Here is a 53,476-nt window from a genome sequence, read left to right on the forward strand (position 1 = left end):
GTAGAAACGGGCCATATCCCCGACCTGCTCGAACACCGAGCGGTCCCCGCCCACGAGGGTTGCGAGGAAATCAGTCACCGATTTCCGCTCGACCGCCACGCGGTCCGAGAGGACGTAGTCGCCGACTTCGAGGGTTTCGAGACGCGTGGTGATCCCCTCCCGGGTCGAGAGGTCCCGCGCGATTGTCGCGTCGAGTTCGCGCTGGTCGGCGACGATCTCGATCCCTCCATCGGGATCGGGCGTCGCGGCTTCGGCATCGTCCGTGTCTCTCGTTTCTTCCGCTTTCTCCTCGTCCTCTCCACCTCTATCGTCGCTTCCGTCCTCTGCTTTAGACCCGTAGGACTCAAGCCCGTGGGCCAGATCGTCCACCTCGCTCTCCTCGTTGCGCGCACCCTCGGCGTCGAAGTCGGCGAGCTGGCGCTGGCTCGGGTCCAGTTGTTCCTCGACCTCGCTCGCGACCCCCTTCAGCTTGCGGAGTTCCGACTCCATCTCCTTTTCGCGTCGCCGGGAGATCCAGAAGTACGCCTCGTCACGGGTGTCCTCGGCGAGCAGGACGACTACGCGGCCCTCGTCCTGGCGTCCGGTCCGGCCCTTGCGCTGAATCGAGCGGATCGCGGTCGGGACGGGCTCGTAAAAGAGCACCAGATCGACCTCGGGCACGTCGAGACCTTCCTCCGCGACGGAGGTCGAGACCAGCACCTCGAACTCCCCCGTCCGGAAGGCGTCGAGCACCTCCTTTTGCTGTTTCTGGGTCATCCCTGAACTCCCCTCTTTGTCGCCCTGTCCGACGAACCGCCGGGCGTCGACGTGCTCGGAGAGGAACTCGGTGAGGGTCTCGGCGGTGTCGCGGTATTCGGTGAAGACGATCACCCGACTCCCGCCCTCGACCAGCGTCTCGATGGCGAGTCGCCTCGTTTCGGAGAGCTTCGGGTGGAGGTCGTCGTACTCGTCGGCCCGGCGCATCGCTTCCCTGACTTTCGCCTCCGAAACGAGGCGCTGGCTCGCCTTCGAAGCCCCGGAAGAACGGGCTTCGTTGCGTAGGCGCTCGAAATACGCTTCGAGCGCCTCGACGCCCTGTGATTCGACGACCTCGACGGCGTGTTTCAGCTTCATCACCTCCGCGTGGATCGACATTCCGGTGTAGCCCTCCGACTGGTCGTTCTGGATGAGCTTCTGGAGTTCGCTTCGCACCCCGAACAGCTCCTTGCGCGAGACGTCGACCCGTGCCGAGCCGATCACGCCCATCTCTTTGAGCTTCTCCAAGCGATCCTTGATCACCTCGTTGAGCGCGTCCCGGATCTCGATGATCTCCTCGGGAACCTGAATCCGCTTCCACTCGACCTCGGTGTCGTGGGTGTACTCCGCGACGTCCGAGTCGTCCTCGGTCATGACCTCGACCTCGGTGATCCCGAGGTTCTCACAGACCTCCAGGATGGCCTCCTCGTCGCCGCCGGGCGAGGCGCTCATTCCCGTTACTAGAGGATCGTTCGCGTCCCCGTGATAGCGCTCGGCGATATATACATACGAATAGTCGCCCGTGGCGCGGTGACACTCGTCGAACGTGAGGTGTGTCACCTCGGCAAGCGAGATCCGCCCGCCGACCAGATCGTTCTCGATCACCTGTGGGGTGGCGATGACTACTCGAGCGTCGTCCCATAGGGCCGCGCGATCATCGGGTCGGACTTCTCCGGTAAAAACGACGATCTCCTCGTCGGGGATCTCGAGGGCGTCGCGGTAGAACTCGGCGTGCTGCTCGACGAGCGGCTTGGTCGGTGCGAGAAACAGTGACTTCCCGCCGAGGTCGTTGAACCGCTCGGCGGTGACGAGCAAGCTCACAGTCGTCTTGCCGAGTCCGGTGGGGAGACAGACGAGGGTGTGGGCGGTCTTCGCCTTCCCCGCGAGTTGGATCTGGTAGAGTCGGCGTTCGATGAAACCGGGCGTGAGGAGGGGGTGATCCACGCGGGGAATCTGCTCGTCCGTGGCGGCCATTGGCTCGTTTTGTTCGTTCTCGGGGTTAAGGGTTCGCGTAGTGTGGTGGAAGTAAAACGCACGCCGGTTCGGACGAGGATCAGATCACCGTACTACCGACCCACATCGCGATCGCCGCCCCGATCGGGATCGTCAGGTTGTCGTCGACGATGTACCCCCGCACCGACAGTAGATAGCCGTCGGCAGCCGTCGCCGCCAGTGCGCCGAAGACGGCCGCTACTGGCGAAACGAACGCAAGCGCGAACAGAAAGCAGACCGAGAAGACCGCCCCGAGCGCCAGCGGCGATTTCGTCTCCCTGCCCTTTCCGAGATAGCCCCCGATGGGGTCGCCGACCGCGAGCATGAACATCGCGGGGACGCCGATCGCGGGGGGAAAGACGAGCGCCACGACGGCCATTCCGACCATGTACAGCGCGTAGCCCGCGATCTTCTCGTGTTCGTACTCGCGGGTGAGGTTCTGGTAGATCCACCAGTCCAGCCCCGAACGGAGCCGAACGAGTTCGAGCCCCATCGCGAGCACGACTCCGCCCGCGAGGATCCATCCCAACTGGGTCCACGTGAGGGCGCCGAGCAGATAGCTCGCGGGCGCTAACGCGCCGCTTGCGTGTACCAGTCGTCGCCCGATCTCTGCCACTACTCCGGCGCGTTCTCGGGCCCGACCGATAGTTCTTCGTATTCGTCGACGAGCGAGCCGAACGCCCGACCGCCGTCCCGTAGGGCGGCGAGAACGTCCGATAGCTCCGTGATCGGCACTCGGACTTGGGCGGTCGAATCCCGATCACGAACCGTTACCGTCTCGCTTTCGGCGGTCTCGTAGTCGACGGTCACACAGAAGGGTGTCCCAACCTCGTCCTGTCTCCGGTAGCGCCGCCCGATGTTGCCCGAGTCGTCGTAGGCGACCTCCAGTCCCGATTCTCTGAGATCGCTCGCGAGCCTGCGGGCGCGCTCGCCGAGACCGTCCCGGTCCATCAGCGGGAACACCCCTACCGTCGTGGGCGCCATTTCGGGAGCCAACGAGAGGTAGCTCCGCTCCTCGCCGTCGACCTCGTCCTCGCGGTAGGCGTGGGCCAGTAGGGTGTACAGCGTTCGACCCACCCCGAAGGAGGGCTCGACCACGTGGGGCGTGACGTGCTCGCCGGATTCGGTGACCTCTTCGATCGAAAAGCCGGTCTTCTCGATCGGGATCTCGTGGGATTCGCCCGCCACTTCAACCGCGACCGTTTCGCCCCCGAAGGCGGCCCGGTCCCGTTCTGCGAGCGTTTCGAGCGCGTCGGCGATCTCTCCCGCCGTCCCGCCGAACTCCGGCCCGAGATAGCTCATGTCGGGATCGACCGTGGCCCGCTCGGTCGTGATCGGCTCGTCGTACTGCTCGAACACCGTAAACTCCTCGTCGGCGTGGTCGGCGTGTTTCGAGAGGTCGTAGTCGCCCCGGTAGGCGAAGCCGGCGATCTCGACCCAATCCCCCCCTAACTCGCTTTCGGCGTCCCAGCAGTCGCTCGCGTAGTGGGCACGCTCGCCGGGCAGATGTTGGCGGAACCGGAACCGGTCCATGTCGACGCCGACACGCTCGTACCACTCCTGGGCGATTCCCAGATAGTAGGCGACCCACTCGGAAGCGATGGTGCCCTCCTCGACTGCCTCGCCGATGGTGGTGGTGAGGTACTCGCGTCCCTCCTCGCGCTGGTTCTCGATCGGGTACAGCGTCACCTCGACGTCGGACACCCGCGAGAGGTCGGGTTCGTCGCGCTCGGGGTTTACGAACTGCTCCAACTCCGCCTGCGTGAACTCTCTGACTCGGATCACGCCCTTGCGGGGGCTGATCTCGTTCCTGTAGGCGGGACCGATCTGGGTGACGCCGAAGGGGAGTTGATTCCTCGCGTACTCGGCGAGTTGGGGGAACTCGACGAAGATCCCCTGTGCGGTCTCGGGGCGCATATACCCCTGCTGGCCGCTGCCGGGCCCGATGGTCGTCTCGAACATCAGGTTGAACTCCTCGACGGGCTCGCCGGCCAGCGCGGCCCCACACGAGGGACAGACCAGTTCGTGTTCGCGGATCAGCTCCTCGACTTCCTGGATGGGGAGGGCTTCCGCGTCCTCGATTCCGGTGTTGTCCTCGATCAGGTGGTCCGCGCGGTGGCTCTCGCCGCAGTCGGCACACTCGACGAGCATGTCGTCGAACCCGTCGAGATGCCCGGAGGCCTCGAAGACCGCCTCGGGCATGATCGTCGGCGCTTCGATCTCCTGGTTGCCCTCCTTCACGGTAAAGCGGTCGCGCCAGGCGTCCTCGAGGTGGCGTTTGAGCGCCGCGCCCTCCGGCCCGTAGGTGTAAAAACCCGCGACGCCACCGTAGACGCCGTTGGAGGGGAAGAAGAAGCCGCGGCGTTTCGCGAGTTCCGAGAGGGTGCGTCCCTCCGAGTCGGACTCGCGCTCGCTATCGCTCATTCAACGCCTCCAGCAGGTGGGTGTCTTGGACGATACCTACGAGTTCGTCGCCGCCGGTCATCGGGAGCTGCTCGATGTCGTGGCGGATCATGAGCTGGGCGGCCTCCTGTGCGGTCCGACGTTTCGTCACCGTCTCCACGTCGGCGGTCATGAACTCCCGAACCGGTGCCCTCGGGATCTCGACGTTCCGGGTCGGCAGATATCGGTTTCCGATCGCCTTGATGCTCTCCCACTTCCAGTCGCTGTCGTCGCTGGCCATGCTGTCGCCGGTGCGCTCCTCGCCCTCGACGACCTCCGCGACCCCGATGACGTCGACCTCGGTCAGGATTCCGCAGGGATCCGCATCGTCGTCGAGCACCACCGCGTACGGCTCGTCGGCGTAGTAGAGTTCGCGCTCGGCGACGGGAAGGGGCGTCTCGGCGTAGATGCAGTTGACGTGGCGGGCGGCCAGCCCGCCGACCTCGACGTCGCCCTCGACGTCGCCGTTTGCGATCGCGTGGATCACGTCGGTGATCGTGACGATCCCCTCTAACTGACCGTCAACCACGGGGACGCGGCGTGCGCCCTCCCGAAGCATCAGGCTCGCAAGCTCCTCGATGGTCGTCCCTTCGGTCGTCGTCGGCACCTCCTCCAAGAGGAGCGCGAGTTGGTCCTCGTCGGGGTTCTCGATCAGCCCCTCGCGTGAAACCAGCCCGCGGAACTCCTCGACGCCGTCCTCGTTTTTCACCACCGGTACCGAGGAGAAGGCGTTCTCCTGGAGGTATTCGAGCGCGTCGTCACGCGAACCCGGAAGCTCGACGGTGACGAGCGCCGAGCGTGGCGTCATCGCGTCTGCGACCTTCATGCTCGCCGCATATGGCCCCGGGCGTCTTGTACCCCCCGGTCTCCCCGTTCGGATCGGCCGACAGCCCATCACCCCGAAACGCCAGCAAGCAGGTGCATGGCGTTGATTAGCGGGTGGATAAATCCGCACCCCGACTCCGAGAAGTTTATAAGCCTCGCTATCGATTGTCATATCATGTCCACGAAAGCGACCCCCGCGTCCGCTGTGGATGGCGAGACCGAGGTTATGACCTCGATAGACGACGCCGACGACGAGGAGTGCGTCATTATCGCCGACATCACCGCCGACGAGGCGTGGCTCGCCATGCCGCTTCGGGACGCGATGTCGCTTCCGGACTGTCGATAGAGAGGCTTTTTGACGTTCGCGTTCGTTGGCCTCCCGCATGCACTACCGCGAGGTCCGTACGAAACGGGAGTTCGCCGCCCGGATGGAGACCGGCGCAGACTGGCGCGAGGAGATCGAAACCCTCGCCGCCGAGGAGGAGATCGATGCGGGATTTTTCTACGCGCTCGGTGCGGTGCAGGACGCCGAACTCTGGTTCTACGACCAGCGCGACAAGGAGTACGAGACCGTCCAGTTCGAGGAACCCCTCGAAGTCGCCGCCTGCGTCGGCAACGTCGCGTGGCTGGACGCCGAGCGCTTCGCCCACACCCACGCGGTGCTCTCGCGGCCAAGCGGGCAGGCACTGGCGGGTCACCTCCACGCCGGAACGGTGTTCGCCGGCGAGTGTTACATGCGCGAGTTCGAGGGTGAATTCGTCCGCGAGCCCGACGAGACGACCGACCTCGACCTCTGGTTGTAGATGCACGAGGAGGACGAACGCTACTTCGAGCGGATCGAGTCCCGGTTGGACGAGGCGTTCGATCGGGCCGAGCGCGCTCGCTCGACCGGCGGCGACCCCCGTCCCGAGGTCGAGATCCCGGTCGCGAAGGACATGGCCGACCGAGTCGAGAACATCCTCGGGATCCCGGGCGTCGCCGAGCGGGTCCGGGAACTCGAGGAGCGGATGAGCCGCGAGGAGGCCGCGCTCGCGCTCGCTGAGGACTTCGCCGAAGGTCGCGTGGGCGAGTACGAGACCAAGGACGGCAAGATCGAGGGAGCCGTCAGGACTGCGGTCGCCCTGCTTACGGAGGGCGTAGTCGCCGCGCCCATCGAGGGGATCGACCGGGTCGAACTGTTGGAAAACGACGACGGAACCGACTGTGTGCGGGTCTTTTACGCCGGTCCCATCCGTTCGGCCGGTGGCACTGCACAGGCGCTCTCGGTGCTGGTTGCCGATTACACCCGCGCACTGTTGGGCGTCTCGGAGTATCAGGCACGTGACGACGAGATCGAGCGCTACGCCGAGGAGGTGGGACTCTACGACAAGACGACGGGACTGCAGTACTCCCCGAAGGACAAGGAGACGAAGTTCATCGCCCGGAACTGCCCGATCATGCTCGACGGGGAGTCGACGGGCGACGCCGAAGTCTCGGGCTTTCGCGATCTGGAGCGCGTCGACACCAACAACCCCCGTGGCGGGATGTGTCTGGTGCTCGCGGAGGGGATCGCGCTCAAGGCCCCGAAGATCCAGCGCTACACCCGCGAACTCGACGAGATCGACTGGCCGTGGCTTCAGGACCTCATCGACGGGACGATCGGCGAGGGCGACGAGGTTGACGAGACGGACGCCGGCGACGAGGGCGACGGGGACGAGACGGCGGACGCTGAACCCGACGAACCCGCCGGCCCGCCGCGGGTCGAACCCGCGACGAAGTTTTTGAGGGACCTGATCGCGGGCCGACCGGTCTTCTCCCATCCCTCCCGGCCGGGCGGCTTTCGCCTGCGCTACGGGCGGGCGCGCAACCACGGCTTTGCGACCGGCGGCGTTCATCCGGCGACGATGCATATCGTCGACGACTTCCTCGCGACGGGCACCCAGATCAAGACCGAACGCCCCGGCAAAGCACACGGGATCATCCCCGTCGACACCATCGAGGGGCCCACAGTTCGATTGGCAAACGGCGAGGTCCGGCGGATCGACGACGCCGCGGAAGCCCTCGAGGTGCAAAACGGGGTCGAGAAGATCATCGACGCCGGCGAGTACCTCATCAACTTCGGGGAGTTCGTCGAGAACAACCACCCGCTTGCACCCGCCTCCTACACCTTTGAGTGGTGGATCCAGGAGTTCGAGGACAGCGAGGCGAACGTCCAGGCACTCGCGGATTCGCCCCGTGTGGATCTCGAATCACCCACCGTCGAGGAGGCCCTCGACTGGGCGGTCGAGTACAACGCCCCGCTGCATCCGAACTACACCCATCTGTGGCACGACCTCTCTACCACCGAATTCGAGGCGCTCGCGGAGGCCGTCGATGAGGGGACGGTCAAAGCGGGCGAACTCGAACTGACTCGAACACAGGTGGTTCGGGAGGCGCTCGAGACCCTGCTGGTCGAACACCGACAGACCGCAGAGACCCTTTCGATCCCCGAGTGGCGCGCGCTCGTCGCGACGATGGGCTTCTCGGAGGAGCTGACCCGCGAGTGGGCCTCGCTCTCAGAGGAGGCCCACGCGTGGGACGGCGGGAACAACGCGATGAGGGCCGTCGCGGAGGTCGCGCCCTTTACCGTGCGAGAACGCGCCCCGACCCGGATCGGCAACCGGATGGGCCGGCCCGAGAAATCGGAGAAACGCGAACTCTCGCCCGCGGTCCACACCCTCTTTCCGATCGGGGAGGCCGGCGGCTCCCAGCGCGACGTCGCGAAGGCGGCCCGCTACGCCCCCGGGATGCGCGATACCCCCGGCGAGGTCGAGGTGAGCGTCGGCCGTCGGGAGTGCGAAGCCTGCGGGAGCCATACCTTCCGCGGGGACTGTCCCGACTGTGGGGCCAACACGTTTCCGCACTACGAGTGTCCCGACTGCGGAACCGAACTCGAACCCGACGAGGCCGGACGCGTCGAGTGTGCCCGCTGTGAAATCGAGGGTACGAGCGTCGACCGACAGGTCCTCGACCTCGACGAGATCTACCACGACGCCCTCTCCGCAATCGACGAGCGCGAGGGCTCCTTCGAGACGCTGAAAGGGGTCAAGGGACTGACTTCCTCGCACAAGACGCCCGAACCGATGGAAAAGGGGATCCTCCGGGCGAAACACGGCGTCTCGGCGTTCAAGGACGGCACCGTCCGCTACGATATGACCGACCTTCCCGTCACGTCCGTCCGCCCCGAGGAGCTCGACGTCTCCGTCGAGGAGTTCCGCCGGCTCGGCTACCACGAGGACATCGAAGGGACACCCCTCGAACACGCCGATCAGTTGGTCGAACTCAAGGTCCAAGACATCGTCCTCTCGGACGGCGCGGCCGAACACCTGCTGAAGACCGCCGATTTCGTCGACGAACTGCTGGAGGATTACTACGGGCTCGACCCGTTCTACGACGTTTCCGAGCGTGAAGAACTCGTCGGCGAACTCGTCTTCGGGATGGCGCCCCACACCAGCGCCGCCGTGGTGGGTCGCGTCGTCGGGTTTACGAGCGCCGCAGTGGGTTATGCCCATCCGTATTTTCACGCATCAAAGAGAAGAAATTGTGATGGGGACGAGGACTGCGTGATGTTGCTGATGGACGGCCTGCTCAACTTCTCGAAAGAATATTTACCCGACAAGCGCGGCGGACAGATGGACGCACCACTCGTGATGTCCTCGCGGATCGACCCTGCCGAGATCGACGACGAGGCCCACAACATGGACGTCGTCGAACGGTATCCTCTCGAATTCTACGAGGCGACCCTCGAACTGGCCGACCCCGGCGAGGTGGACATCAGGCTCGCGGAGGAATCGGTCGGCACCGCCGACCAGTATCGGGGCTTTGCCCACACCCACGACACCTCGAACATCGCGCTCGGACCCGATCTGTCGGCGTACAAAACCTTGGGCTCGATGATGGAGAAGATGGACGCCCAGCTCGAACTCGCGCGAAAGCTCCGAGCAGTAGATGAAACCGACGTCGCAGAACGGGTCATCGAGTACCACTTCCTCCCCGACCTGATCGGGAACCTGCGAGCGTTCTCCAGCCAGGAGACGCGCTGTCTCTCCTGTGGGAAGAAGTACAGGAGAATGCCCCTCTCGGGCGAATGCCGGGACTGCGGCGGGACGGTGAACCTGACCGTCCACGAGGGGTCGGTCAGCAAGTACATGGACACCGCGACCCGCGTCGCCGAGGAATACGGCTGTCGCGAGTACACCAAACAGCGCCTGAAGATCCTCGACCGCTCGCTCGAAAGCGTCTTTGAGAACGACAAGAACAAGCAGTCCGGAATTGCGGACTTCATGTAACCGTCCCTGTCCGTCGTTCCTACCGCAGAAGGTTGATGTGTGTCTCGATTCTACTGACAGTCGTATGAGTTCCGCAGAACCGCGGGGGCTGCAGGCGTTTCCCGAGGCGCTCTCGACGCGCGAGGCGTGGCTCGAACCGTTCGGGTGGTACCGCGAGATGCGCGAGAACGCGCCCGTTCGCTACGACCCCGGGCGCAACTCGTGGGACGTCTTTCGCTACGCCGACGTCAAGCGGATCCTGGACGACGATTCGACCTTCTCGGTCGACCCCTCGAAGGCGACCGATTTCGTCGAACCCGAGGGTCAGGGTGCGGGGCTGATCCTCGATACGATGCTCTTCGAGGACCCGCCGCGCCACGACGAGCTCCGGGGGGTCGTCGAGGACTCGTTTCGCCCGCGGGCGATCCGCGAACTCGAACCCCGGATCCGGGAGCTGACCCGCGAAATCCTCGACGACACCCTCGAAGGGGAGGGCGAGATGGATCTGGTCTCGGAGTTCGCCTACCCGCTGCCGGTCGTGGTGATCGCCGAACTGCTCGGCGTGCCCGTCGAGGACCGCGACCGGTTCAAAGAGTGGTCCGACGCCATCGTCTCCTCGGCGAGCGACGGCGAGGGCGGCGAAGAGTTCGCAGAACGCCAGCAGGAGGTCCAGCGCGAGATGGGCTTTTACTTCCTCCAGCTCATCGAGGAACGCCGCGAGAACCCCCAAGACGACCTGATCTCAACGATCGCGACCGCAGAGATCGACGGCGAGCCCCTGCCCCGCGAGGAGGTGCTTGGAACCTGCATGCTGTTGCTCGTCGCGGGCAACATCACGACGACGAACTTGATCACCAACGCCGTCCGGTGTTTCGGCGAGAACGACCTGTTCGGCACCTACACCGATGCGGGTGCGGTCCCGAGGTCAGCCATCGAGGAGACGCTTCGCTACCGCGCGCCGGTACAGGCGATGACCCGCATCGCGACCGAGGAGGTAACGATGAACGGCGAGACCATCGGTGCGGGCGAGCGGGTGATCGTCTGGATGGGCTCGGCCAACCGCGACGGCCGACAGTTCCCCGACGGCGATTCGTTCGTTCCCGATCGCTCGCCCAACCAGCACCTCGGGTTTGGCCACGGCACCCACTACTGCCTGGGCGCGCCGCTCGCCCGACTGGAGGCGGAGGTCGCCCTCTCGGAACTGTTCGACCGTCTCACGGACGTCGAACTCGTCGGGACGGACCTCGAACCCACCAGAAGCTCGTTCATCTACGGCGTCGAGTCGCTTCCACTGGAATACGCGACGGTCTGAGGGTCGACCTTTATGCTTCCCGGCGTCGAATCATTCGCCATGAACGACGGCGAGACACCCGACGACGTCAGCGAGGAGGAGATCGACCGGATCGACTTCGGCCAGCCGGTCTTCGACGGCGAGGGCAATCGCCTCGGGAAGGTCCGCGGGTTCGACAACGCGGGCTTTTACGTCACGATGCGCGAGGGCTACGAGTCCATGAGCGTCGAGCACGCCCGTTCTGGCGGCGAGTTCGGCGAGGCCGAACTCATGTGGCGTTGCACGGAGTGTGGCGAGATGGGCCGGATCGACGAGGGCCTCCCCGAGGAGTGTCCCAACTGCGGCGAACCCAAGGAGTCGCTGATGTACTGGACCGAAGACTAGCGGTGAGGATCGTCGTCTTCGGCGCGGGCAGTCTGGGGAGCCTTCTCGGGGGCTTGCTCGCTCGCGAGCACCGCGTCACGCTGGTCGGGCGCGATCCCCACGTCTCTGCGATCCGCGAAAACGGCCTGCGGATTTCGGGTGCTATCGAGGCCCGCGTCTCCCCGAACGCGACGACCGACGGAACCGACCTCGCGGCGGATCTCGTACTCGTTACGGTCAAGAGCTACGATACTGCCGAGGCCGCCCGGACCCTTTCGACTGGCGAGTTCGGGGCCGTACTCTCGCTTCAGAACGGGATCGGCAACGAGGAGCGCCTCGCACGCGACCTCGACTCCCCGGTTCTCGCCGGAACGGCCAGTTACGGCGCGGCCCTCGAGAAACCGAGCGAAGTCGCCTGCACGGGGGTCGGGCGAGTGGTCCTCGGATCGCCCGAGGGCGGCGAGAGCGCGCTCGCAGCGCGTGTCGGAGAGGCGGTCGCCGGTGCGGGCGTCGAGACGGCCGTCGCCCGCGATATGCCCCGGCGGCTCTGGGAGAAGTGTGCAGTCAACGCGGGGATCAATCCCGTGACGGCGCTGGCGGGAACGGAAAACGGCGCGATACTGGCCGAACCGGCGTGGCCGATCGCCCGCGAGGCGGCCCGCGAGACCGCCCGTGTCGCCCGCGAGAACGGGGTGGCTCTCTCCGAGGAAACGGCCGTCGGCGCGCTCCGGCGGGTCACGAGCGCCACACGTGAAAACACCTCCTCGATGGCACAGGACCTCGGGAAGGGACGGCGAACCGAGATCGACGCGATCAACGGTGCCGTCGTCGAACACGCCCGAAGGGAGGTCCCGACGAACGCATTGCTCGTCGGACTTGTGAAAACGTGGGAGAACTCGCGCGGACTGCGTTAGAACGGCGCCTGCGGGCCTTCGTCGCTCGACTCGTCGTCGGTGGTCTCGCCGGGGAACGAGGGGCTCATACCGCCGCCCATCCCGCCGTCGCCGCCCATGCCGGTCTCGGCGTGGACCTGGTTGATCTCGGGGATCTCCTTGACCATCCGGCTCTTGATCGCCTGGATCGTCATCGGGGAGATACCACAGCCGCTGCAGGCCCCGCCCAGCTGGATCGTCACCTCGCCGCTCTCGCGGTCGAGGTTCTGGATGGCGGCGCTACCGCCGTGCATCTGGATCTGTGGGAAGTTGCGCCGCAGGAAGTTCATCACGCGCTCGTCGAGGTCGTCCGCTCCCTGCGTTTCGGTGCTCATGTCCACGCGTAGGGTGCGACCGTTCTTAGACCTTTGGACTGCCTCAGTGCTCGACGCCAAGCACCCGGTGAAGCTCCTCCTCGATCCGCTCGACGTAGGTATCGAGGACTCCCTCAAATCGTTCGCGCTCGACGATAACGCCCCCTAATCGGTCGTAGGGGCTCTCCGGGAGATCGACCGAGAACTCGCCGCGTTCCTCGTCGTACTGGGGTTCGCTCTCGTTTAGTACCTGCTGATCGATCGCGTGGACCAGTTCGGAGTCGTAGCGCTCGTTCATGTACTCGAAGGCGTTCTTATAGGCCCGCTGAAGCTCGTTGAAGTAGTGGACGTACTTCTCCTCGAACTTCTCGGGATCGAACTCGGTCATACGCGTTCCTCGAACGGCGCGAGTAAAAACGGGCCGGTGTCGCACGACCGTTTCATTCTATATCGCCATTATCGATTTACTACATATCTCCCGGTCCGGTACCGGAGCGGTCGAGGAAACCCGAATCGGCCTGCGATGACCGGGTATGCCTCCGATACCAGTGATACCGGTCAGTGATCCCGACAGGCGGCGCGATGACCACGGTCGACTTCGTCACCTACGCCGGTCCGACCGTCCCCGGAGGATCGGCCCTCTAAGCCGACTTCGGAGCGGATCGACGGTGATAAATCTATTACGACGATACAAAATTCCTACCCAACTCCTGTACGTGTTTCACGGGGTGTATTACCCCCTCCCACGTAACCGGACCCATGAGTGCTACGATCGTGGAGGTAGAACTGCCATCCGAGGAGTTCGCCCTCTCGGAAACGCTTTCGGAACTCGAGGACATCGAGTTCGAGGTCGAACGGTTCGTCGCCCACGACGCGGATCACGTCATGCCGTTCGTCTGGGTCACTGGAACCGACAGTGACCGGATCGAGGACGCGCTCGAACGGGACGAGTCGGTCGAAAACCTCGAACTGCTTTCCGAGCTCGACGGCGAGTGGCTCTATCGGATGGAGTGGGTCGATCACATCGAGACGTTGATTCGAATCCTCGTGGAGGAGGATGGCTCGATCCTCGCCGCCTTCGGTGACGAGTCCGGCTGGCAGCTTCGCGTGCTCTTTGCCGAACGGGACGCGCTCTCTCGGACCTACGACTACTGTCGGGAGGCCGGACTTACGCTCGACATCCGAAGCATCTACCAGCTCGACGACGGTCGCGAGGGTCGATTCGGCCTCACGGACGAACAGCAGGACACGCTTGTCATCGCCTACGAGCGCGGCTACTTCGACGTTCCGCGGGAGATCACCCTCACCGACCTCGCCGACGAGCTCGATATCTCCCATCAGGCGCTCTCAGAGCGTCTGCGCCGCGGGGAAAAGAGCGTCCTCAAAAACACGGTTATCATCGGCTCCGAGGACGAGTAGATCGCCGCTCGCGAACGTACAGCCGATGAGCAACACGACGAGGACGAATCGAGCGGATTTGTCGATGGCGTCGAGTACGTCAAGCGACCCGTTCACGCCAGTTGGTCGCCCACGAGCCGATCCGCGTGGGCGATGAATGCCTCGCGCTCGCGTTTCGGAACCGTCGCCCCGGCGGCGACGTCGTGACCGCCGCCGTCGCCGCCGACGGCACTCGCGGCCGTCCCGATCACCGTGGAGAGGTCGAGTCCCCGGCGGACCAGCACGTGCGTTCCCCGGGCCGAGACCTTCGCGTTCTCCTCGTCCTTCTCGGCGAAGGCGACGATCGGTTTCTCGGGACTGATCCCGTCGGAGCCGAGCGCCATCCCCGCGACGATCCCGACGATCGTCTCGGGAATCCGATCCCCGGCGTCGAACCACTGGAGGTGGTCTTCACCGACGATACCGGTCTCTTTCACCCAGCCCAACCCCTCCGAGAGGTTGCGCCGGTGGTTTCGAAGCAGGGTTCGGGCCTCCTCGAGTGCCCCCTCGCGATCGCCCAGACAGACCGCGAGCCCCACGTCCGCGCGCTCGTAGCGCGCGGTGGCGTTCAAGAGGGTGGAAAACTCGCTCGCGTTCCGGAGTTCGGTCCCCGGTTTTTCGCGGGTGAGGATGTAGGTCGTCCCGATCAACCCGTCGATCTTCTCGCTCGACACGCCGCTTGCGACCGCCCGACGGACCAGCGCGCTCGCGACGGTTCGCTTCTCGTCGTCCGCCAGATCGGCCCAGCAGCGCCACTCCCCGTCCTCGCGCAGATCGAGGTCGAGGCCGTCGAGGAATCGAAGCGTCCCGTTGGCGTCGCCCGAGATCCCCGGGATCCCGACGTCGCTCGTGTACTCCAGCAGTTTGGGCAGCGGGCGCGTCTGGGTGCCGTAGATCGCGAGATCCGTGCCGGCCTCCAGTACGCCCGCCTCGACGCCCTCCCTGACGATCGCTTCGTTCGCGCCGACGAGTTCGCCGGTACTGGCCTGCATGTCGCCGACCGCGCCAACGACCGCGAGTGCCGCCAGATCCCGGTTGTCACCACTGCCTAACGCGCGAGCGAGGAGATACGTCGTTCCGGCCCCCGAGAGCTCCGTCGCCCCGTTGAGCCCTTCGAGCAAGGGGTTACAGTGAAACTCGGTCCCGGCGTCTGCGGGCTGGTGGTGATCGCAGATCACTGGCGTGAAATCGTCCGCCGCCTCGTGGTCGGCGATCAGGTCGAGTTGCCCGCTGCCGAAGTCGGTAAACAGCACCGTCTCGAAGTCGCGTTCGGCGATCCGTTCCAGTTCGTCCGCATCGAGCTGTTTCGCGAACGTCGCCTCGAAGTCGATTCCGGCGCGTTCGAGCGCGCTCGCGGCGATCCCCGCGCTCGTCAGCCCGTCGGCGTCGATGTGGGAGGCCAGCAGCACCTCCTCGGCCGCTGCTATCCGCCCTGCACAGGCGCTTGCACGTGCGTCGAGTTCGGGGACCGGACCGGTCATCTACCGACCCTTGGCCCGGCCTCGGGTATAAACTTCCGGAGGGACTCACCGAGCGTTTATCCTCGGCTCTCCATAGTCTCCGATATGCCCTCGGACTCGCTCGTTACCGTCCTCACGAAGCTACTGGTCGTGGGGCTGCTCGCTGTCACGCTCGTCTCGACGTACTTCACGGGCCGCCAGTCCGGCCCCGTCGCCGCGATCCCGGGTCTCATCCGTGTCTACCTCACACTCGCGCTGGCGGTCGGCGTTTTCGTCACGAGCCTGCTCGATCCGCGCTTTCAAATCGCGTTCGCGCTCGGGCTGACGGCGTTCGGGGTTTCGATGTATTTCACCGAAAGCGCCCTCGTCGGCGCCTTGCTCGCGGTCGTCGGGCTGTTCACGCTGGGAACGAAGGCCCGCGAACTCGCCTGAAGGCGAAACCGAAAAACGCCCGTCCGCCGTGGCGTCGGTATGAACGCCGCCTACCCACCGCCGATCGAACGCGGCGACACGGTCGCGGTGATCGCCCCCTCACACGCCGCCCCGAACGGCGCGCTCTCGCGGGGCGTCGAACGCCTGCGCTCGTTCGACCTCGACGTGGAGGTCTTCGATACCGCGACGCGCACGACTGAGTGGCTCCGGGCGAACCCCGAAGCGCGCGCCGAGGACGTCCACCGCGCGTTCGAGCGCGAGGACATTCGAGGGGTTGTCGCCGCGTTCGGGGGCAACTGCGAACTCCAGATGCTCCCCCATCTCGAGCCCGAGCGCCTCCGTGAGAACCCCACGCGTTTCTACGGCGCGAGCGACAACACCCACCTCCACCTGTTCCTCGATTCCCTCGGAATCGTCTCCTTTTACGGCGCGCAGCTGTTTCCGGACCTCGTCGCCGACCCGCGGATGCGCCCTTACACCCGGGAGGCAACCGAACGCGCGCTCTTCGGGACGCCTTTCGGCCCGCTCTCGCCCGCCGCGAAGTGGACCGACGAGTACTACGACGTCGGGAGCGACCTGCCAAGAACGTGGTTCGAAAGCGAGGGCTGGCACTGGCACAACGCGACCGAGGAGGTCCTCACCGCGCCCGTGGTCGGTGGCTGTCTCGCCATGCTCGAATCACAGCTCCTGACCGACACGTCCTACTTCACGCGCGAGACCTGTGAGGGACGGATCCTCGCGGTCGAGACCTCCGGGGAGATCCCCGAGCCCGCGGTCGTCGAGCGGTTCTTCATGGCGCTGGGCGAACGGGGGGTGCTCGACGCCTGCGAGGCACTCGTCGTCGGTAAACCCGAAACGCCCGGGGGTGACGAACGTGAGAAGTATCGTAGTCGCCAGCGCCGAGTTATCGCCGGCACCGTCGACGAGTACGCCGACCTCCCGATCGTCTTCGATCTGGATTTCGGCCACGCCGCGCCCGACCTCCCCCTGCCGCTCGGCGCACCCATGACGATCGACGCCCCCGCGCGGGCGATCCGCTTTAGCCGGTCGTAATCGCCGTCAGTCGTGATAGCTCGGTGCCGCCCGTTCGACGACGCCGCAGGCCAGTTTCTCGAAATCCGCGACGGCAGGGACGACGTCCACTTCGATCCCTGCGCGCTCGGCGGTCGCACGGGTCGGCTCGCCGATCGCACCGACAATAGCAGCCGAAAGGCCCGCGGTCGCCTCCTCGCGCAGTCCGCGCTCGGCCGCGGCCGCGAGGAAGTGCTCGACCGTCAGCGAGGAGGTAAACAGCGCGCCCTCGAGTTCGCCGGCGGCGGCCCGCTCGGCGGAGACGCCCGATTCGGGTGGGCGGATCAGTCTGTAAAGAACCGTCTCGTGGACGTACGCGCCCGCGTCGTTCAGCCCGTCGGTGAGCACCGAACTGCCGTGGTCCGAGCGGGCGACCTCGACGCGTGTGCCCGCGACCTCCCCGGCGAGCGCGCGGACGAGTCCGACAGAAGAGAACTCCTCGGGGATCAGGTCCACCTCGTAGCCCGTCTCCCGGAGCGCTCTCGCCGTTCTATCGCCGATCGCACAGACGGTCCCCGACGGCTCCCACCCCTCCTTTCGGGCGAGTTCGACGCCGGTCTTGCTCGTGAGCACGGTGAACTCGGCGTCCTCGCGCGGGCTTGCGCCCGCCGGCTCGACGGCGAGCATCGGGTCGGCTATCGGGTCCGCGCCGAGCGCCTTCAACAACTCGACCGCCTCCGCGAGGCGCTCGTCGTCGGGACGGAACACGGCGATCCGCGTTTCCTGGGTCATTCCTCGCCCTCCCCGTAGAGCCCCGCGACCCCGCCGATCACTGTCACCGCGGGCGGTTCGATTCCCGCTTCGTCCCGTACGGAGACGATCGTTTCGAGGGTGCCCGAGACTGCCCGCCCGTCAGGCCAGGTCCCTCGCTCGACCAGCGCGACGGGAGTCTCGGGGTCCATGCCGGCCTCGCGCAGCGCACGGGTGTACTCGGGGAGCTTCCCGACGCCCATCAGCACGACGATGGTCCCGCCGGTCGCGGCGAGCGCCTCCCAGTCGACCGCCGATTCGTCCTTGGTGGGGTCTTCGTGGCCGGTGACGAACGAGACGCTGGAAGCGTGATCACGGTGCGTCACCGGAATCCCGAAGACGGCGGGCGCGGCGATCGCCGAGGTGATCCCGGGGACCACCTCCACGGGGATCCCGCGCTCGCGGAGGTATGCCAGTTCCTCGCCGCCCCGGCCGAAGACGAATGGGTCCCCGCCCTTCAGCCGGACGACCCGCTTTCCCGCTCGGGCGAGTTCGAGCAGTCGATCGTTGATCTCCTCCTGACTCGTGCGTTCGCCGCCCGCGCGCTTGCCGACGTCCTCGCGTTTCTCCTCCGGGATCGACTCGATGATTTCGGGGCCCGGAAGCTTGTCGTGGAGCACGACGTCCGCGTCTTCGATCAGTCGCTTGGCCTTCACCGTCAGCAGCTCCGGGTCGCCGGGGCCGCTTCCCACCAGATGGACGGTACCGGTCATCCCTCGCCTTCCTCCGTCCGTTCGGTGTCGATCTCCTCCCCGCTCGCCTCGCGTTTGGCCTCCTCGATGAGTTCGCGGGCACCCCGTTCGGCCAGCTCCTCGGCGAGGTCGCGGGCGGCCTCGACGTGGCGTTCGACGGGGATGTCCCGCGTCACCGAGATCGTCGGCTCGCCCCCTCTGGCGAGCACCTGTACCCGCGTGCGGACGTACTCGCCCTGGATTACCGCGTGGATCCCGATCGGGGCGACACAGCCCCCGCCGAGCGTCGCGAGGATCGTGCGCTCGACTGTGGTCTCGACGCGGCTCCGCGGGTGATCGAGCGCGTCGTTGACCTCGCTCGCGAGGTCACCGTCCGCCATCGCCACCGCGAGCGCCCCCTGCCCGGCGGCGGGGACGAACGATTCAGTGGGAAGCTCTCGCGTGGGTATCTCCCGATCCAGCCCCAAGCGTTCCAACCCGGCCGCCGCGAGCACGATCGCGTCGAACGGCTCGGTTCGCTCGAAGGCCCGTCGTTCGCGCTCGGAGAGGTCCTCGACCCATTCTTCGGGCCGCTGATCGAACGCCGGATCGAAGTCGTCGTCGGTGTTGGCCTTTCGCTCCTCGTCGGCGGCGACCCGCCGGTCGTACTCCTCGTTGAGCGACTTCGAGAGCAGTTTCTCGACGCGGGTGTCGACGTTTCCGCGCAGGGGTTCGACCGTCAGATCCGGTCGCTTCGCGAGCAACTGGGCGCCCCGACGAAGGCTCCCGGTGCCGACCGTCGCCCCCTCGGGAAGCTCCTCCAGTGTGGCCCCGTTGGGGGTCACGAGGCGGTCGCCAGGCGTTCCGCGTTCGGGGACGGCCGCGATGACGAGTTCCGAGTCCTCCGTGGGCATGTCCTTCATCGAGTGGATCGCGCCCTCTACCTCCCCCTCCATCACCTTCTCGTCGAGACTGCGCACGAACGCGCCGGTCTTGCCGAGCCGGTGGATGAGTTCGTCGTCGATCCGGTCGCCGGTCGTCTCGACGGTGACGAGTTCGACCTCCCGGCGACGCCCCGAGAGCGCTCGCTTGACCGACTCGGCCTGGGCGAGCGCGAGGTCCGATCCGCGCGTCGCCAGCCGAATCGGGTCCGATCGCGTGGTCATACCGGCGTTTCGGCTCCCGATGCACATATACTGCCGGTTATCGTCATCGGTCGACCCGTCCGTGTTCGCCCCGCCCGATCGCTCCTCGAGCGCCCACAATCTCCCGAATAATGGATACCAGTTGTCATTTACGCACCCTTATCCCATCAGCCGTTTTGGACAACACATGGGAACGATCGCGGAACTCACGATACCGGCCGCGGAGTTCGCGCTGCGGGACACCCTCGCGGGCGTCCCCAGTGTGGAGGTCGAGATCGAACGCGTCGCCGCCCACAACGAGGGGCGACTCATCCCGTTCGTCTGGGTCCGTACCGAGGAGTTCGAGACCTTCGAGGCGGCGCTGGAGGAGGACCCGACCGTCGACGGGGTCGAGTGTCTCTCGGAACTCGAGGCCGAACGGCTCTACAAGATGGACTGGGTGGACTCGATCAACCCGGTTCACGCCATTCTTGAGGCCGACTCGACGATCCTCTCGGCGACCGGTACCGGCGGACGGTGGCGCCTTCGCGTTCTCTTTCCCGACCGCGGGGTGCTCTCGGAGACGTACGACCGCTGTCGGCGCGCCGGCATCGACTTCGACGTCACCAGCATCTACGACCTCGAAGGGGAGCGCCGCGGCCAGTACAGCCTCACGAAAGAGCAATACGACACGCTCGTCGAGGGGGTCGAACGCGGCTACTACAACGTTCCCCGTGACCTCACGCTCGGCGAGTTCGCAGAGAGCCTCGACGTCTCACACCAAGCGCTCTCGGAGCGACTGCGTCGGGGTCATCGGAACCTCATCGAGTCGGCGCTGATCACCGGCCCGGCCGAAGAATAACGAAAACGCGGTCGATGGTCTACCGGCGGGTGTCGTCGTCGTCCAACAGTCCGTCGTCATCGTCGTCCAGTAGCCCATCGTCGTCCCTGGTGCCCGTCTCGCCCGGAGGCGTGTTGGCACCCGACCCGGCCGTACTACCGGTTCCGGTGGTTCCGGTTCCGGTCGTGGTGGCCGATCCGAGTCGAACCGCGTCGTCGTCTACCGATGCGACGGACTCCGACTGCAACGGGTAGGTGTCCTCGTCGCGGTCGTCCCAACCGAGTTTCGACTTGATCTTGTCCGTCAACCCGGGGTCCGGGTCGACGTAGGCGGTCCCGTGTTCGACGTCCGCGATGATGCCGACCTCATCGCCCTGGTCGTTGACGACGGTCTTGCCCTCGTCGTCCTCGGTGAAGTTGTGTGCCATCGCGTCACCCACTACACCCGGATTCGGCTTGCTGACCGTGCTTGCACCCGCAGCCCGTTTATCAGGATCTTACGGGCGAACGGGCAGGGTGGTTTGGCGACGATAGAGGTAGTAGGCGGCTACCGGCGGCTGAAGCAGGGGAACGAACAGGCTCGCGAACGCCAGCGCGAGATACAGCGCGGGGTTGGGTCGCCAGTCGGCGACGGCACGCAGGTAGATCGCGTCCCGGTAGATCCCGACCGGGAACACGGCGAGCGCGAGTCCGGCCAACAGCGCCGGGATGGCGACGACGAGCGGGGGCAACGCGAGGACGTACGCCAGCAGCGCAACGGGGATCCCCGAGAGCGATCCGCCGAGCGAGGCGGCGACGACGGCCCACCAGCCGTCCCACCCCGGCGGGCGGTCGACCCGGTCGTGGCGTCGATAGAGGTAGAACAGGCCGACGGCCGGCGCGGAGAGCAACAGCGCCCCGAGCGCGTACAGCGGGTAGTTCGGCCGCCACAGCCCGCGCTCGCGAAGCGCCCGTCCGTCGAGGAACAGACAGACCGGGACGCCGATCCGGATCGCCAGCCCGCCGACGCTCGCTATCGCGAGGATCGCCCGCCCGACGAGCGGGTCGGGATAGCTCCGTAGCACGCCGACGATCCCGACGCCGATCACGGGCGGGAAGGCGAACAGCAGGACCTCCAAGAGCCGGTACCAGGGCCCGCGCCCCATCTACAGGGCGTGTTTGTACGCTTCGAGCGTTTGCTCGACGTCCTCCTCGGTGTGTGAATCGCTCACGAACTGGGATTCGAACCCGTTCTGGCTGAGGAAGACGCCCTGATCGAACATCGCGGGCCACAACAGCCGGTTCCAACGCTCGATCTCTGTGTTTCCGACGTCCGCGCCCGTCTTCGGACAGCGAGTGTAGCGCGCACAGTCGGTGCGTTGCTCACAGCCCGCCTCGCAGTGGCTTTCGCCCTCGACGGGCGTCTCGCGCGTAAAGAGCACCTTGAAGATACTGTCGGTCCCCGCCACCGTGTACTCGGGGGCCTGATCCGCACAGATGTCGGTCAGCCCCGACCGCAACTGCTCGCCCAGGTCGTTCACGTGGTCGTAGACGTCGTTCTCGGCGGCGTATTTCAGCGTTTTCAACCCGGCGGCCATCGTCACCGGGTGGCCCGAGAACGTGCCGGCCTGGAAGACGTCGCCCGAGGGGGTGAACGACTCGATGATCTCGGCACGACCGCCGATCGCGCCGACCGGAAAGCCCCCGCCGACGATCTTGCCGAAGGTCGTCACATCAGGGGTGACGTCGAACTTCCCCTGTGCGCAGGCGAGCCCACCGACGCGAAAGCCGGTGATGACCTCGTCGAAAACGAGGAGGGACCCGTGCTCGCGGGTGAGCTTTCGCAGGGTCTCGTGGTAGCCATCGACAGGGGAAACGATCCCCTTGTTCGCGAGGATCGGCTCGACGAGCACGCCCGCGATCTCCTCGCCGCGCTCCTCGAAGACCCGCTCGATCGCCTCCGTATCGTTGAAAGGCACCGGAATCGTGTGCTCGGCAAAGGACTGGGGAACGCCCTTCGTACTCGGAGAAGGACTCTCGGGACCGCCCTCGACGAGCGTCGACTCCTGTGCGCCGTGATACCCGCCCTGCATGACGACGATCTTCTCCCTCCCCGTGTAGCCCCGCGCGAGGCGCACCGCCGAAACGGTCGCCTCGGTACCCGAGTTCACGAAGCGGACCTTCTCGACCGAGGGGACGTGGCGGGAGACGAACTCCGCGAGTTCGACCTCGATCTCGGTGGGCGCGCCGTACATCGGCCCGGCGCTGGCCTGTTTTTGGATCGCCGACTGCACCTGCTGGGGCAGGTCGTGGCCCAAAAGCAGGGGCCCGAGCCCCATCACCCAGTCGATATACCGATTTCCGTCGGCGTCGATGACGTGTCCCCCGTCGCCGCGCTCGACGAAGAAGGGGTACGGCTGGATCGACGCTCTCACCGGCGAATTGACGCCGCCCGGCAGGACCGAGAGCGCCCGGTCGTAGAGATCGCGCGAGTCCTTGAGGGTCATACCCGCGCTTTGTCGCCGAGGCTCATTAATCGCGGTGGGTCGGCGTCGCGCGTGTCGCCGTCGCCTTGAACGAGGCGACGACCGCCCGGCCGGGTTCGAGGCCCAGTCGGTCGACGCTCGTCCGCGTCACGAGTGCGAGAAGCGACACTTCCGAACCGATATCGAGGCGGACGCGCGCGACCGATTCGCCGGTCTCGACGGCCTCGACGGTCCCCGAAAACCGGTTGCGAGCGCTCGTTTCCTCGGGTGCGGGCGTCTCCTCGGGTGGGGTGAGCGTGACCGCATCCGAGCGGATCGCCACCGTGACCGCCTCGGCCTCGGGCGGGACGAGCGCCCGGAGCCGCCCGGGTCCACAGTCGACGGTCCCGAGTTCGCCGTCGCGCTCGATCACCCGGCCCGAAAGCACCGTCTCCTCGACGGCGGTCAGGCCCTCGGCGGCGGTCTCGAGGCGGTCGAAGCGCGCGAGCAACGCGCGTGCGTCCTCGGTGAGCGAACTCCCGCCGCCGCCCGATCCTCCCCGCTGGCGGTCGACAAGCGGGCCGAGCGCCTCCTCCAGTTCGACGACCCGACGTTGAGCGTGCGAATAGGAGCGTTCGAGCGCGTGTGCGGCCGCGTGAATCGACCCGTGTTGCTCGATGGCTTCGAACAGCACGACATCCCGGTCGGTAACGACCGCATCGCCGACGGCCAACCCCATCTCGAGTGTGCCGCGAACGTCCTCGTCCATGGAAGGAATACGATACCCCAGTGCGGGCGAGAAAATCAATCTAGCGGTGCGTCAGTAGAGCAACTCGCCGTCGATGAACTTCCGGGTGCGCTCGTCGTGTGGCTCCTCGAAGACCCGCCTCGTGGGGCCGACCTCGATGACCTCCTCACCGAGCAACACGCCCACGCGATCCGCGACCCGCTCGGCCTGGTGCATGTCGTGAGTGGCGATCACGACGCCGATCCCCCGCTCGCTCGCCTTCGCGATCGCCGACTCCAGTACCGCCGTATTGCGCGGGTCGAGGTCCGACGAGGGTTCGTCGAGCAACAGCACGCTCGGCTCGTAGGCGAGCGCGCGCGCGAACGCGACCCGCTGGGCCTCGCCTCCCGACAGTGAGCGGGCGTTCTGCTCTCCCTTTCCATCGAGTCCGACCACCGAGAGCGCCGAAAGCGCCGCCTCGTGGGTCCCGTTCGTCCTGCCGACGAGTTCGGCCGCGCTCCGTTTCAGCCGATCCGTCCACGACTGGCGCACCCGAAGCCCGTACTCGGCGTTTTTCAGTACTGGGGCGTCGAACAGGCTCGGCTCCTGAAACACCATGCCGACGTTTCGACGCAGCGCGAGCCGTCGGTTCTCCGAGACCCGCCAGACGTCGGTCCCCTCGTAGCTGACCGTCCCCGAGTCGGGCCGCTCGAACAGCGCGAGCAACCGTAAGAGCGTGGACTTCCCGACGCCGGAGGGGCCGATGATCGCCAGTACCTCGCCCCGGTCGACCGACAGCGAGACGTCCGAGAACACCGGCTCGTCGTAGGCGTGACCCAGTTCGGAGACGTCGAGGATCGCACTCATCGCCGTCCACCCCCGCCGAGGCGGCCCACGACCGCGTTGACCAGCAACACGATCGCGACGAGGATCGCCCCGAGGAACATCGCCGTCTCGTAGCGCCCCTGTCGGGCCTCGAGCGTGATCGCCGTCGTGATGTTGCGGGTGTAGGCGGTGCCGTCGGCGTAGGCGATGTTCCCCCCGACGATGAGGACCGATCCCACCTCCGAGATCGCCCGACCGAACCCGGCGAGTACGGCGGTCGCGATCCCGAAACGCGCCTCCTTGATGACCACGAGCGCGACGTCGAGTCGGGTCCCGCCCATCGCGTAGGCGGCGTCCCGAATCGACCCCTCGACGCCCGTGACCGCCGCCAGACTCACCCCGGTGATCACCGGCGTGGCGAGCACGAACTGGGAGATCACCATCGCTTGGGGGGTGAAAACGAGGTCCAGCGCGCCGAGTGGCCCCTCGTTCGACACCGCAAAGAGCACCACGAGGCCGACGACGACGCTCGGAAACCCCATCCCGGTGTTGATCACGGCGGTCACGAGGCCTTTCCCGCGAAACTCGGTAAAGCCGACGGCGAGCGCGACCGGCAGGCTCACGAGCGTCGAGAGGACGACCGCAGTCAGACTCACCGACAGCGAGACCCGGACGATGCTCCGGATGTAGTTGCTCTCGAAGGGCAACCCGACGATCGGTGGAAGCGCCTCGACGGCCATCACTCCCCTGTGGCGTTACCCCCGCCCTCCCCATCGTCGGGCTGCCACCCCTCGGGGACGTACTGCTGGAAGTTCGGGTCCTCCGAGAGCGCCTGCGGGAAGAAGAGCTGTTGGCCGTCGAGTTCGTACTCTTCGATGACCTGCTGACCCTCGGGGCTGGTGAGAAAGCCGATGTAGGACATCGCGAGCTGGTAGTTGACGTCCCCGTGGACCGCGGGGTTGATCGCGAGCACCCCATAGGGGTTCGCGAGGATCTCGGGGCCCCCCTCGACGGGGCCCTGAACGAGGATTTCGATTTCGATTTCGTCCTGCTGGGAGATGAACGTCCCCCGGTCCGAGAGGGTGTAGGCGCCCTGCTGGCTGGCTTGATTGAGCGTATCGCCCATCCCCTGGCCGGTCTCGAGGTACCACTCACCGCCGGGTTCGACGCCCGCGGCCTCCCAGATCCGTCGCTCGGCCGTGTGGGTGCCGGAGTTATCCCCTCGTGAAGCGAACAACGACTCGCTCTCGGCGATCGCCTGAAACGCCCCGACGGCGTCCCCACCGCCACCGATTCCCGCGGGGTCGTCCGCGGGCCCGACGATCACGAAGTCGTTGAACATCAGGTTCCGGCGGTTGATCCCGTGGCCGTTGCGCATGAACTCGTCCTCCTGGCTCCGGGCGTGAACCATCACGACGTCACAATCGCCGTTGCGCGCAGTTTCGAGGGCCGCGCCCGTCCCCTGGGAGATCGCCTGGACGGGCGTGCCGAAGTTCTCCTCGAAAGCCGCGTTGACCTCGTCCAGAAGACCCGTATCGTAGGTGCTCGTCGTCGTCGCGAGCACCAGTTCTTGGCCGGCGATCGAGCCCCCATCGCTCCCGCTCTCGTTGTTTCCACCGCTTTCCTCTTCGCCGCCCGAGAACATCCCGGTACAGCCAGCCAGTCCGGCCGTCGCCGTACCCCCTGCGAGCGCCAAGAAGTCACGTCGTTGTATCGTCATAGGAACAACGTGCGCGGATGGACTCTTAATCCTGTCGATAGGAGCGCACGAACCGTGAGCTTCGAGGGCAGACGGGCACGAACGGCTCGTTTCGTCGATATCGTTATCGAGTCGGAATCCGATCCTACTGACGAGCGACGATGACCCTCAGCGCACGCAACCGGCTCTCGGGCGAAGTACAGAACGTGGAGATCGACGGACTGACTGCCGAGATCACGGTCGAAGTCGCGGATGGCCAGACCGTCGTCGCGGTCATCACGAGACGATCGGCCGAGTCGCTTGACCTCTCGGAGGGCGACACCGTCGACGCAGTGATCAAGGCGACTGCGGTGATGATCGACGGCGAGTAGTCGTCGGGCTGTCGGGACATCCCTCGCGGCTCAGTGCCGATTACTGTCGCCACTCACGGTCGGCCGTCAGACGGCGGAAAAAGGGAATCGGTTACTCAGACCGCTTCGGGACCGCGTTTTCCGGTGCGGACCTGCAGGGCGTCCTCGACGGGGAGGACGAAGATCTTGCCGTCGCCGGGTTCGCCGGTGTTGGCGCCCTCACGGATCGCGCCGACCACGTCCTCGACCGGGATGTCCGCGATGACACACTCTACTTTCACCTTCTGGTGGAGGTCGACGGTGTACTCCTCGCCGCGCCACTGGCCCTTCTTCGCGGGCTGTGAGCCGCGCCCGGAGACGTTCGTCACGGTGAGGGACGGTGCACCGACGTTCGCGAGTTCGCGTTTGACCGCTCCTAACCGATCCGGCCGGACGATCGCGGTCACCATCTTGATCCCCGAGTCGGCGACGCCGCCGTCCGTACGGACGACGTCGGGACCGCCGTCGGTGGCGATGTCGGGGCCGCCGAACTCGGGGTAGGTGTCGACGCCGTGTTCGCTGACGTCGAGGCCGTCGCGCTCGTGGTCGGGGGTAACGCGGGCCTGCCCGAGCGCCTTGAACGCGCCCCAGACGACGGCGGTCGCGCCGATCGTCCAGGCGGCGATCACGGCGACGCCCGCGACCTGTGCGAACACTGTCGGGCCCTCGCCGGGGATCGCGACGAAGGGGATCGCGAGCGCGCCGATGACGCCCGCCGACCCGTGGACGGGGAACACAGCACAGACGTCGTCGATCTTCAGGGTGCGCTCGACGAAACGGAACACGAGGGGGAGCTGTGCGCCCGCGATAAAGGCGACCAGCACCGCGCCCCACCAGGTGACGACGTCGGCGATTCCGGTCACGCCGACCAGCCCCGCCAGCAGGCCGTTCGCGACGTAGAGCGTGTCGACCTTCTTGGTGAGCGCCAGCGAGACGACGCTCGCGCCGAGCGCGCCAAGGGCCATCCCGAGCGTCGTGGCGAGGGCGACGCGGCCGACGTAGGCAAAGTCACCCAGTGCGAGTTCGCCGCCCTCGGCCGTGAAGACGGTCGCGGCGGTGCCGACGTTGAAGCCGTACCAGCCGAACGCGAGCACGAGGGTCCCCAGAACTGCGAAGGTCATCGAGTGGCCGGGGATGACGTTGACGGTGCCGTCGGCGTTGTAACGGTCCATCCGCGGGCCGAGGATCCAAGCGGCCGTTAGTCCCGCGATCCCGCCGACAGCGTGGACGATCATGCCGCCCGCGAAGTCGTGGAATCCCAGCGTGTCGAGGAAGCCCCCGGCCCACGTCAGGCCCGTCACGACGGGATAGATCACGGCCGCGAGCAGGACCGTGTAGCCGACGTACGCGCGGAGCTTCGCGCGGCCGGCGACGGCTCCCGAGACGATGGTCGCGGCGGTCATCGCGAAGACCGCGCCGAACAGCCAGTCGACCCACGCGCCCGAGTCGCCGCCCAGCGTCGAGGAGAAGGCGTCGGCGAGCGTGTAGGACCCACCGCCGGTGATCGCGCCGACGACTGTGCTGATCGCCGCGCCGACGAAGAAGAACATCACGACGCCGACCGCCCACGTCAGCAGGTTCTTCGTCAGCTGGTTCGCGACGTTCTTCGAGCGCACCTGCCCCGCTTCGAGCATCGCGAAGCCGGCGTGCATGAAGAAGATGAGAAAGGTCACCACGAGCACCCACATCATGTTGACGCCCTCCGCAAGCACTGAGGGATCTACCTGCATTCGACCACCTCTACTGGACGTTCGTTACTGTTCGAACTGATTTCGACTATGAATGTCTTGCGAATCACGGTTGAAGGAATGGAAGTAGAGGTATATAGATATTAGTGTTGTGATACGAATATTTTCAACGGCTACAGTAGACGAACGTAGAATACACAATGGAATAATAGCAATATAAGGTCGTTCTTCGTCCGGCTACTGGACAAATACTGCCGCGAAATCGAACATCCGTCGGTCGGCGGTCGGTGTGGCCGCATCGAGGGTAGGGGCCGTCCGCGTGCGGGCGCTGGCGGTTCAGCCGCCGGACTACGTCCGACAGTCAGCCGAAATCACCGAACTACGTTCGGTTGCCCGCGGAAAGCTCGCTTGCGACGCTTTCGGCGAAGTACGTCAAAATCAGGTCCGCGCCCGCGCGTTTGATCGAGAGCAACGACTCACGGGCCACCGCCTCCAAGTCGAGCCAGCCCTTCTCCGCGGCGGCATGAAGCATGGCGTACTCCCCGGAGACGTTGTAGGCGGCGACGGGCAGGTCGGTGGTCTCGCGCACGTCGCGGACGATATCGAGGTAGGGCAGCGCGGGTTTGACCATCAGGGCGTCGGCGCCCTGCTCGGCGTCGAGGCGGGCCTCCCGGATCGCTTCCCGACGGTTTGCGGGGTCCATCTGGTAGTGGCGACGGTCCCCGAAACTCGGTGCGCCGTCGGCGGCGTCCCTGAAGGGTCCATAAAACGCCGACTCGTATTTCACCGCGTAGCTCATGATCGGCACCTCGGTGAAGTCCTCCCGGTCCAGCGCGTCCCGTATGGTCGCGACCATCCCGTCCATCATGCCGCTGGGCGCGATCATGTCCGCGCCGGCCTCGGCCTGCGAGAGCGCCGTGCGTTCGATGAGTTCGAGGGTCGCGTCGTTGTCGACGGTCATGTGGGGATCCTCCTCGGCTCCTTCCTCCACGATCCCGCAGTGTCCGTGGGAGGTAAACTCACAGAAACAGAGGTCGGCGATGACGTAGGCGTCGGTCTCCTCGGAGATCTTTCGGAGGGCACGCTGGACGACCCCGTCCTCGGCCCACGCGCGGGTGCCCCGCTCGTCCTTCTTCTCGGGGATCCCGAACAGCATCACGGCCTCGACGCCGGTCTCCCCGACTTCCTGCACCCGCGAGACGATCTCCGAAACCGGTACGCGCTCGTGGCCGGGCATCGACTCGATGGGAACGCGCTCGTCGGTGGTGGCGTCGACGAAAATCGGCGCGATCAGGTCGCTGGGCGAAAGGGAGGTCTCGCTGACCAGCGGGCGTACGCCGTCGCTCCGGAGGCGGCGCGGGCGCTTCGTGATGTCCATGTCCGATCTGGGCGCGTCGCGGCCAAAGGCGTGTCGGGAGGCCTTTCCTCGCGCCCGACGACTCCCCGCCATGCGAATCAGCGTCATCGGCGGCGGGACGATCGACGAGGAGGACACCGCGGTCGCCCACCGGGTCGGTGAACTGCTCGGTGAACGGGGCCACACGCTCGTCTGTGGCGGCCGGACGGGCGTGATGGAGGCGGCCTGTCGCGGCGCGAAGGAGACTGGAGGAACGACTATCGGAATCCTGCCGAGCACCGACCCGAACGAGGCCAACGCGTACGTCGACGTGCCGATCGCCACCGGCATCGGAAACGCCCGGAACGTCCTCGTAGCCCTGAACGGCGAAGGCGTGATCGCCATCGATGGTTCGTATGGAACTCTCTCGGAGATCGCCCACGCGCTTGATTTCGGTCGTCCCGTGGCCGGGATCGCGAGTCACGACGTGGCGGGCGTCGAAACCGTTGAAACCCCAGAAGCGGCCGTGAAACACGTCGAGAACGCTTAGACGGACGGTTTCGCCTCGACGGCCTCGATCAGCAGTTCGGCCACGTCGACGACCTCGAGGTCTTCCTCGTAGCCGCCGGTCTTCCTGCCGTCTTCGTACATCGTCATGCACATCGGGCAGGCGACGACGAACTTCTCGACCTCCGAACCCGCGTCAGTGTCCTCGAGCGCTTCCCGCAGGCGCTCCTCGCTGGGTTTCGGCTCCTCGTCGAACTCCATCCAGAGGCCGCCGCCGCCGCCGCCACAACAGAACGAATCCGCGCGGTTGCGCGGCATCTCGTGGAGGTCACACCCGGTCGCTCGCACGAGGTCGCGGGGGGCCTCGTACTCGTCGTTGTACCGGCCGAGGTGGCAGGGGTCGTGGTACGTGACCGTATAATCGAGTTCATTCCCCGTGAGACCGAGTCGTCCCTCCCGGACGAGGTCTTCCACTGCTTGGGTCCAGTGGAGCACCTCGATCTCCCCCTCGGCGTTCCACCGCTCGTCGTACTCGAAGGGCATCATCGGGTCGTCGGCGAACTCTTCGAAGTCCACCTCGGGGTACTCGTTTTTCATCGTGTTGTACGAGTGGGGGTCGGTGCAGACGATCTTCTCGAACGCACACTCTTCAAAGGTCTCGACGTGGTGGCCCGCGAGTTCGAGATAGAGGAACTCCTCGCCGATCCGGCGCACGTCGTTTCCGTCGTACTTCTCGTCGTCGAAGAGGATGCCAAAGGAGACGTCGGTCTGCTCGAACAGTTTCGCGAGCGAGCGCGCGACCTTCTTGTTCCGGTCGTCGAAGCTCGGGTAGTCTCCGACGTACCAGAGGTACTCAACCTTCTCCTCGCGGGCGTCGGTCAGGTCGAATTCGAGTTCGTCAGCCCAGTCCGCTCGTTTGCGCTGGGGATTTCCGAAGGTATTGCCCTTCTGCATCACGTTCTGGAAGACGTCCTGGACGTTCGAGTCCACGTCCCCCTGATCGGTGAGCTGGCGGTTCATCCGCGTAAAGCTGTTTAGATGCTCGATCTCGACGGGACAGGCGTCCATGCAGGCCATGCAGGCCATACACGACTCCATGGTCTCGCTGTCGATCACGCTCGCGCCCCCGTCGGCGATGATCGGTTTGGCCTCCGCTCCGGCGTCGAGGCTCTCGCGGTAGCCCTTGAGATCGAGGATCACGTCGCGGGGATCGAGCGGTCTTCCGGATGCTTTGGCGGGACAGACCGACGAGCACCGTCCGCACTTGGTGCAGGCGTCCTGATCGAGCAGTTCCTTCCAGGTGAAGTCGTCGATGGACTCCGCATTGGTGGCGTCGAGGTCGGCCGGTACGTTCGGCAGGACTCTGCCCGCCTGCTCGTCGCGGGCCACGACGTTCGCGAACGAAGAGAGCATATGGAACGGTTTTGCGTAGGGGATCCACGCGACGAAGACCAGCGCGAGGATCGAGTGGTGCCACCAGACCCACGGGTAGACGGCGGCCGCACCGGCGGGGGTCAGGCCGCCCGCTTCGAGCACGCCGGCGGTGAACACGCCGACGAAGCTCACGGTCTCTTCGGCGCGGATCTCCTGGCCGACCATTCCGACCCCCTGGACGAGAAACCCGCCGACGCCGAGGAGAAAGAGCGTCCAGACGAACGCGTCGTCCTCGATGCTGGTGTGTTTCCCCCACAGGCGCTCGTTGCGGACGACGTATCGTCGGTACATTGCCATCCCGAGGCCGACGACGAACAGCAGGCCGAAGGCGTCGAGGACGAGCGCGTAGGCCAGATAGAAGTTGCCGACCCAGAACGAGTCGCCGGTGAGGGGGCGGTAGAAGTCCATGTCGATGAAGAGGATGGTCGTCCCGATCAGAAGGACGAGAAAGCCCCACATGACGAAGGTGTGCATCAGTCCGCCATACAAGTCGCGGTTGAACTGCTTCTCGTTCGAACCGACGATCCGCGCGGCGTTCACGACCCGTGAGACGACACCATCGAGACGATCGCGGGGATCCCGATCGCCCTCGGCGTAGCACGCGAATCGCTCGTAGACACCGTAGACGAACACGAGGAGGGCGACGACCGAGAGGAAGTAGAACATCCCCTTGCCGATGGGGCCGATCTCCCAAAACGTCTCGCGGGTGATCTCCCCGCCGGTCTGGGCAACCTGCATAATCGTTCACCGGCGGACTGGATCCATAAGTCTTACCACCACACGACGGAGATCCGAGGACCGCTACTCGATACAACTTACACACCGGTATATATTACCACTGTTAACTGATGAAGCGAGAGTACGTAGACCTGTGAACCCCAGTCGCTCTCACACGAGCGTTGGCAGTCGGCCGCGTCAGTAGAGGGCGCTCAGTGCAAGACCGGCTGCGAGCGCCAGCGCGGGCAGGTCTAACCGTCCGAAGGTCAACGCCGGTAGCGTCGGGTTCCACGCGAAACACCGCGCTCGGAGCGCGAGCGAGAAGCCGTCCGCGCGCCCGAGGGCGCGCTCGACGCCCGTCACCGCAAGCAGCGCCATCCGCTCGTGGACCGCCCGCTCGCTCGCCAATCGAGCGTTCATCGCCTCGCGGGCGCGTTTCAGGTCCGCGACCAACAGGGGTAGCAGCCGGAAGACGAACGCAGTGCCCATCCCGAGGAAGGCTCCCGGTTTTCCGGGGACGGCCCACTGGATCGCCGCACGGGACTCCCGCACCGGCGTCGAGCGGACGTACGCCGCCGAGACCAGCAGGATCAACAGCACGCGATAGCTCGCGAGCCCCGTTTCGAACGCTCTCGTGAGATCGAACCCGCCGAGGGTGAGTCCCTCGATCAACGGACCCACAAGGAGGAAGGGGAGGGCGAACCGGTAGGCGTAGATCGCCGAGTACGGCGAGAGGTGCGCGCTCGCGAGGATACCGAGCGCGAGGAGGGTCAGAGCGGCGAGCCCGCCGGGCGTGGTGTGGGCGAAGGCCGCGACGACGAAGGCGATCTGGGCGGCGAGTTTCGTCCGTGGGTCGAGCCGGTGGGCGAGGCTCGACCCGGGTGTGTAGCTCAGCATGACGCCCGGACGCCCAGCCCCGAGAGGTCGACCGACTCGGGAGGTCCGTTCCGGACCACCCGTCCCGCCGCGAGCACCACCAAACGGTCTGCGAGGCCGAGGACGTCCCGCAGGTCGTGGGTGACGACGATCACGCTCGTTCCCGCCGTCGAGAGCGTTTCGAGGTGGTCGAGTACCGCCTCCCTCGCGGGTTCGTCGAGGCCGGTAAAGGGCTCGTCGAGCACCAGATGTGCGGGTTCCATCGCGAGCGCGCCGGCGATGGCGAGTCGTTCCTGTTCGCCGCCCGAGAGCGTCCCTACGCCGTCTTCGTCCCGTCCGTCGAGGTTCACCGCCTCCAACGCCCCCGCGACCCGCCGGTCGATCTCGGAGCGTTCGAGCCCGAGGTTCTCCGGACCGAAGGCGACGTCCGCGCCGACGGTCGCCGCGACGAAGCCGTCTCGTGGGTTTTGGAACACCATCCCCACCCTCGTCCGGGCGGCCACGAGGTCCTCGCTCACCTCCTGACTGTCGACCAGCACCTCGCCTGCGTCGGGCTCCAAGAGCCCGTTCCAGTGCCGTATCAGCGTGCTCTTGCCCGAGCCGTTGGGGCCGGCGAGCACGAGGAATTCGCCGTCCTCGACGGTGAGCGAGACGCCGTCGAGCGCCCGCGCCCCGTCGTAGGCGTGTACCAGTTCGCGCGTTTCGATCATGCGGCTGTCAGCCGGTCGCTGCGGACGATCCCTACCGCGGCGGCCATCTTCAGCGCCTCGGCGGGCAGGAAGACGACCGCGCCCGTCAGCACCGCGTTCGGAAGCGAGAGTCCGAGCACGGCCATCAGCCCCGCGACGCCGACCGCGTAGATCACGCACACGCCGACGGCCATCGCGCCGATCAGGCGCGGGACGCCGACCGCTCCGAGGGGACCCACCGAGCGGCCGTGAACGAGCGCGCCGACGACGCCGGCGGCGAGGGGATACGACCACAGATACCCCGCCGTCGGGCCGACGAGCGATCCGATCCCTGCTTCGCCGCCCGCGAAGACGGGCGCGCCGACAGCGCCCGCCGTGAGATACAGCACCATCGCCGCCCCGCCCCAGACCGGTCCCAAGAGGAGCCCCGCGAGGAACACCCCGAGCACCTGTAACGTCACCGGCGCGGGCGACAGCGGATAGGGAAACGAGACGTAGGCGAACGCGCCGGTCAGTGCGGCACAGAGCGCCGCTCGGGCGACGTTTTTCACCGTCGCGTCGTCGACGAGATCGACCGACTCCGTTTCCGTGCTCATGATCGGATCATACGCCGACCTCGCTGTCAACCCAGTTCAATCTTCGGTTGACGAGCCTGCACGCGCCGCCGACAGGCTTTATACGCTGCCCATGCGAGAGAGGGGTTACGATGGACGAAAAGACCGAGGAGTTGCGCGACCTCTTCCTCGATGTCGCCGATGACGGGACCGTCACCGAACCCCAGGAGGAGACGCCGGGATCGCTGACCGACGAGCAACCCGAAGACGAGCGTCTCGACGACGTCATCGAGCGAATGCAGGAGCGCTACGCGTTCGAGACCGACTGGGACGACGAGGTGTACAGACGGCTCGTCCGTGGGTTCTTCGACGAGGAATCGGACGCAGACCTCGCCGAAGAACTCGATGTCGACGAGGGGTCGGTCATCCGCGCGCGGATGGACCTGCACCTGCTTCGCGAGAGCGACACCGAGTTCCCCTTCGAGCTGCGGAAACTGCGCCAACTGCGAAACGCCGAGGAGGAAGTGGACCTCGCCGAAGAACTCGAGGCCGACGAGGCGACCCTCGAGCGTGCGATCTGCGTGATCGAGACACAGGACGAAGCGCGCACCGCAAACGACCGCTTTCGCGACGAGTTCGAGGAGATCGTCACCGACGGTGACCTCTCTACGCAGTTGGCCCGCGACGCCCGCGAGGACGGCCTCGAGGAGGCCACGGAAGGGATGGAAAACGACCTCTCGATGTGATGTGAGGGTTTTTATTCGATGAGGGGGCCAGCGGACCCGTGCACGCCGTAAGCGACCTCTCGACAGCGACCTACTGTCCCCGCCAGCTCTACTACCGCCGGGACGACGACCACGAGGTGCCGCCATCGGTCACGAAACGGCGCGAACTGGCCTTCGAGTACGAGCGACTTCTGGGGGCGGACGACGCGACGCTCGCGACCCGCCCGATCGAACTCCCGCCCGCGGAGTACCGTGAGACGCTCGGACGGACCCGCGAGCGCCTCGACCGGTGGGAGGAACTCGCAGATCCCGTCGGTCGGGAGGTCCTGCTCTCGGGACGGGAGTGTCGTGGGATCGCGAGCAAGGTGCTCGAAGAGCCACTCGCCCCCTCGTTCGTCTCGCCGGGATCGCCCCCCGAACACGGCGTCTGGGAACCCCAGTCGGTGCGGGCGGTCGCCCTCGCGAAGGCGCTTGCGTGGGAGCGCCAGAGAGCGGTCGAGACGGCCTTCGTGGAGTATCCCGCCTACGGCGTGATCCGTCGGATCGGACTCACGACCCGCCGCAAAGCCGCCTACCGGGAGGCGATCCGAGCCATCGAGACGATGGACGGGCCGCCGCCACGGCTGAAGGGGAGTGCCAAGTGCGATCCGTGACCCTACCGCGAGCGCTGTGGGACTCGAACCCGGTCGCTCCGTTCACTGCTCGGCCTCTAACCACGTCTCGATCTCGTCGGCGAGCGCCCCGCGACGGTGGATCCCGCCGCGTTCGACGTCGACGACGGTACTCTCGGTGCCGCCCGTCTCGCCCCCGTCCAGTACGCCGGCGACGGCCTCGTGGATCGCCGGGTCGAGGTCCGCAGTCCGCCGGACGCTCGGGTTTCCGCTCACGTTCGCGCTCGTAGCGGTGATCGGCGACACCTCACGGAGGAGCGACAGCGCGAGGTCGTGATCCGGGATCCGGATCCCCACCCGCTCGCGCCCGGCCGTGAGCTCCTCGGGCACCTCGGAACCGGCCTCGACGACGACCGTTACGGGCCCCGGCAGGAACTCCCGCATGAACCCTCGTTCGCACTCGGTGAGTTTCGTGTGGCGGGCGGCGGTCTCGACGTCGGGCACGGCCATCGACAGCGGTTTCGAGCGCGCTCGCCCCTTCGCTTCGTAGACGCGCTCGACGGCGTCGGGATCGAGCGCGTCCGCACCGAGCCCGTAGACCGTCTCGGTGGGGTAGACGACGAGGTCACCCGTGCGAATCGACCGTACCGCTCGATTTAGCTTCATGGTCGATGGTCGAACCGCGGGCTCCTATAGCGATTCGATCGCGTCTTCGATCTCGTCGTAGGGCGGGAAGTCGGGCCACTCATCGGCGACCCAGGCGTACTCGACGATCCTGTTTTCGCCGAGCAGGAAGACGGCGGGCCGGGGCTCGCTGATCCCTGTCATCCCGTCGAGTTCGTGCTCGATGCCGTACTCGCGGGCGACGCCGTTACCGGGATCGCTGAAGAGGGCGTGGTCGATTTCCCGCTCTTCGAGCAGGTCCATGTGCTCGTAGGGTGTCGAGATCGAGAGGCCCACCACCGTCACCGACTCCCCCCACGACCGGTCGCGGATCTCGTTCCAGACGTAGGTCGCCGGGAACGCCCCGTCCATCGGGGTGAACACGAGCAGGAGGGCCCCCTCGTCGGTGAGCTCCGACAGCGAGACGTCCTCCCAGAACTCGCGGTTCACGAGCGGACGGGTGAAGTCGGGTGCGGTCTCTCCCGCTATGGGATGGTCGGCGGGACCGAGTTCGACGACGTCGAACTCGACCATTATGCAGCCTCCTCGCGGCCATCGTCGCCGTAGGTGCTTTCGAGATACTCCACGATGTTCGCGCTCTCGGACATCGTCACGCCCGTCTCGTGGTCGACGATGGCAGGGACGGTACGTTTCCCGCTGATGCGTTTGACTACGTTTCGCTTCGAGTGGAGCGGTTCGATGAACCGCGAGCGATACTCGAGGCCGTACTCCTCGAGTTTCCGGGTGACGCGCTCGCAGTACGGACACGCCTGCAGGCGGTAGAAGGTGATCTGTGAGTCGCTCATGCGCATGGCGCTACGTACTCTGAGGGCCTAAATCCCGCGGGGCGGAAACGTTTAATCCCGCCGCCCTTGAAGGAGGGGTACTGAATGGAGTTCTCGCTTCTCGCCCAGACCGACGTCCTCGGGGTCGAACTCACCACCGGGACGGTGACGGCCCTCGGGATCGTTACGATCGTTGCACTGATCGGTCTCTCCGCATTCTTCTCCTCCTCTGAGATCGCGCTGTTCTCGCTGGCCCAACACCGCGTCGAGGCGATGGTCGAGGAGGACCTCTCCGGTGCGGAAATGGTCCAGTCGCTCAAGGAGGATCCCCACCGCCTGCTGGTGACGATCCTCGTCGGCAACAACATCGTCAACATCGCCATGTCGGCCATCGCGACCGGCCTCCTGGGGATCTACTTCGGCGGTGCGGTGGCGGTCGCCATCTCTACGTTCGGTATCACCGCGCTCGTCCTGTTGTTCGGCGAGAGCGGGCCCAAGTCCTACGCGGTCGAGCACACCGAGTCGTGGGCGCGGCGGGTCGCTCGCCCGTTGAAGCTCGCCGAATACCTGATGTATCCCCTCATCGTCGTCTTCGACTACCTCACCCGTCAGATAAACCGCCTGACCGGGAGTACCGGTGGGGCGATCGAGACGCCCTACGTCACCCGTGACGAGATTCAGGACATGCTCGAAACCGGTGAGCGCGAGGGGGTGATCGAGGAGGACGAACACGAGATGCTCCAGCGGATATTCAGGTTCACCGACACCATCGCCAAGGAGGTGATGACTCCCCGACTGGACATGACTGCCGTCTCGATCGAGACGCCGATCGAGGAGGCGATCGAGACCTGCGTCCACAGCGGCCACGAACGGCTCCCGGTCTACGAGGGCAACCTCGACAACGTGATCGGGATCGTCACCATCCGCGATCTGGTCCGCCAGTCGCAGTACGGCGAGGGCGACCTCTCGCTGTCGGATCTCACCACCCCGACGCTGCACGTCCCCGAATCGAAGAACGTCGACGAACTGCTCACCGAGATGCGCGAGGACCGCCTGAAAATGGTGATCGTCATCGACGAGTTCGGCACCACCGAAGGGCTGGTCACGATGGAGGACCTCGTCGAGGAGGTCGTCGGCGAGATCCTCGAAGGCGGCGAAACCGAGCCGATCGAACACGTCGACGGGACCACCGTCGTCGTCCGCGGCGAGGTCAACATCGACGAGGTCAACGAGGCCTTGGAGATCGAACTCCCCGAGGGCGAGGAGTTCGAGACCATCGCGGGGTTCATCTTCAACCGTGCGGGCCGACTCGTCGAGGAGGGCGAGACGATCAGCTACGATTCGGTCGAAATCACCGTCGAGACCGTCGAGAACACCCGGATCATGAAAGCCCGCATCGAAAAGGAGGCGATCGAGGAGCCCGACGCCCCCGAGATCGATCAGGAAGCCGAGTAGCTCACAACACCGCGAACGCGAGCGTCATGATCCCGTAACCAAGCACGATCGAGAGGACGAGCGAGCCGATCCACGCCAGCACCGTATAGCCCATCTTCGTCTTGCTCACGCCGCCGCCGCCCGCCGCATAGCCCGCGCCGACGACCGCGCTGACGATGATCTCGTTGAACGAGACGGGGATCCCGAAGAGCACGGCGGCCTGTGCGATCGCAAACGAGGGGATCAACGCGGCGATCGACCGGCGCGGCCCGAGCGAGGAGTAGTCCTGTGCGATCGCTTTGATCATGCGCGGCGCGCCGGTCCACGAGCCCGCGAGCAGCCCGATCCCGCCGCCGACGAGGATCGCCGTCAGCGAGAGGTCGAACGGATCGAGAAGCGGCAGCAGCGGCCCGATCGCCAGCCCCACCTGACTGCCGCCCGCCGAGAAGGCCACCAGCCCGCCCAACACGAGCAGGAACCGGCGCTGCGCGCCGGCGGCGTCCCGGGCCATATCGCGGCCGACGACGAGGGCGGCTCCGAGCGCGAACGCGATCACGGCCGCGATCACCCCGAGGTCGAACCCGCCGACGGTCGGCGCCCCCATCGCGATCGCGGCGGTTCGTGCGACCGATTGGCTGCCGTCGGGCGGGCCCAGCAGGGCGAACTCGATGTTCGCGAGCAGCGCCCCGATCAGTCCGGCGAGGACGGGCACGGTGTAGCGCTCGGGCACCCCCTCCGCCCGGAGCACTCTGGCGGTGACGTAGGCGATCCCGCCGCCGACAAAGGGGGTGAGCACCCAGAGGGTGGCGATCTCCGTGTACTTCGCCCACGCCGGATCGCCCCCGAGCGCGAGGCCGACCCCGACGATCGCCCCCGTGACCGTAAAGGCCGTCGCGATGGGATAGCCGGTGAAGACGCCGATCGCGACGAGGGTCGCGGCGGTCAACAGGCCGATGGCGGCCGCCTCGCCGCTGAGGGTGACCCCCGAGATGAGTTCGCGCCCGACCGCCTCCGAGACGTTCGCCCCCTGGAGGACGGCACCCGCAAAGCCGAGCAAGCCGACCAGAAAGCCCGCGCGCATCACCGAGATGGCGTTCGCACCGACGGCGGGCGCGAAGGGGGTCGAGCCGCTGGAGCCGGCGCCGATCGCCCACGCCATGAAGAGACTCGCGAACGCGGCGATCAGTATGGTAGCAAGGGTAGCGGCGTCGACCATGAACGGTCAGTCGTCGGCTCCGGCATTAAGGCCTACCGTTCGTCGTCCTCGGCGACGGCCGTCGCCGTCTCGCGTTCGGCCTCGGTCGTCTCGACCCCCTCGACGAGTTCGGCCGATTCGATGTGCTCGATCAGCTCGTCGGCCGGGTTCTTCGTGCCCTCGGGGATCGCCGTGGTCGCTTCGATCTCGGCGTCGGTCGGCTCGACGCCCTCGGCGGCCTCGGCGGTCGAAACCGCCTTTTCGCTCTCGACGTGCCAGCGATCGATCACTTCCTCGTACTCCGCGAGGCGTGCCGAGACCTCCTCTTTTCTGTGGTCGTCGTTGATGTTGACCTCGAAAACGAACTCGGGGACCTCCCCACGAGTGGTGCGCTGGAGGTTCGCGCTCACCAGCTCGTTGTCGAAGTAGTAGGGCGCGAGCTGAGTCATCACCTTCCGATAGACGGTGTCCTCGACGGCTCGAAGCGCCTTCCTGCTCGCCGAGTCCGCCGCGCGCGCGACGTAGCCGACCGACTCCTCCCACTTGTCGATCGCACCCTCGGTGTCGTCCTCCTCGAGGCTCTCGTAGGACTCCGTGAGACGCTTTCCCGCCGACTGGAGATCCTCGTCGGGCTCCTTGCCCTCCTTTTCGCCCTCGCCCTCGCCGACGCTCGCCTGTGCGGCGGTCTTCTCGCTTACGTCCGTATCGATGCGCTCGTGGGATTTCGGCCGCCACTCGTCCCACTCCTCGAAGGCCGGACCCGACGCGCCGGCCTCGCGCAGCGCGCGGGTGATCCGCTCGCCGTGTTCGACGACGTCGGCCCAACGACCGCGTTGTTTGAAGCCAGCGATGGTCTCTTCCATTGGTATTATGTCACTTTCCGTGAATATATAGCTCTTGGCCTTGCGCCGTTATCGGCCGTAGATCAGCCGCTCGCCGAGCGAGTCGAACCAGTCTTTCGCACGGCCCGCGGCGACGTGGTGCATCGAGGTCCGGCGCATCTCGCGTTCCTCGATCTCGATGCGCTCCTCGCCGAGGACGTCCCGATCGCTTCCGGTCGCATCGATCACGGTCGTGACGCTGCAGCGGCCACAGGCCTCGGTTCGGTTCTCGTCCATCTCACCCGTAGTACGCGATCCAACCGGTTATAGCTTGCCGCATCCGATCGGGCGACGACGTGCCAACGTATTTGATTGTCGCCCGCCACCCGACGGTATGGGCTATCAGGTTCTCGATCCCGAGGCCATCGATCCGACGCCGGACCGACCGTGTGTTCACCGGGCGGTCGGCGACGCCGCCGGCCTCTCGGAACTCGCGATCAACGTCTACGAGGCCGACCCCGGTGAACAGCTCCCGCTCGCCTATCACTACCACGACGAACAGGAGGAGGCGTTTTACGTCCTCGAGGGCGAGTTAGCGGTCGAAACCCCCGAGCGCGAGTACTCGGTCGACGCCGGGGAACTCTTCGTCGCCGACCCGGAGAGCCCCCACCGGGCGCACAACCCCGACGACGCCGCGGCGGCGGTGCGCGTCCTCGCGATCGGCGCGCCGCCGGTCGAGGACGACGCCCATCCCTACGAACCCGAGCGATGAGTGCCGAGGGCGATAGCGAGGCCGACGCCGTTCCCGAGTACGACGACGCCTACCTCGACCGAGTCGCGGGTCGCCTCGCGGCCAACTACGACCTCCAACGGGACTTTCGGGTTCGGGACGAGGGCTTCGACCTCTACGGCGAGCTCTCGGTTCGCAACCATAAACAGTTCCTCCACCCCTCCATCTCGTTTGCCCACCACCACTCGACGGAACACCTCTTCGCCCGGCGGGTCGAAACGGTTCGTCAGGAGGATCTCGACCGGCTGGTCGGGGTGGGTCACGAACTGGCCGACGAGTGGATCACCCCTTCCGACGAACACTTCAGCACCGACTTCACCTTCGCGCTCGTGACCGACGCGCTCGGAGAGGGAGTCCGCGAGTACGTTTCGGGCTTCTCGGACCGCACCCTGTTGAAGTTCGGCTACCACGGCCACTACGAGATCAACCTGCTTGTCGTCGCGCCCGATGCGGAGGAGTGCGTCGCCAGCGAGAACGCCGATGTGGCGGTGGCCTTCTCACTGTGGGAGCCGATCGAACCGGAGAAATCGGGGCTGTTGACTCGACTCGCGAGCCGGCTGCGATAGCGCCCGATCGCGTTCGGCCCCCTATAGCCGCTCGGGAACGGGCTCGATCGGCCGGAACGGTTATCATATATCAGACATATCTACAGTTTATGTGGCTGTCACAACTTCCCGGGGGACAGGAGCTCGGCGTGATCGCGCTGTTCGCGTTCGTGCTGTTCGCTCTCGCGTATACGGTCCAGCAGTTCGTGGGTGGATTCCGAGCCGATCGCGAGTAGGACCGGTTCGGAACCCCCATATCACGTCCTTCTCCCCTACTGACTGTCGATTCCTGAGTCAGTCGTCCTCCGCCGTCCCGCCGTCGGCCGCGACCGCCTCGCCCGATCCGCGGACCGTCTGGAGGTTCTCGTAGCCGAGTCTGAGCAGCGACAGCGCGAGGCCGATCAGCGTGATGATGATGAGCACCTGCGCGACCGCCGCGATCTGTCCCAGTAGCGTGGTCTCGGCCTCGGCGGTGATCCCCAATAGTCGCCCGCCGATGATCTGGTAGCCGCCGACCCACGCCAGTCCCGCGATCGTGATGAACGTCATGATCGCCATCGGTACGCCGGTGCTGAGCAGCTGTTTGGACTGATCCCAGTTGGCGAGCCAGATCGTCCCCGTCAGGAGCGCAAGCGCCGCAAGCAGCTGGTTCGCGCCGCCGAAGAGCGTCCAAAGGTCCTCCCAGCGCCCGGAGCCCAGCAGGAAGAACGCCACGACCGCGATGACGCCCGTGTTGACGTACTTGTTCGCGGCGGCGCTCTCGACCGCCGTCTCGGGCGTGCCGACGATCTCTTCCATCATGTACCGGCCCAGCCTGACGGCGGTGTCCATGCTCGTCAGCAGGAAACTCGCCAGCACGAGCGCCATGAACACCTCTCCGATCACCAGCGGCACGCCCAGGGCTGTGAGGATGATACCCCCACCCTCCGCGAAGTTCGGCAGTGCGAGCCCGATCCCGCCGCCTGCGGCCGGGATGGCGATCAACGCGACCGCCGACAGAGCGACCGCGGCGAGCAGGCCCTCCGCGAGCATGCCTCCATACCCGATCAGCCGCGCGTCGCTTTCCTTGTTGAGCTGTTTCGCCGTCGTGCCCGAGGAGACCAGCGAGTGAAAGCCGCTGATCGTCCCGCAGGCGATGGTGATGAACAGCAGGGGAAACAGCGGCATCATCGCCGGGAGGAACTCCGCGAGCGGGCCGCCCTGCCCGAAGAAGCCGTACCACGCACCGATCTGGATCTCCAGTGGCTGGGTGGTCGTCGTGAGGAAGGTGCCGACGATCACCGCGAGCAGCGAGCCGCCGACGCCCGTATACAGCAGGAACGACGAGAGGTAATCGCGGGGCTGGAGCAACATCCACACCGGAAGAACGCTCGCCGCGCCGCCATACACCAGCATCGTGACGACCCACGCGGCGATGTTCTGGCTCTCCAGAAGGGCGAAGGGGAAACTACCGAAGAGGACGATCGTTCCCGCCGGGTAATCGCCCGGCACGAGCGCCACGGGGTACTGGATGCCGGCCCAGACCGAGGCGAACACGCCCGCGACGAAGATCAGCGTCCCGACGGCGAACGGAAGGCCCAGTTGATAGAGCCAGATCCCAAAGAGGACCGCCAGCCCGACGTAGATGACGCTCGCGGTCGCCGCCTGCGGGTAGGCGTTGAAGACGACGCCGATGACCAAGGCGAACACCGCCACTACGAGGATAATGAGTAAGAAAGCGAACCACAGCAGCATGTCCTTGCCGCGCTCGCCGACGTACTCGCCGATGATGTAGCCGATCGACTTGCCCTCGTGGCGCAGGCTCGCCGACAGCGAGGTGAAGTCGTGGACCGCGCCCATCAGCGGGTTGCCGATGGCGACCCACAACACGGCTGGCAGCCAGCCCCAGACCAGTGCCGCGGTGATCGGTCCGACGATCGGCGCCCCGCCCGCGATGCTCGAATAGTGATGCCCCAACAGGACGGGTTTCGTCGCCGGGACGTACTCCTGTCCGTCCTGATACTTGTGTGCGGGCGTCTCGCGCGCGTCGTCGAGACCGACGAACCGCGAGAGGTACCGCCCGTAACCGATGTACGCGACCGTAAAGGACGTCAGTACGATCGCGACGATCCAGATAACTCCTGCCATGCGTAGCTCTAGCGCCGAATCGTTCAGGAATGATATAAACATAACTCATACTTGCAGCGATACGTCGCTCGGTTCCTCGTCCTCTGCCCACGAAATATAGGACCTACTCTCGCTGTTATGATACTTCGTTGACTGATTAGCCGTCGACGGCGAGTTCGGCCGCGACCTCCTCCAGTAGGTCGCCCTTGATCTCCCGGACGCGGGTCTCGATCTCCCCGACGATCGGCGCGTCGAAGGAGTCGTACATCTCGTCGATCCGCTCGCGCTCGGTCGCGACCTTCTCGCGCAGGAAGCGTGCCCCGCGACCCTCCTCCTCGGGATCCGGTTCGGGCGTTCGCTTGTTGATCACGACCCCCGCGACCGAGAGGCCGTACTCGCGGTGGGTCGCAAGCGACCGTTCGGTCTCTCGCACGGAGAGTTCGTCGGGCGTACAGACCAGATAGAAGGAGGCCTCCCGCAGCGCCTCGCCCGCGAAGGCGAAGCGTTCCTTTCGTCGCCCGAGTCGGGCGAGGATCGGATCGCCCTCGCGGATCCTGCGGGGTTCCTGCTTGCCGATGGCGGCCATCTCGAAGTAGTCGATGCTCTTCTCGCGCTTGTGGGTCAGGCGGTCGATCCACCTCTCTAGGAGGTCCGGAAGCGAGAGCAGGCGCAGCGTCGAGCCCGTCGGCGAGGTGTCGAAAACCACCCGGTCGCAGTCGGCCTCGCGCATCACGTCGATGAAGCGATCGAGCAGTGCGGCCTCGTAGGCGCCGGGCGTGCGGTGGGCCATCTCGATCTGGAGGTCGATCTCGCCGACCATCGAGGGGCTGAGCTGGTCGCCCAGCGCGCGCTTGGTCTCCTGGAGGTGTTCTTGGACCTCACTCTCGGGATCGATCTCCATCGCCCGCAGGTTTTCGACGCCCTCGACAGGGCGGGGGTCGTCCCCGAACTCCTGGTCGAAGACGTCGCCCGTGCTGTGGGCCGGATCCGTCGAGACGACGAGGGTGTCGAGGCCTGCACGGGCACATTTGAGCGCGTAGGCGCTGGCGACCGTGGTTTTCCCGACGCCGCCTTTGCCGCCGAAGAAGACGTATTCGACCATCTAGAAGTGGTACTGCTGCCCTTTTCGTTCGACGAGCGAGTCCCGATCCCACAGTCGACGTTGCCAGGCCTCGTATTCGTCGGTGAGATAGGGAAGCAGTTCGGCGGTGTAATAGGAGACCGGCGAGGGGATGCCGAAGGCGTCGGGGAAACACGCGAGCATGAACTCGTCTTCGAGGTCCTCGGCCTCCTTTTCGATCGTCTCGTAGGCCGGATGGGTGAACATCCCGTGATAGAGCCCCCGTGCCCACTCCTCTACGACCCGCCGGAAGCGCGCGATCCGCGCGACGAGGTCCATGGTAGGTAGTGTCGATCGACCGTCCAAAACGGTGTCGCTCGGGCCACGGTTATATCTCGCGGGGATCTACCCCTCGCATGACGACACCGAACGCGCTTCCGGCTTCGACCCGCGTCGGCCGGGTCGCGCTGCGCACCAACGACCTCGACCGGCTCGTCACGTTCTATCGGGACGTGGTCGGACTCGCTGTGCTGGACCGCGGGGAGGACCGGGCGACGCTCGGCGCGGGCGGGACGTCGCTGCTCGAACTGGTCGCCGATCCCGACGCACCCCCGAGAGAGCCCGACGAGACGGGGCTGTTTCACACGGCGTTTCTGGTCCCCTCACGGGCCGCCCTCGGCGACGCCCTCTCGCGGATCCGCGAACGCTGGCACCTCGACGGGGCCTCGGACCACCGCGTGAGCGAGGCGCTGTACCTCGCGGATCCGGAGGGAAATGGGATCGAGATCTACCGTGACCGCCCCCGCGAGGAATGGCCGACCAACGAGGGACGCGTCGAGATGGACACCCTCCCGCTCGACCTGGACGCCTTGGGGGATCGCCGCCGCGGCGAGGCGGCGGTTCCCGACGGGACGACGATCGGACACGTCCACCTCGAGGTCTCGTCGCTTTCGCGTGCCCACGAGTTCTACGCCGAGGGGCTCGGACTGGGGGTTCGCCAGGAGTGGAGCGACGCGGCACTGTTCCTCGCCGCCGGCGACTACCACCACCACGTCGGGGTGAACACGTGGAACGGGCGGACGAGCTCGGCGAGGGGGCGCGGCCTCGCGTGGTTCGAACTGCTGGTTCCCAACCGGGAGGCGCTCGCGGCGGTTCGCGATCGAACCGGAGGACCTGAACCCATCGATGAAACCGACGCGCCCTCGCTTTCGGACCCGGACGGGATCGAACTACGAGTGCGAGTCGAGGGAGCATGCTGAGCGACGCGACCGGCCTGCACCACGTCACCGCTCTCGCGGGCGATTCGGGGGAAAACGCCGACTTCTACGTCGGCGAACTCGGCCTGCGATTCCTCCGCCGAACGGTAAACCACGAGGACCGCTTTGCCTACCACCTCTACTACGGCGACGCGCGCGGCACGCCGGGCAGCGTCCTGACGTTCTTCCCGTATCCTCATGGGGATCCCGGACGGATCGGCCGCCCCCAGCCCAGCGCGGTGGCACTCTCGGTCCCCGAGGGATCGCTTGACTACTGGGTCGACCGGCTCGCGGCCCACGACCCCGAACGAACCGACCGCTTCGGCGAGCGGGTCCTTCGTGTGGCTGATCCCGACGGGACGCGCATCGAACTGGTCGCGAGCGATCTCGAGGGCGAGCCGTGGACCGAACGGGTGCCGGAGAACGCGGCGATCCGCGGGATCGGCGGCGTCACGCTGTGGCCCACGAACCCGTATGGAACCGCGGCCACCCTCGAAACGTTCGGGTTCGAGGCCGTCGGTCAGGAGGGCGACCGGATCCGCTATCGGTCACCGAGCGAGCGAACGCGGATCGACCTCCTCGATCGCGGGGGCGAGTTCGGCCGCGAGGGTCCGGGAACGATCCATCACGTAGCCCTTCGGATCGAAAGCGAGGCGGAGCTCTTCGAGTGGCACGACCTCTTTCGCGAGCGCAAGTACCACGTCTCACGGGTGCGTGATCGCCACTACTTCCGGTCGCTCTACGTCCGCGACGCCGGTGGAATCCTCTTCGAACTCGCGACCGAACCCGAGGGACTCGCCGCCGACGGTGGCGAGCAGCTCACCCTCCCGCCGTGGTTCGAAGAGGACCGCGAGCTAATCGAATCACAGCTTCCACCACTGGCGGTGCCGCCGCTCGCTCACTCCCGGTAGTCGTACTCCTCGGGATACGCACGGACCATTTTCGGATGCTTTGCCGGACCGGTTTACTCCTCTCGGTCGGTGCGTTCAAGCCCGGCCCGCCCCCAGCGACGCCATGGCCGACGCGATCCCCGTGACGATCCTCTCCGGTGCGCTGGGCGCCGGAAAGACCACCCTGCTGAACCACCTTCTGACGAGCGTCGACGAGCGAATCGCGGTGCTGGTCAACGACATGGGCCAACTCAACGTCGACGCCGAACTGATCGCCGAAGGGGGAACCGCCGAGGGGATCGCCGAGCTCTCGAACGGCTGTATCTGCTGTGAGCTACAGGACGATCTGGAGACGGCCGTGATGCGACTGGCGCGCTCGCGGGAGTTCGATCACTTGGTCGTCGAGTCCTCGGGCATCTCCGAGCCCGCCCCGGTCGCCCGACTGTTCACGGCGCGCTCGAAGGCCGCCGCGGTCTATCGAGTAGACACCCTCGTGACCGTGGTCGACGCCGCCGCCTTTCACGACCTCTTTGCGGGCGAGTCCGAGCCCGAGCGGGCCGAAACCGAGGCCGGCGAGAGTCGCCCGCTTTCCGACTTACTGATCGAACAGGTCGAGTGCTGTGACGTCCTCGTACTGAACAAGTGCGACCTGCTTTCAGCTACTGAACTCGACGAGGTCGAGGCGGTTTTGGAGCGGCTCGCCCCCGAGGCCCGGATCGTCCGCACGGAGTTCGGCGACCTCGATCCGGACGAGATCCTGCATACCGGGCTGTTCGATAGCGAGGACTCGGACGGACGCCTCACGCTTGACCGCGCGAAGGACGAACACACCGGCCACGACGACTACGCGGACCACGACCACCGCCACCCCAACGAGGCCTACGGCGTTACTTCCGTTACCTACCGGCGCCGGCGCCCCTTCGACCCCGCGGCGCTCGCGGATCTGTTGGGATCGCTTCCCGAAGAACTGATCCGTGCGAAGGGGACGTTCTGGGTCGCCGGCAACGGGGCGAAACTGCGGCTGGGCTATGCGGGACGGATCGCGCGGGTCACCGCGGGCGAGCCGTGGATCGCCGCCCGCCCCGAGGTCGAACGCGACCTCTACCGGGAGAACCGGCCCGACCTGGAGTGGCACGAGCAGTGGGGCGACCGCGAGCAGGCGCTCGTGTTCATCGGGCGCGGGCTCGACCACGAGGCGCTGATCGATCGCCTCGACGCCTGTCTAACGGACGACGCGGACGGCGACGGCGGGCCGTTTCCCGCCGACGACGACGCGGTCGAGTTCGGTCGCTAGCAGGCACACCCGCCCGAATCGGGCGAGCGCTCGAAGCGCATCTCCTCGCCGCAACTCGGACAGACCGGCGGCTCCGCGTCGGTATCGAGGTCGAGGATTCGCTCGTCGCACTCGTCACACCAGTAGGCCCCCTTCGAGCGGGATGTCGTCCGCTCCGGCCCGCCCAACAGCTCCTTTACCGTGGCAATCACTCCCATAATCCGTGGTTCGGACTCGACGACTAAAACCGTTCGACCCGAGTGTGTGGTTCGCACACGATCGCGGGATCAGGCCAGCGTGTCCTCGATGGCGTCGAGGGTGCGTTCGAGTTCGGCCTCGCGTTTCCACGCGGCGATCCGATCGGTGAGTCGCCGGGGGAAGAGTCCGAGCGTCACCGACGAGACCATTCGAACTCGGGTCCCCTCGTTTTCGGGCTCGTAGGTGATCGTCGTCTCCATGCGCTCGAACGGGCCCGCCTCGCCCTCCTGCTCGTAGCGATAGCCGTTTTCGAGTTCCTCGAAGAGGAGGCCCATCTCTAGGCCGCTGGCCCCGGCGATCACGCGGGTTCCGTCCTCCAGTTCGACGGTCTCTCGGGGTTCGAAACTCCCCTCGTACTCGACGAGCGCCGCGGGCGAGAGGACCCGATCGACCCCTCTCGTCGTCGCCCGGACGAACCGTGTGGCGCTGGCCTCGCGCATACCGGGAATTCGGGGATCGGTACATTAAGGCACTCGGACCGCGCTCCCTCGAAATATGACCATCGAAGACCGGGACACCGCACACGTCATCACCCACGCGCTGGCGCGCGACACCCTCTCGCGTCTCCGAGACGTCGAGACCGAACAGGTCGGCTTCCGGAAGGGGCTCGTCAAACTCGGACGAATCTGTGGCTACGAGATCATCGACGGCAGCATGGAGACCGAGTACGTCGAGATCCAGACCCCACTGGAGACGACGATGGGCGAACGGGTCAAGGGCCTCGACGATGTCGTGATCGTCAACGTGCTGCGGGCGGCGACGCCATTCGTCGAGGGGCTTTTGAAGGCCTTCCCTCGCGCCAAGCAGGGCGTCATCTCGGCGGGCCGCGACGAGGAGGCCGGCATGGCCGAAGGCGAGTTTCCCATCACCATCGACTACGTCAAACTCCCCGAGATCCGCGAGCAAGACACCGTGATCGTCGCCGACCCGATGCTCGCGACCGGCTCGACGATGTGTGCAGTCCTAGAGCGCGTCCTCGAGAACGCCCCCGAGCCCGAGCACCTGTTCGTCCTCTCTGCGGTGAGTGCACCCGACGGGCTGATCCGCGTCGGCGAGCAGTTCCCCGAGGCCGAACTGCTGACCGTCTCGATCGACGACCGCCTCGACGAGAACGGCTACATCGTCCCCGGACTGGGCGATGCGGGCGACCGGGCGTTCCGCACGACGTAGAAGGGAGAAGGGCTATTCGTCTGCCCCCGTGAGCCTCCCTATGGCCGACGTTTCGTGTGATGGCTGCGGGGAGGAGGTGGCGGATACGCTCTCGCGTACCGTCTCGCTCTCGGTGGATGGATCGGGCGTCGACTCACAGACGCTCTGTCCGGGCTGTTTCGCCGACTGGATCGATCGCTACGAACGCGAGATGCGACCCGAACCCGCCCCGACCGTCGAGGGGATCGACTTCGTCGAGTGAACCCCTTCACTTCGGGTCGAAACCGATAGCAGAGAGCGTGGTTACCCGCCACACGCTTGAGGTGAAACGCACCCCCCGAGAGCTATATACCTCACTCACCCCGTTCCGAGCGCTCCCCGGACCGGCAGGTGTCGATTCCCAATAGGGCGTTCAGCGGACAGTGCTGGAGCGCGGCGGTCAAGAGGAGGACCGCTCCCGCCAGCAGCGCGCCGACCCGTTTGATCCCCCGCGTCCTGAGAGCCGAGCCAAGCAGCGCAATCGCACTGAGTATCCGGAGATGTCTGTCGGCCCCGCCGACGTTCCTGTCCATGGACGGTCTACGGGCCGACGGGAGTTAGCTACTCCGCCGGGTCCCCGTCCGCCGATAGCCCCTCGCCATCCTGATCGAGCGCCCGCGGGGCGTCGTGGTGCTCGGAGTAGCCGTCGAACCAGCGCGCGAGGCGCTCGATCCGGTCGACGACGTGGCCGGGCTCGCCCGACCGGGAGAGTTCGTGGCCCTCGCGGGGATACCTCACCAATCGCGTCTCGACGCCGTTCTTTTTCAAGAAGAGGTAGAACATCTCGCCGTTGTTGACGGGGACGCGGAAGTCGTTATCCGAGTGGATCACGAGCGTCGGGGTCTCGACCTCGCTCGCGTAGGCGACCGGCGACTGATCCCAGAGGAACTCGGGGTCGTCCCACGGTTCGGTCCCGAAGTCCCACTCGACGAGCTTGAACGCGTCCGTCGAACCGTAAAAGGACGAGAGGTCGTAGACGCCCCGCTGGGCGACCGCACCGTCGAACCTGTTCGTGTGGCCGACGAGCCAGCCGGTCATGTAGCCGCCAAAACTCCCTCCGGTCACGAACTGGTTCGTCTCGTCGACGTACTCGCGCTCGCAGACCGCACCGGCCCCGGCGAGCACGTCGCGTGCGGTCACCGCGCCCCAGTCGCGCTCGATCGCGGCCATGAACTCCTCGCCGTAGCCCGTCGAGCCGCGAGGATTGCACCAGAAGACGACGTAGCCCCGCGCCGCCAGTGTCTGGAACTCGTGCCACATCGTGCCCGCGGTGCTCCACATCGCGTGGGGTCCGCCGTGGATCTCGACGACCAGCGGATAGCGCTCGCCCTCCTCCATATCCGGCGGCGCCAGCACCCAGCCCTGGACCTCCTCGCCCTCGCTCTCGAACCACAACTCCTCGGGCTGGGGAACCGCCCGGTCGGTCAGGTACTCGCGGTTCATCCGCGTGAGCCGGTTGGTCTCGGCGCCGGCCGGTGTCGAGACGAACACGTCGCCGGGATGATCCCACTCGCTTTTGGTCATCGCGACGGCGTTTCGGCCGGGATCGAACCCGTCGATATGCCCGTTTCGTACGACCGTTTCGAGGCCGGTGCCGTCCCCGCGGACGCGCCGGAGCACCACGTCTCCCTCGTCGGGCGTGAGAAAGTAGAGGTACTCGCCGTCAGGGCCCCACTTCGGAACCCCCTCGACGGTGCGATCCAGCGACTCGGTGAGGGTACTCTCCTTTTCCAGTCCCCGATCGAACATCCGGATCTCGGTCCGCCGAAGCGTCGATCCACCGTCGGGAGTGTGGTGGTAGGCGACCCGCCCGTCGGCGGTCGCGGCCAGCCCGATCGCCCAGCCGCTCGTTCGGATGAGGACCTCCGACTCGTCGCCGTCGAGGTCGTGGGCGATCACGTCGTGGACGGCGTTGTCGTCGGGGTCGTCGGTGCGTTTCGCGGCGTAGTACAGAGTGGACGGATTGCCCCACTCGGGGGCGACGTAGTCGAAATCGCCGCCCGTCAGCCGAGTGACCTCGCCGCCCATCTCTGCGAGGTAGACGTGGCTTCGCCCGCCGTCGAAGTAGCGCTCGCCCGCGCGGTAGACCAGCCGGTCGATCACGCGCGGATCGGGGGCTTCGGGTTCGTACTCCTCGTCTTCGAGTTCGAGATCCCGCCCCTCCCCACGGTCCTCCTCGGAACTCGCCTGCGTGAAGGCGATCCGTTCGCCGTCGGGGCCCCACGCGATCTGTGAAACGCCGCCGACCACGTCCGTGATCCGTCGCGCCTCGCCGCCGCCCGTGGGCGCGATCCAGAGTTGGGGCCGGTCGTCCTCCCCGCGGGTGCTCACGAACGCGAGCCGATCCCCGGAGGGACTCCACCGGGGTTCGCTGTCGACGCCTTCCGCGAGAGTGAACCGTCGGGGTTCGTCGCCGCCCAGCGGAACGGTGTAGATCGTCGCCTCGGTTTCCTCCGCACCCCTCGGGGTCGTCCGCACGAACGCCACGCGCTCGCCGTCAGGCGAGAGTCGCGGGTCTCCCACCCGAACGAGGTCGTGGTAATCGCTGGCACTGATCGTCTGCATGGTCGCGAAGTCGGAATCCGGGGCGAATAGGGTTTCGATTCGAAACTACTCGATCGCGACCCGCCCGCCCGTCGCGCTCCGAAGCCTCTCACACAGCCCCTCGCGCTCCTCGCTCGGCACCCGAACCTCGAACGTCGCCCGCTCGCCGTAGTCGGCGTCGAATTCGACTCCCACGCTTTCGATGATCCCCCGAACCGTCCCCGAGTCGTCGTACTCGACGGTGATGGTCAGGTGCGTGTGGGGACGTTCCTCGACGACCCCTGTCGCGTCGAGGGCCTCACTTACGGCCCGCGAGTAGGCTCGCACCAGTCCGCCGTACCCCAGATTGGTCCCCCCATAATACCGCGTGACGACGCAGGCGACGTTTTCCACGTCCTCGCCCTGAAGCACGTTGAGAACGGGCTTTCCGGCCGACCCGGAGGGTTCGCCGTCGTCGCTGGAGTACTCCCGGAAGGGATCGCTTCGCACGCGGTAGGCCGGCACGTTGTGGGTCGCGTCGGCGTACTCCGCCTCGATCTCGGCGACGAACGCCTCAGCGTGCGCGACCGTTTCCGCCCGTGTAACGTGCCCGATGAACTCCGAACCGCGCACCTCGAAGGCGGCGCTCGCTCGATCCGAAACGGTGCGGTAGGTGTCGGTCACGTTCGGACGGGTTGGAGCCCGCCGGCCATAGCCCCTCGGTTCCAGGACCGGTGTATACCCGTCCGAGCCCAGCCGCTCACATGACATGACGGGTCCCCATGTCCCATCGCCGGTTCCTTCCGGCCCGGGAGCGGCGTTTATACGCCTCGACCGGCTACGGACGGCGATGGCAGCCCCCGATACCGGCCCACCGCGGCTCCTCCTCGTCGGCGACGACGACTGGCTCTCGACGGCCCGCGAGGCGCTCGACACCCCTCGAACGTCGGTCGCCTCGGACGGAGAGGAGGCGCTCGGCCGCCTCGAGAACGCCCCGATCGACTGCGTACTCAGCGCGCTCTCGCTCCCCGACGGCGGCACGCTTGATCTGCTCCGAGCGGTCCGCGAGGACCATCCAGGGCTTCCGGTCGTCGTCTACGCCCGGTCGGGCGACGAGGAGCGCGCGAGCGCGGCGATCGGGGCGGGCGCAATCGACTATCTCCCTGTGGACTCGACTCCTCCCTCGGAACTCCGCGACCGGGTAGCCCGGGTAATCGAGGGCG

The 53,476-nt window shown here is 66.3% G+C and carries 60 protein-coding genes and 1 pseudogene (2 of these 61 cut by a window edge); 24 read left to right on the plus strand and 37 right to left on the minus strand.

Annotated elements, in window-relative coordinates:
- From HAPAU_RS04405 to HAPAU_RS04420, 4 genes are all read right to left on the minus strand, one after another.
- Positions 1 to 1,989, minus strand: partial view of a DEAD/DEAH box helicase gene (locus tag HAPAU_RS04405; protein WP_066380084.1) — the 5' portion only. Its footprint begins 426 nt before the window's first position; the window shows 1,989 of its 2,415 coding nt (coding positions 1-1,989); its start codon is at positions 1,987 to 1,989; its stop codon lies beyond the left edge, outside the window.
- Between the two features lie 79 nt (positions 1,990 to 2,068).
- Positions 2,069 to 2,623: a dolichol kinase gene (locus HAPAU_RS04410; protein WP_066380085.1), complete on the minus strand. Its 555-nt coding sequence runs from the start codon at positions 2,621 to 2,623 to the stop codon at positions 2,069 to 2,071.
- Entirely contained in the window at positions 2,623 to 4,431 is a 1,809-nt protein-coding gene (gene glyS, locus HAPAU_RS04415) for a glycine--tRNA ligase (protein WP_066380088.1), read from the minus strand. Before glyS ends, HAPAU_RS04410 begins: the two co-directional genes overlap by 1 nt.
- Positions 4,421 to 5,275, minus strand: a complete 855-nt coding sequence (locus HAPAU_RS04420; protein ID WP_066380090.1) for a CBS domain-containing protein — start codon at positions 5,273 to 5,275, stop codon at positions 4,421 to 4,423. Before HAPAU_RS04420 ends, glyS begins: the two co-directional genes overlap by 11 nt.
- A gap of 174 nt (positions 5,276 to 5,449) precedes the next feature.
- Here HAPAU_RS04420 and HAPAU_RS04425 point away from each other — a divergent pair, with 174 nt between their 5' ends.
- From HAPAU_RS04425 to HAPAU_RS04450, 6 genes are all read left to right on the plus strand, one after another.
- Positions 5,450 to 5,620, plus strand: coding sequence for a DUF7556 family protein (locus HAPAU_RS04425; RefSeq protein WP_245634028.1), 171 nt, complete (start codon positions 5,450 to 5,452; stop codon positions 5,618 to 5,620).
- Positions 5,621 to 5,657: 37 nt separating this feature from the next.
- Positions 5,658 to 6,077 carry a PPC domain-containing DNA-binding protein gene (locus tag HAPAU_RS04430; RefSeq protein ID WP_066380094.1) on the plus strand — a complete coding sequence of 140 codons (420 nt, stop codon included), beginning with the start codon at positions 5,658 to 5,660 and terminating at the stop codon, positions 6,075 to 6,077.
- Positions 6,078 to 9,581, plus strand: a complete 3,504-nt coding sequence (locus tag HAPAU_RS04435) for a DNA polymerase II large subunit (protein WP_066380095.1) — start codon at positions 6,078 to 6,080, stop codon at positions 9,579 to 9,581. It begins immediately after the preceding gene.
- A gap of 64 nt (positions 9,582 to 9,645) precedes the next feature.
- Positions 9,646 to 10,872, plus strand: coding sequence for a cytochrome P450 (locus tag HAPAU_RS04440; RefSeq protein WP_066380096.1), 1,227 nt, complete (start codon positions 9,646 to 9,648; stop codon positions 10,870 to 10,872).
- Positions 10,873 to 10,911: 39 nt separating this feature from the next.
- Positions 10,912 to 11,235: a DUF7130 family rubredoxin-like protein gene (locus HAPAU_RS04445; RefSeq protein ID WP_066380324.1), complete on the plus strand. Its 324-nt coding sequence runs from the start codon at positions 10,912 to 10,914 to the stop codon at positions 11,233 to 11,235.
- Positions 11,236 to 11,237: 2 nt separating this feature from the next.
- Complete coding sequence (locus tag HAPAU_RS04450) at positions 11,238 to 12,128, plus strand: ketopantoate reductase family protein (RefSeq protein ID WP_066380098.1); 891 nt, start codon at positions 11,238 to 11,240, stop codon at positions 12,126 to 12,128.
- Here the strand turns inward: HAPAU_RS04450 and HAPAU_RS04455 are convergent.
- Both HAPAU_RS04455 and HAPAU_RS04460 read right to left on the minus strand, forming a co-directional pair.
- Positions 12,125 to 12,481, minus strand: coding sequence for a NifU family protein (locus tag HAPAU_RS04455; RefSeq protein ID WP_066380100.1), 357 nt, complete (start codon positions 12,479 to 12,481; stop codon positions 12,125 to 12,127). The genes HAPAU_RS04450 and HAPAU_RS04455 overlap by 4 nt on opposite strands.
- Before the next feature lie 43 nt (positions 12,482 to 12,524).
- Complete coding sequence (locus HAPAU_RS04460) at positions 12,525 to 12,848, minus strand: DUF5783 family protein (RefSeq protein WP_066380101.1); 324 nt, start codon at positions 12,846 to 12,848, stop codon at positions 12,525 to 12,527.
- Between the two features lie 371 nt (positions 12,849 to 13,219).
- Between HAPAU_RS04460 and HAPAU_RS04465 the strand changes: the two genes are divergently transcribed.
- Positions 13,220 to 13,879, plus strand: a complete 660-nt coding sequence (locus HAPAU_RS04465; protein WP_066380103.1) for a helix-turn-helix domain-containing protein — start codon at positions 13,220 to 13,222, stop codon at positions 13,877 to 13,879.
- Positions 13,880 to 13,971: 92 nt separating this feature from the next.
- Here the strand turns inward: HAPAU_RS04465 and HAPAU_RS04470 are convergent, their stop codons facing one another.
- The gene (locus HAPAU_RS04470; protein WP_066380105.1) at positions 13,972 to 15,378 is read right to left on the minus strand and encodes a DHHA1 domain-containing protein; all 1,407 of its coding nucleotides are present in this window, start codon (positions 15,376 to 15,378) and stop codon (positions 13,972 to 13,974) included.
- 84 nt (positions 15,379 to 15,462) lie between these two features.
- Here HAPAU_RS04470 and HAPAU_RS04475 point away from each other — a divergent pair, with 84 nt between their 5' ends.
- Complete coding sequence (locus HAPAU_RS04475) at positions 15,463 to 15,789, plus strand: hypothetical protein (protein WP_066380107.1); 327 nt, start codon at positions 15,463 to 15,465, stop codon at positions 15,787 to 15,789.
- 39 nt (positions 15,790 to 15,828) lie between these two features.
- Positions 15,829 to 16,842, plus strand: a complete 1,014-nt coding sequence (locus tag HAPAU_RS04480; RefSeq protein WP_066380108.1) for a S66 peptidase family protein — start codon at positions 15,829 to 15,831, stop codon at positions 16,840 to 16,842.
- A 6-nt stretch (positions 16,843 to 16,848) separates the two neighbouring features.
- Here the strand turns inward: HAPAU_RS04480 and HAPAU_RS04485 are convergent, their stop codons facing one another.
- Genes HAPAU_RS04485 through hemC form a run of 3 tightly spaced genes read right to left on the minus strand, consistent with a single transcriptional unit; the run spans position 16,849 to position 19,447 of the window.
- Positions 16,849 to 17,592 (minus strand): uroporphyrinogen-III synthase, encoded by a 744-nt coding sequence (locus tag HAPAU_RS04485; RefSeq protein WP_066380110.1) that lies wholly within the window; start codon positions 17,590 to 17,592, stop codon positions 16,849 to 16,851.
- Complete coding sequence (gene cobA / locus HAPAU_RS04490; protein ID WP_066380112.1) at positions 17,589 to 18,323, minus strand: uroporphyrinogen-III C-methyltransferase; 735 nt, start codon at positions 18,321 to 18,323, stop codon at positions 17,589 to 17,591. The genes HAPAU_RS04485 and cobA overlap by 4 nt, the downstream gene beginning before the upstream one ends.
- On the minus strand, positions 18,320 to 19,447 hold the full coding sequence (gene hemC, locus HAPAU_RS04495; RefSeq protein ID WP_066380325.1) for a hydroxymethylbilane synthase: 1,128 nt from the start codon (positions 19,445 to 19,447) through the stop codon (positions 18,320 to 18,322). Before hemC ends, cobA begins: the two co-directional genes overlap by 4 nt.
- 166 nt (positions 19,448 to 19,613) lie before the next feature.
- Here hemC and HAPAU_RS04500 point away from each other — a divergent pair, with 166 nt between their 5' ends.
- Positions 19,614 to 20,267, plus strand: coding sequence for a helix-turn-helix domain-containing protein (locus tag HAPAU_RS04500; protein WP_066380114.1), 654 nt, complete (start codon positions 19,614 to 19,616; stop codon positions 20,265 to 20,267).
- 19 nt (positions 20,268 to 20,286) lie between these two features.
- Here HAPAU_RS04500 and HAPAU_RS22875 read toward each other — a convergent pair whose 3' ends face one another.
- The 7 genes from HAPAU_RS22875 to HAPAU_RS04535 form a co-directional block, all read right to left on the minus strand.
- Positions 20,287 to 20,673 (minus strand): hypothetical protein, encoded by a 387-nt coding sequence (locus tag HAPAU_RS22875; protein ID WP_066380116.1) that lies wholly within the window; start codon positions 20,671 to 20,673, stop codon positions 20,287 to 20,289.
- A 69-nt stretch (positions 20,674 to 20,742) separates the two neighbouring features.
- Positions 20,743 to 21,390: a hypothetical protein gene (locus HAPAU_RS04510; RefSeq protein ID WP_066380118.1), complete on the minus strand. Its 648-nt coding sequence runs from the start codon at positions 21,388 to 21,390 to the stop codon at positions 20,743 to 20,745.
- Positions 21,391 to 22,731: a glutamate-1-semialdehyde 2,1-aminomutase gene (hemL, locus tag HAPAU_RS04515; RefSeq protein ID WP_066380120.1), complete on the minus strand. Its 1,341-nt coding sequence runs from the start codon at positions 22,729 to 22,731 to the stop codon at positions 21,391 to 21,393.
- Positions 22,732 to 22,756: 25 nt separating this feature from the next.
- On the minus strand, positions 22,757 to 23,458 hold the full coding sequence (locus HAPAU_RS04520; RefSeq protein WP_084383664.1) for a TOBE domain-containing protein: 702 nt from the start codon (positions 23,456 to 23,458) through the stop codon (positions 22,757 to 22,759).
- A 51-nt stretch (positions 23,459 to 23,509) separates the two neighbouring features.
- Positions 23,510 to 24,283 carry an amino acid ABC transporter ATP-binding protein gene (locus tag HAPAU_RS04525; protein ID WP_066380122.1) on the minus strand — a complete coding sequence of 258 codons (774 nt, stop codon included), beginning with the start codon at positions 24,281 to 24,283 and terminating at the stop codon, positions 23,510 to 23,512.
- Positions 24,280 to 24,981, minus strand: a complete 702-nt coding sequence (locus tag HAPAU_RS04530) for an ABC transporter permease (protein ID WP_066380124.1) — start codon at positions 24,979 to 24,981, stop codon at positions 24,280 to 24,282. Before HAPAU_RS04530 ends, HAPAU_RS04525 begins: the two co-directional genes overlap by 4 nt.
- Positions 24,981 to 25,961, minus strand: a complete 981-nt coding sequence (locus HAPAU_RS04535; protein WP_066380126.1) for a substrate-binding domain-containing protein — start codon at positions 25,959 to 25,961, stop codon at positions 24,981 to 24,983. The genes HAPAU_RS04530 and HAPAU_RS04535 overlap by 1 nt, the downstream gene beginning before the upstream one ends.
- A gap of 140 nt (positions 25,962 to 26,101) precedes the next feature.
- On the opposite strand from HAPAU_RS04535, the gene HAPAU_RS04540 reads away from it, so the two are divergent.
- Positions 26,102 to 26,311, plus strand: a complete 210-nt coding sequence (locus HAPAU_RS04540) for a TOBE domain-containing protein (protein WP_066380127.1) — start codon at positions 26,102 to 26,104, stop codon at positions 26,309 to 26,311.
- Between the two features lie 95 nt (positions 26,312 to 26,406).
- Here HAPAU_RS04540 and HAPAU_RS04545 read toward each other — a convergent pair whose 3' ends face one another.
- Positions 26,407 to 28,059, minus strand: coding sequence for an ammonium transporter (locus HAPAU_RS04545; protein WP_066380128.1), 1,653 nt, complete (start codon positions 28,057 to 28,059; stop codon positions 26,407 to 26,409).
- A gap of 337 nt (positions 28,060 to 28,396) precedes the next feature.
- Positions 28,397 to 29,395, minus strand: a complete 999-nt coding sequence (hemB, locus tag HAPAU_RS04550) for a porphobilinogen synthase (RefSeq protein ID WP_066380133.1) — start codon at positions 29,393 to 29,395, stop codon at positions 28,397 to 28,399.
- 70 nt (positions 29,396 to 29,465) lie between these two features.
- Here hemB and HAPAU_RS04555 point away from each other — a divergent pair, with 70 nt between their 5' ends.
- On the plus strand, positions 29,466 to 29,903 hold the full coding sequence (locus tag HAPAU_RS04555) for a TIGR00725 family protein (protein ID WP_066380135.1): 438 nt from the start codon (positions 29,466 to 29,468) through the stop codon (positions 29,901 to 29,903).
- Here HAPAU_RS04555 and HAPAU_RS04560 read toward each other — a convergent pair.
- The 4 genes from HAPAU_RS04560 to HAPAU_RS04575 all read right to left on the minus strand — a co-directional run bounded on the left by HAPAU_RS04560 (position 29,900) and on the right by HAPAU_RS04575 (position 34,172).
- Positions 29,900 to 32,032, minus strand: a complete 2,133-nt coding sequence (locus HAPAU_RS04560) for a heterodisulfide reductase-related iron-sulfur binding cluster (RefSeq protein ID WP_066380141.1) — start codon at positions 32,030 to 32,032, stop codon at positions 29,900 to 29,902. The two genes, HAPAU_RS04555 and HAPAU_RS04560, sit on opposite strands and share 4 nt — an antisense overlap.
- 177 nt (positions 32,033 to 32,209) lie before the next feature.
- Positions 32,210 to 32,908 carry an energy-coupling factor transporter transmembrane component T family protein gene (locus tag HAPAU_RS04565; RefSeq protein ID WP_066380144.1) on the minus strand — a complete coding sequence of 233 codons (699 nt, stop codon included), beginning with the start codon at positions 32,906 to 32,908 and terminating at the stop codon, positions 32,210 to 32,212.
- Positions 32,902 to 33,597: an energy-coupling factor ABC transporter ATP-binding protein gene (locus HAPAU_RS04570; protein ID WP_066380146.1), complete on the minus strand. Its 696-nt coding sequence runs from the start codon at positions 33,595 to 33,597 to the stop codon at positions 32,902 to 32,904. Before HAPAU_RS04570 ends, HAPAU_RS04565 begins: the two co-directional genes overlap by 7 nt.
- Entirely contained in the window at positions 33,594 to 34,172 is a 579-nt protein-coding gene (locus HAPAU_RS04575; RefSeq protein ID WP_066380148.1) for a biotin transporter BioY, read from the minus strand. The genes HAPAU_RS04570 and HAPAU_RS04575 overlap by 4 nt, the downstream gene beginning before the upstream one ends.
- A gap of 110 nt (positions 34,173 to 34,282) precedes the next feature.
- Between HAPAU_RS04575 and HAPAU_RS04580 the strand changes: the two genes are divergently transcribed.
- A complete protein-coding gene (locus HAPAU_RS04580) occupies positions 34,283 to 34,876 on the plus strand; it encodes a hypothetical protein (RefSeq protein WP_066380150.1) in 594 nt (197 codons plus the stop codon).
- Between the two features lie 38 nt (positions 34,877 to 34,914).
- On the plus strand, positions 34,915 to 35,508 hold the full coding sequence (locus HAPAU_RS04585) for a CRISPR-associated protein Cas4 (RefSeq protein ID WP_066380154.1): 594 nt from the start codon (positions 34,915 to 34,917) through the stop codon (positions 35,506 to 35,508).
- A gap of 42 nt (positions 35,509 to 35,550) precedes the next feature.
- On the opposite strand, the gene HAPAU_RS04590 is transcribed toward HAPAU_RS04585, so the two are convergent.
- Genes HAPAU_RS04590 through HAPAU_RS04600 form a run of 3 tightly spaced genes read right to left on the minus strand, consistent with a single transcriptional unit; the run spans position 35,551 to position 36,935 of the window.
- Positions 35,551 to 36,132, minus strand: coding sequence for an L-threonylcarbamoyladenylate synthase (locus HAPAU_RS04590; RefSeq protein ID WP_066380155.1), 582 nt, complete (start codon positions 36,130 to 36,132; stop codon positions 35,551 to 35,553).
- Positions 36,133 to 36,156: 24 nt separating this feature from the next.
- Entirely contained in the window at positions 36,157 to 36,663 is a 507-nt protein-coding gene (locus tag HAPAU_RS04595; RefSeq protein WP_066380156.1) for a redoxin domain-containing protein, read from the minus strand.
- Entirely contained in the window at positions 36,663 to 36,935 is a 273-nt protein-coding gene (locus tag HAPAU_RS04600; protein WP_066380157.1) for a glutaredoxin family protein, read from the minus strand. Before HAPAU_RS04600 ends, HAPAU_RS04595 begins: the two co-directional genes overlap by 1 nt.
- Before the next feature lie 84 nt (positions 36,936 to 37,019).
- Here HAPAU_RS04600 and HAPAU_RS04605 point away from each other — a divergent pair, with 84 nt between their 5' ends.
- A complete protein-coding gene (locus tag HAPAU_RS04605; RefSeq protein ID WP_066380161.1) occupies positions 37,020 to 38,369 on the plus strand; it encodes a hemolysin family protein in 1,350 nt (449 codons plus the stop codon).
- Between the two features lies 1 nt (position 38,370).
- Here the strand turns inward: HAPAU_RS04605 and HAPAU_RS04610 are convergent, their stop codons facing one another.
- From HAPAU_RS04610 to HAPAU_RS04620, 3 genes and pseudogenes are all read right to left on the minus strand, one after another.
- Positions 38,371 to 39,564 (minus strand): inorganic phosphate transporter, encoded by a 1,194-nt coding sequence (locus HAPAU_RS04610; RefSeq protein ID WP_066380163.1) that lies wholly within the window; start codon positions 39,562 to 39,564, stop codon positions 38,371 to 38,373.
- 185 nt (positions 39,565 to 39,749) lie between these two features.
- Positions 39,750 to 40,406, minus strand: a pseudogene (locus HAPAU_RS04615) (DUF5828 family protein); the annotation flags it as partial.
- Between the two features lie 48 nt (positions 40,407 to 40,454).
- Positions 40,455 to 40,661 (minus strand): hypothetical protein, encoded by a 207-nt coding sequence (locus HAPAU_RS04620; protein ID WP_066380166.1) that lies wholly within the window; start codon positions 40,659 to 40,661, stop codon positions 40,455 to 40,457.
- A gap of 97 nt (positions 40,662 to 40,758) precedes the next feature.
- Between HAPAU_RS04620 and HAPAU_RS04625 the strand changes: the two genes are divergently transcribed.
- The 3 genes from HAPAU_RS04625 (at position 40,759) to HAPAU_RS22745 (ending at position 41,935) form a co-directional block, all read left to right on the plus strand.
- Complete coding sequence (locus HAPAU_RS04625) at positions 40,759 to 41,136, plus strand: cupin domain-containing protein (protein WP_066380168.1); 378 nt, start codon at positions 40,759 to 40,761, stop codon at positions 41,134 to 41,136.
- Complete coding sequence (locus HAPAU_RS04630) at positions 41,133 to 41,720, plus strand: hypothetical protein (protein ID WP_066380170.1); 588 nt, start codon at positions 41,133 to 41,135, stop codon at positions 41,718 to 41,720. Before HAPAU_RS04625 ends, HAPAU_RS04630 begins: the two co-directional genes overlap by 4 nt.
- Positions 41,721 to 41,809: 89 nt before the next feature.
- The gene (locus HAPAU_RS22745) at positions 41,810 to 41,935 is read left to right on the plus strand and encodes a hypothetical protein (protein WP_281177862.1); all 126 of its coding nucleotides are present in this window, start codon (positions 41,810 to 41,812) and stop codon (positions 41,933 to 41,935) included.
- Positions 41,936 to 41,993: 58 nt separating this feature from the next.
- Here the strand turns inward: HAPAU_RS22745 and HAPAU_RS04635 are convergent, their stop codons facing one another.
- From HAPAU_RS04635 to HAPAU_RS04645, 3 genes are all read right to left on the minus strand, one after another.
- Positions 41,994 to 43,826 (minus strand): carbon starvation CstA family protein, encoded by a 1,833-nt coding sequence (locus tag HAPAU_RS04635; RefSeq protein WP_066380172.1) that lies wholly within the window; start codon positions 43,824 to 43,826, stop codon positions 41,994 to 41,996.
- 136 nt (positions 43,827 to 43,962) lie between these two features.
- The gene (locus HAPAU_RS04640; protein WP_066380176.1) at positions 43,963 to 44,907 is read right to left on the minus strand and encodes an ArsA family ATPase; all 945 of its coding nucleotides are present in this window, start codon (positions 44,905 to 44,907) and stop codon (positions 43,963 to 43,965) included.
- Positions 44,908 to 45,204, minus strand: coding sequence for a hypothetical protein (locus tag HAPAU_RS04645; protein ID WP_066380178.1), 297 nt, complete (start codon positions 45,202 to 45,204; stop codon positions 44,908 to 44,910).
- A gap of 77 nt (positions 45,205 to 45,281) precedes the next feature.
- On the opposite strand from HAPAU_RS04645, the gene HAPAU_RS04650 reads away from it, so the two are divergent.
- From HAPAU_RS04650 to HAPAU_RS04660, 3 genes are all read left to right on the plus strand, one after another.
- Positions 45,282 to 46,124 carry a VOC family protein gene (locus tag HAPAU_RS04650; RefSeq protein WP_066380180.1) on the plus strand — a complete coding sequence of 281 codons (843 nt, stop codon included), beginning with the start codon at positions 45,282 to 45,284 and terminating at the stop codon, positions 46,122 to 46,124.
- On the plus strand, positions 46,118 to 47,032 hold the full coding sequence (locus tag HAPAU_RS04655; RefSeq protein WP_066380182.1) for a VOC family protein: 915 nt from the start codon (positions 46,118 to 46,120) through the stop codon (positions 47,030 to 47,032). The genes HAPAU_RS04650 and HAPAU_RS04655 overlap by 7 nt, the downstream gene beginning before the upstream one ends.
- Positions 47,033 to 47,135: 103 nt before the next feature.
- Positions 47,136 to 48,305, plus strand: a complete 1,170-nt coding sequence (locus HAPAU_RS04660) for a CobW family GTP-binding protein (RefSeq protein WP_066380184.1) — start codon at positions 47,136 to 47,138, stop codon at positions 48,303 to 48,305.
- On the opposite strand, the gene HAPAU_RS04665 is transcribed toward HAPAU_RS04660, so the two are convergent.
- The gene (locus HAPAU_RS04665; RefSeq protein ID WP_066380186.1) at positions 48,302 to 48,502 is read right to left on the minus strand and encodes a hypothetical protein; all 201 of its coding nucleotides are present in this window, start codon (positions 48,500 to 48,502) and stop codon (positions 48,302 to 48,304) included. The two genes, HAPAU_RS04660 and HAPAU_RS04665, sit on opposite strands and share 4 nt — an antisense overlap.
- 69 nt (positions 48,503 to 48,571) lie before the next feature.
- A complete protein-coding gene (locus tag HAPAU_RS04670) occupies positions 48,572 to 48,982 on the minus strand; it encodes a polyketide cyclase (RefSeq protein WP_066380190.1) in 411 nt (136 codons plus the stop codon).
- Between the two features lie 55 nt (positions 48,983 to 49,037).
- On the opposite strand from HAPAU_RS04670, the gene upp reads away from it, so the two are divergent.
- Both upp and HAPAU_RS04680 read left to right on the plus strand, forming a co-directional pair.
- Positions 49,038 to 49,712: a uracil phosphoribosyltransferase gene (gene upp, locus HAPAU_RS04675; protein ID WP_066380191.1), complete on the plus strand. Its 675-nt coding sequence runs from the start codon at positions 49,038 to 49,040 to the stop codon at positions 49,710 to 49,712.
- Positions 49,713 to 49,752: 40 nt separating this feature from the next.
- The gene (locus HAPAU_RS04680; RefSeq protein WP_066380193.1) at positions 49,753 to 49,953 is read left to right on the plus strand and encodes a DUF7569 family protein; all 201 of its coding nucleotides are present in this window, start codon (positions 49,753 to 49,755) and stop codon (positions 49,951 to 49,953) included.
- A 91-nt stretch (positions 49,954 to 50,044) separates the two neighbouring features.
- Here the strand turns inward: HAPAU_RS04680 and HAPAU_RS04685 are convergent, their stop codons facing one another.
- The 3 genes from HAPAU_RS04685 to HAPAU_RS04695 are packed head-to-tail and all read right to left on the minus strand — an operon-like array spanning position 50,045 to position 52,937.
- A complete protein-coding gene (locus HAPAU_RS04685) occupies positions 50,045 to 50,263 on the minus strand; it encodes a YgaP family membrane protein (protein ID WP_066380194.1) in 219 nt (72 codons plus the stop codon).
- 28 nt (positions 50,264 to 50,291) lie between these two features.
- The gene (locus HAPAU_RS04690; protein ID WP_066380195.1) at positions 50,292 to 52,295 is read right to left on the minus strand and encodes a S9 family peptidase; all 2,004 of its coding nucleotides are present in this window, start codon (positions 52,293 to 52,295) and stop codon (positions 50,292 to 50,294) included.
- A gap of 45 nt (positions 52,296 to 52,340) precedes the next feature.
- Positions 52,341 to 52,937, minus strand: coding sequence for an IMPACT family protein (locus HAPAU_RS04695; protein ID WP_066380197.1), 597 nt, complete (start codon positions 52,935 to 52,937; stop codon positions 52,341 to 52,343).
- Positions 52,938 to 53,103: 166 nt separating this feature from the next.
- Here HAPAU_RS04695 and HAPAU_RS04700 point away from each other — a divergent pair, with 166 nt between their 5' ends.
- A protein-coding gene (locus HAPAU_RS04700; protein ID WP_066380199.1) for a bacterio-opsin activator domain-containing protein crosses the window boundary here: on the plus strand, positions 53,104 to 53,476 show its 5' end (the start). Its footprint extends 2,378 nt past the window's final position; only the first 373 of its 2,751 coding nucleotides appear in the window; the start codon lies at positions 53,104 to 53,106; its stop codon lies beyond the right edge, outside the window.

The sequence above is a fragment of the Halalkalicoccus paucihalophilus genome, assembly GCF_001593955.1.
GTDB classification, from domain to species: Archaea; Halobacteriota; Halobacteria; order Halobacteriales; family Halalkalicoccaceae; genus Halalkalicoccus; species Halalkalicoccus paucihalophilus.

Bases quoted from the DNA above. Each gene is read 5' to 3' on its own strand.
- HAPAU_RS04455 (WP_066380100.1), bottom strand. From the start codon at position 12,481: ATGAGCACCGAAACGCAGGGAGCGGACGACCTCGACGAGCGCGTGATG.
- HAPAU_RS04430 (WP_066380094.1), top strand. From the start codon at position 5,658: ATGCACTACCGCGAGGTCCGTACGAAACGGGAGTTCGCCGCCCGGATG.
- HAPAU_RS04605 (WP_066380161.1), top strand. From the start codon at position 37,020: ATGGAGTTCTCGCTTCTCGCCCAGACCGACGTCCTCGGGGTCGAACTC.
- HAPAU_RS04665 (WP_066380186.1), bottom strand. From the start codon at position 48,502: ATGGGAGTGATTGCCACGGTAAAGGAGCTGTTGGGCGGGCCGGAGCGG.
- HAPAU_RS04470 (WP_066380105.1), bottom strand. From the start codon at position 15,378: ATGACCGGTCCGGTCCCCGAACTCGACGCACGTGCAAGCGCCTGTGCA.
- HAPAU_RS04595 (WP_066380156.1), bottom strand. From the start codon at position 36,663: ATGGTCGAGTTCGACGTCGTCGAACTCGGTCCCGCCGACCATCCCATA.
- HAPAU_RS04485 (WP_066380110.1), bottom strand. From the start codon at position 17,592: ATGACCCAGGAAACGCGGATCGCCGTGTTCCGTCCCGACGACGAGCGC.
- HAPAU_RS04530 (WP_066380124.1), bottom strand. From the start codon at position 24,981: ATGGCCGTCGAGGCGCTTCCACCGATCGTCGGGTTGCCCTTCGAGAGC.
- HAPAU_RS04685 (WP_066380194.1), bottom strand. From the start codon at position 50,263: ATGGACAGGAACGTCGGCGGGGCCGACAGACATCTCCGGATACTCAGT.
- HAPAU_RS04590 (WP_066380155.1), bottom strand. From the start codon at position 36,132: ATGAAGCTAAATCGAGCGGTACGGTCGATTCGCACGGGTGACCTCGTC.
- hemC (WP_066380325.1), bottom strand. From the start codon at position 19,447: ATGACCACGCGATCGGACCCGATTCGGCTGGCGACGCGCGGATCGGAC.
- HAPAU_RS04545 (WP_066380128.1), bottom strand. From the start codon at position 28,059: ATGCAGGTAGATCCCTCAGTGCTTGCGGAGGGCGTCAACATGATGTGG.
- HAPAU_RS04445 (WP_066380324.1), top strand. From the start codon at position 10,912: ATGAACGACGGCGAGACACCCGACGACGTCAGCGAGGAGGAGATCGAC.
- HAPAU_RS04540 (WP_066380127.1), top strand. From the start codon at position 26,102: ATGACCCTCAGCGCACGCAACCGGCTCTCGGGCGAAGTACAGAACGTG.
- HAPAU_RS04460 (WP_066380101.1), bottom strand. From the start codon at position 12,848: ATGACCGAGTTCGATCCCGAGAAGTTCGAGGAGAAGTACGTCCACTAC.
- HAPAU_RS04465 (WP_066380103.1), top strand. From the start codon at position 13,220: ATGAGTGCTACGATCGTGGAGGTAGAACTGCCATCCGAGGAGTTCGCC.
- HAPAU_RS04520 (WP_084383664.1), bottom strand. From the start codon at position 23,458: ATGGACGAGGACGTTCGCGGCACACTCGAGATGGGGTTGGCCGTCGGC.
- HAPAU_RS04580 (WP_066380150.1), top strand. From the start codon at position 34,283: ATGGACGAAAAGACCGAGGAGTTGCGCGACCTCTTCCTCGATGTCGCC.
- HAPAU_RS04440 (WP_066380096.1), top strand. From the start codon at position 9,646: ATGAGTTCCGCAGAACCGCGGGGGCTGCAGGCGTTTCCCGAGGCGCTC.
- HAPAU_RS04625 (WP_066380168.1), top strand. From the start codon at position 40,759: ATGGGCTATCAGGTTCTCGATCCCGAGGCCATCGATCCGACGCCGGAC.
- HAPAU_RS04510 (WP_066380118.1), bottom strand. From the start codon at position 21,390: ATGGGGCGCGGGCCCTGGTACCGGCTCTTGGAGGTCCTGCTGTTCGCC.
- hemB (WP_066380133.1), bottom strand. From the start codon at position 29,395: ATGGACATCACGAAGCGCCCGCGCCGCCTCCGGAGCGACGGCGTACGC.
- HAPAU_RS04650 (WP_066380180.1), top strand. From the start codon at position 45,282: ATGACGACACCGAACGCGCTTCCGGCTTCGACCCGCGTCGGCCGGGTC.
- cobA (WP_066380112.1), bottom strand. From the start codon at position 18,323: ATGACCGGTACCGTCCATCTGGTGGGAAGCGGCCCCGGCGACCCGGAG.
- HAPAU_RS04425 (WP_245634028.1), top strand. From the start codon at position 5,450: ATGTCCACGAAAGCGACCCCCGCGTCCGCTGTGGATGGCGAGACCGAG.
- HAPAU_RS04655 (WP_066380182.1), top strand. From the start codon at position 46,118: ATGCTGAGCGACGCGACCGGCCTGCACCACGTCACCGCTCTCGCGGGC.
- HAPAU_RS04420 (WP_066380090.1), bottom strand. From the start codon at position 5,275: ATGAAGGTCGCAGACGCGATGACGCCACGCTCGGCGCTCGTCACCGTC.
- HAPAU_RS04570 (WP_066380146.1), bottom strand. From the start codon at position 33,597: ATGATCGAAACGCGCGAACTGGTACACGCCTACGACGGGGCGCGGGCG.
- HAPAU_RS04640 (WP_066380176.1), bottom strand. From the start codon at position 44,907: ATGGTCGAATACGTCTTCTTCGGCGGCAAAGGCGGCGTCGGGAAAACC.
- upp (WP_066380191.1), top strand. From the start codon at position 49,038: ATGACCATCGAAGACCGGGACACCGCACACGTCATCACCCACGCGCTG.
- HAPAU_RS04630 (WP_066380170.1), top strand. From the start codon at position 41,133: ATGAGTGCCGAGGGCGATAGCGAGGCCGACGCCGTTCCCGAGTACGAC.
- HAPAU_RS04660 (WP_066380184.1), top strand. From the start codon at position 47,136: ATGGCCGACGCGATCCCCGTGACGATCCTCTCCGGTGCGCTGGGCGCC.
- HAPAU_RS04565 (WP_066380144.1), bottom strand. From the start codon at position 32,908: ATGCTGAGCTACACACCCGGGTCGAGCCTCGCCCACCGGCTCGACCCA.
- HAPAU_RS04500 (WP_066380114.1), top strand. From the start codon at position 19,614: ATGGGAACGATCGCGGAACTCACGATACCGGCCGCGGAGTTCGCGCTG.
- HAPAU_RS04635 (WP_066380172.1), bottom strand. From the start codon at position 43,826: ATGGCAGGAGTTATCTGGATCGTCGCGATCGTACTGACGTCCTTTACG.
- HAPAU_RS22745 (WP_281177862.1), top strand. From the start codon at position 41,810: ATGTGGCTGTCACAACTTCCCGGGGGACAGGAGCTCGGCGTGATCGCG.
- HAPAU_RS04480 (WP_066380108.1), top strand. From the start codon at position 15,829: ATGAACGCCGCCTACCCACCGCCGATCGAACGCGGCGACACGGTCGCG.
- HAPAU_RS04535 (WP_066380126.1), bottom strand. From the start codon at position 25,961: ATGACGATACAACGACGTGACTTCTTGGCGCTCGCAGGGGGTACGGCG.
- HAPAU_RS04435 (WP_066380095.1), top strand. From the start codon at position 6,078: ATGCACGAGGAGGACGAACGCTACTTCGAGCGGATCGAGTCCCGGTTG.
- HAPAU_RS04645 (WP_066380178.1), bottom strand. From the start codon at position 45,204: ATGGACCTCGTCGCGCGGATCGCGCGCTTCCGGCGGGTCGTAGAGGAG.
- HAPAU_RS04525 (WP_066380122.1), bottom strand. From the start codon at position 24,283: ATGAGTGCGATCCTCGACGTCTCCGAACTGGGTCACGCCTACGACGAG.
- HAPAU_RS04575 (WP_066380148.1), bottom strand. From the start codon at position 34,172: ATGAGCACGGAAACGGAGTCGGTCGATCTCGTCGACGACGCGACGGTG.
- glyS (WP_066380088.1), bottom strand. From the start codon at position 4,431: ATGAGCGATAGCGAGCGCGAGTCCGACTCGGAGGGACGCACCCTCTCG.
- HAPAU_RS04680 (WP_066380193.1), top strand. From the start codon at position 49,753: ATGGCCGACGTTTCGTGTGATGGCTGCGGGGAGGAGGTGGCGGATACG.
- HAPAU_RS04690 (WP_066380195.1), bottom strand. From the start codon at position 52,295: ATGCAGACGATCAGTGCCAGCGATTACCACGACCTCGTTCGGGTGGGA.
- HAPAU_RS04600 (WP_066380157.1), bottom strand. From the start codon at position 36,935: ATGAGCGACTCACAGATCACCTTCTACCGCCTGCAGGCGTGTCCGTAC.
- HAPAU_RS22875 (WP_066380116.1), bottom strand. From the start codon at position 20,673: ATGGCACACAACTTCACCGAGGACGACGAGGGCAAGACCGTCGTCAAC.
- HAPAU_RS04475 (WP_066380107.1), top strand. From the start codon at position 15,463: ATGCCCTCGGACTCGCTCGTTACCGTCCTCACGAAGCTACTGGTCGTG.
- hemL (WP_066380120.1), bottom strand. From the start codon at position 22,731: ATGACCCTCAAGGACTCGCGCGATCTCTACGACCGGGCGCTCTCGGTC.
- HAPAU_RS04670 (WP_066380190.1), bottom strand. From the start codon at position 48,982: ATGCGCGAGGCCAGCGCCACACGGTTCGTCCGGGCGACGACGAGAGGG.
- HAPAU_RS04620 (WP_066380166.1), bottom strand. From the start codon at position 40,661: ATGGACGAGAACCGAACCGAGGCCTGTGGCCGCTGCAGCGTCACGACC.
- HAPAU_RS04560 (WP_066380141.1), bottom strand. From the start codon at position 32,032: ATGCAGGTTGCCCAGACCGGCGGGGAGATCACCCGCGAGACGTTTTGG.
- HAPAU_RS04555 (WP_066380135.1), top strand. From the start codon at position 29,466: ATGCGAATCAGCGTCATCGGCGGCGGGACGATCGACGAGGAGGACACC.
- HAPAU_RS04610 (WP_066380163.1), bottom strand. From the start codon at position 39,564: ATGGTCGACGCCGCTACCCTTGCTACCATACTGATCGCCGCGTTCGCG.